The 57,671-nt window shown below is 31.4% G+C and carries 56 protein-coding genes (1 of these 56 running past the window's edge); 28 read left to right on the top strand and 28 right to left on the bottom strand.

The window, feature by feature from the left end; all coding sequences use genetic code 11:
• From P8K68_RS08845 to P8K68_RS08740, 22 genes are all read right to left on the bottom strand, one after another.
• Positions 1 to 2,943 carry the 5' portion of a RecQ family ATP-dependent DNA helicase gene (locus tag P8K68_RS08845; protein ID WP_300249728.1) on the bottom strand. Its footprint begins 1,893 nt before the window's first position, so 2,943 of the gene's 4,836 nt are visible here — the first part of the coding sequence; its start codon is at positions 2,941 to 2,943; the stop codon falls past the left edge of the window.
• A 10-nt stretch (positions 2,944 to 2,953) separates the two neighbouring features.
• Entirely contained in the window at positions 2,954 to 5,854 is a 2,901-nt protein-coding gene (locus tag P8K68_RS08840; protein WP_300249725.1) for a type I restriction endonuclease subunit R, read from the bottom strand.
• Positions 5,855 to 7,396, bottom strand: coding sequence for a Fic family protein (locus P8K68_RS08835; protein WP_300249723.1), 1,542 nt, complete (start codon positions 7,394 to 7,396; stop codon positions 5,855 to 5,857). It lies immediately after the preceding gene.
• A gap of 282 nt (positions 7,397 to 7,678) precedes the next feature.
• The gene (locus P8K68_RS08830) at positions 7,679 to 7,978 is read right to left on the bottom strand and encodes a GIY-YIG nuclease family protein (protein WP_300249721.1); all 300 of its coding nucleotides are present in this window, start codon (positions 7,976 to 7,978) and stop codon (positions 7,679 to 7,681) included.
• 401 nt (positions 7,979 to 8,379) lie between these two features.
• Positions 8,380 to 9,975, bottom strand: coding sequence for a restriction endonuclease subunit S (locus P8K68_RS08825; protein ID WP_300249719.1), 1,596 nt, complete (start codon positions 9,973 to 9,975; stop codon positions 8,380 to 8,382).
• Positions 9,976 to 10,259: 284 nt separating this feature from the next.
• Positions 10,260 to 11,864 (bottom strand): type I restriction-modification system subunit M, encoded by a 1,605-nt coding sequence (locus P8K68_RS08820; RefSeq protein ID WP_300249716.1) that lies wholly within the window; start codon positions 11,862 to 11,864, stop codon positions 10,260 to 10,262.
• 532 nt (positions 11,865 to 12,396) lie between these two features.
• Complete coding sequence (locus P8K68_RS08815) at positions 12,397 to 12,540, bottom strand: hypothetical protein (RefSeq protein ID WP_300249713.1); 144 nt, start codon at positions 12,538 to 12,540, stop codon at positions 12,397 to 12,399.
• 538 nt (positions 12,541 to 13,078) lie between these two features.
• Entirely contained in the window at positions 13,079 to 13,747 is a 669-nt protein-coding gene (locus P8K68_RS08810; RefSeq protein WP_300249710.1) for a hypothetical protein, read from the bottom strand.
• A gap of 13 nt (positions 13,748 to 13,760) precedes the next feature.
• Complete coding sequence (locus tag P8K68_RS08805; protein WP_300249708.1) at positions 13,761 to 14,207, bottom strand: hypothetical protein; 447 nt, start codon at positions 14,205 to 14,207, stop codon at positions 13,761 to 13,763.
• A 123-nt stretch (positions 14,208 to 14,330) separates the two neighbouring features.
• Entirely contained in the window at positions 14,331 to 14,849 is a 519-nt protein-coding gene (locus tag P8K68_RS08800; protein ID WP_300249706.1) for an Hsp20/alpha crystallin family protein, read from the bottom strand.
• A gap of 117 nt (positions 14,850 to 14,966) precedes the next feature.
• Entirely contained in the window at positions 14,967 to 15,383 is a 417-nt protein-coding gene (locus tag P8K68_RS08795; RefSeq protein ID WP_300249704.1) for a hypothetical protein, read from the bottom strand.
• An 18-nt stretch (positions 15,384 to 15,401) separates the two neighbouring features.
• Positions 15,402 to 16,775, bottom strand: coding sequence for an MBL fold metallo-hydrolase (locus P8K68_RS08790; RefSeq protein ID WP_300249702.1), 1,374 nt, complete (start codon positions 16,773 to 16,775; stop codon positions 15,402 to 15,404).
• A gap of 189 nt (positions 16,776 to 16,964) precedes the next feature.
• The gene (locus tag P8K68_RS08785) at positions 16,965 to 17,807 is read right to left on the bottom strand and encodes a restriction endonuclease (RefSeq protein WP_300249699.1); all 843 of its coding nucleotides are present in this window, start codon (positions 17,805 to 17,807) and stop codon (positions 16,965 to 16,967) included.
• Between the two features lie 40 nt (positions 17,808 to 17,847).
• The gene (locus P8K68_RS08780) at positions 17,848 to 18,261 is read right to left on the bottom strand and encodes a hypothetical protein (RefSeq protein WP_300249696.1); all 414 of its coding nucleotides are present in this window, start codon (positions 18,259 to 18,261) and stop codon (positions 17,848 to 17,850) included.
• A gap of 66 nt (positions 18,262 to 18,327) precedes the next feature.
• Positions 18,328 to 19,182: a universal stress protein gene (locus P8K68_RS08775; protein WP_300249693.1), complete on the bottom strand. Its 855-nt coding sequence runs from the start codon at positions 19,180 to 19,182 to the stop codon at positions 18,328 to 18,330.
• 71 nt (positions 19,183 to 19,253) lie between these two features.
• Positions 19,254 to 20,081, bottom strand: coding sequence for a universal stress protein (locus P8K68_RS08770; RefSeq protein ID WP_300249692.1), 828 nt, complete (start codon positions 20,079 to 20,081; stop codon positions 19,254 to 19,256).
• A 96-nt stretch (positions 20,082 to 20,177) separates the two neighbouring features.
• Entirely contained in the window at positions 20,178 to 21,020 is an 843-nt protein-coding gene (locus tag P8K68_RS08765) for a universal stress protein (RefSeq protein WP_300249690.1), read from the bottom strand.
• Between the two features lie 10 nt (positions 21,021 to 21,030).
• Entirely contained in the window at positions 21,031 to 21,879 is an 849-nt protein-coding gene (locus P8K68_RS08760) for a universal stress protein (protein ID WP_300249687.1), read from the bottom strand.
• 651 nt (positions 21,880 to 22,530) lie between these two features.
• Complete coding sequence (locus tag P8K68_RS08755; protein WP_300249685.1) at positions 22,531 to 22,917, bottom strand: hypothetical protein; 387 nt, start codon at positions 22,915 to 22,917, stop codon at positions 22,531 to 22,533.
• A 3-nt stretch (positions 22,918 to 22,920) separates the two neighbouring features.
• Positions 22,921 to 23,757, bottom strand: coding sequence for a universal stress protein (locus P8K68_RS08750; protein WP_300249682.1), 837 nt, complete (start codon positions 23,755 to 23,757; stop codon positions 22,921 to 22,923).
• An 87-nt stretch (positions 23,758 to 23,844) separates the two neighbouring features.
• Complete coding sequence (locus P8K68_RS08745; protein WP_300249680.1) at positions 23,845 to 24,900, bottom strand: response regulator; 1,056 nt, start codon at positions 24,898 to 24,900, stop codon at positions 23,845 to 23,847.
• Positions 24,897 to 26,777, bottom strand: a complete 1,881-nt coding sequence (locus P8K68_RS08740; protein ID WP_300249677.1) for a PAS domain S-box protein — start codon at positions 26,775 to 26,777, stop codon at positions 24,897 to 24,899. Before P8K68_RS08740 ends, P8K68_RS08745 begins: the two co-directional genes overlap by 4 nt.
• A 121-nt stretch (positions 26,778 to 26,898) precedes the next feature.
• On the opposite strand from P8K68_RS08740, the gene P8K68_RS08735 reads away from it, so the two are divergent.
• From P8K68_RS08735 to P8K68_RS08675, 13 genes are all read left to right on the top strand, one after another.
• Positions 26,899 to 27,309 carry a hypothetical protein gene (locus P8K68_RS08735; RefSeq protein ID WP_300249674.1) on the top strand — a complete coding sequence of 137 codons (411 nt, stop codon included), beginning with the start codon at positions 26,899 to 26,901 and terminating at the stop codon, positions 27,307 to 27,309.
• 2 nt (positions 27,310 to 27,311) lie between these two features.
• A complete protein-coding gene (locus P8K68_RS08730) occupies positions 27,312 to 27,710 on the top strand; it encodes a DUF302 domain-containing protein (RefSeq protein ID WP_300249672.1) in 399 nt (132 codons plus the stop codon).
• Positions 27,700 to 27,999, top strand: coding sequence for a thioredoxin (gene trxA, locus P8K68_RS08725; protein WP_300249670.1), 300 nt, complete (start codon positions 27,700 to 27,702; stop codon positions 27,997 to 27,999). The genes P8K68_RS08730 and trxA overlap by 11 nt, the downstream gene beginning before the upstream one ends.
• Positions 28,000 to 28,078: 79 nt before the next feature.
• Positions 28,079 to 28,681 carry a WG repeat-containing protein gene (locus P8K68_RS08720; protein WP_300249667.1) on the top strand — a complete coding sequence of 201 codons (603 nt, stop codon included), beginning with the start codon at positions 28,079 to 28,081 and terminating at the stop codon, positions 28,679 to 28,681.
• Positions 28,678 to 29,763: a site-2 protease family protein gene (locus P8K68_RS08715; protein WP_300249664.1), complete on the top strand. Its 1,086-nt coding sequence runs from the start codon at positions 28,678 to 28,680 to the stop codon at positions 29,761 to 29,763. The genes P8K68_RS08720 and P8K68_RS08715 overlap by 4 nt, the downstream gene beginning before the upstream one ends.
• A 91-nt stretch (positions 29,764 to 29,854) precedes the next feature.
• On the top strand, positions 29,855 to 30,934 hold the full coding sequence (locus tag P8K68_RS08710; protein ID WP_300249661.1) for an efflux RND transporter periplasmic adaptor subunit: 1,080 nt from the start codon (positions 29,855 to 29,857) through the stop codon (positions 30,932 to 30,934).
• Positions 30,934 to 32,196, top strand: a complete 1,263-nt coding sequence (locus tag P8K68_RS08705) for an FtsX-like permease family protein (RefSeq protein ID WP_300249658.1) — start codon at positions 30,934 to 30,936, stop codon at positions 32,194 to 32,196. Before P8K68_RS08710 ends, P8K68_RS08705 begins: the two co-directional genes overlap by 1 nt.
• Before the next feature lies 1 nt (position 32,197).
• Entirely contained in the window at positions 32,198 to 32,872 is a 675-nt protein-coding gene (locus P8K68_RS08700) for an ABC transporter ATP-binding protein (RefSeq protein WP_300249655.1), read from the top strand.
• A 146-nt stretch (positions 32,873 to 33,018) separates the two neighbouring features.
• The gene (locus P8K68_RS08695; protein ID WP_300249653.1) at positions 33,019 to 33,471 is read left to right on the top strand and encodes a hypothetical protein; all 453 of its coding nucleotides are present in this window, start codon (positions 33,019 to 33,021) and stop codon (positions 33,469 to 33,471) included.
• Between the two features lie 8 nt (positions 33,472 to 33,479).
• Positions 33,480 to 33,692 (top strand): hypothetical protein, encoded by a 213-nt coding sequence (locus tag P8K68_RS08690; RefSeq protein ID WP_300249650.1) that lies wholly within the window; start codon positions 33,480 to 33,482, stop codon positions 33,690 to 33,692.
• On the top strand, positions 33,693 to 34,577 hold the full coding sequence (locus P8K68_RS08685; RefSeq protein WP_300249648.1) for a J domain-containing protein: 885 nt from the start codon (positions 33,693 to 33,695) through the stop codon (positions 34,575 to 34,577).
• Between the two features lie 2 nt (positions 34,578 to 34,579).
• Positions 34,580 to 34,873 carry a chaperone modulator CbpM gene (locus P8K68_RS08680; protein ID WP_300249646.1) on the top strand — a complete coding sequence of 98 codons (294 nt, stop codon included), beginning with the start codon at positions 34,580 to 34,582 and terminating at the stop codon, positions 34,871 to 34,873.
• Positions 34,874 to 35,103: 230 nt separating this feature from the next.
• On the top strand, positions 35,104 to 35,610 hold the full coding sequence (locus P8K68_RS08675; RefSeq protein WP_300249644.1) for a hypothetical protein: 507 nt from the start codon (positions 35,104 to 35,106) through the stop codon (positions 35,608 to 35,610).
• Between the two features lie 68 nt (positions 35,611 to 35,678).
• Here the strand turns inward: P8K68_RS08675 and P8K68_RS08670 are convergent, their stop codons facing one another.
• Entirely contained in the window at positions 35,679 to 36,320 is a 642-nt protein-coding gene (locus tag P8K68_RS08670; protein ID WP_300249643.1) for a hypothetical protein, read from the bottom strand.
• 308 nt (positions 36,321 to 36,628) lie between these two features.
• On the opposite strand from P8K68_RS08670, the gene P8K68_RS08665 reads away from it, so the two are divergent.
• From P8K68_RS08665 to P8K68_RS08630, 8 genes are all read left to right on the top strand, one after another.
• Positions 36,629 to 37,393 (top strand): GNAT family N-acetyltransferase, encoded by a 765-nt coding sequence (locus P8K68_RS08665; RefSeq protein WP_300249641.1) that lies wholly within the window; start codon positions 36,629 to 36,631, stop codon positions 37,391 to 37,393.
• A 154-nt stretch (positions 37,394 to 37,547) separates the two neighbouring features.
• The gene (locus tag P8K68_RS08660) at positions 37,548 to 38,495 is read left to right on the top strand and encodes a hypothetical protein (protein ID WP_300249639.1); all 948 of its coding nucleotides are present in this window, start codon (positions 37,548 to 37,550) and stop codon (positions 38,493 to 38,495) included.
• A gap of 212 nt (positions 38,496 to 38,707) precedes the next feature.
• Positions 38,708 to 40,711: a heavy metal translocating P-type ATPase gene (locus P8K68_RS08655; protein WP_300249636.1), complete on the top strand. Its 2,004-nt coding sequence runs from the start codon at positions 38,708 to 38,710 to the stop codon at positions 40,709 to 40,711.
• Positions 40,712 to 40,805: 94 nt separating this feature from the next.
• Positions 40,806 to 41,417 (top strand): CDP-alcohol phosphatidyltransferase family protein, encoded by a 612-nt coding sequence (locus P8K68_RS08650; protein ID WP_300249633.1) that lies wholly within the window; start codon positions 40,806 to 40,808, stop codon positions 41,415 to 41,417.
• 85 nt (positions 41,418 to 41,502) lie between these two features.
• Positions 41,503 to 41,979, top strand: a complete 477-nt coding sequence (locus P8K68_RS08645; RefSeq protein WP_300249630.1) for a pyridoxamine 5'-phosphate oxidase family protein — start codon at positions 41,503 to 41,505, stop codon at positions 41,977 to 41,979.
• Complete coding sequence (locus P8K68_RS08640; protein WP_300249627.1) at positions 41,979 to 42,431, top strand: pyridoxamine 5'-phosphate oxidase family protein; 453 nt, start codon at positions 41,979 to 41,981, stop codon at positions 42,429 to 42,431. Before P8K68_RS08645 ends, P8K68_RS08640 begins: the two co-directional genes overlap by 1 nt.
• Positions 42,432 to 42,447: 16 nt before the next feature.
• Positions 42,448 to 43,557, top strand: coding sequence for a DUF6544 family protein (locus P8K68_RS08635; RefSeq protein ID WP_300249624.1), 1,110 nt, complete (start codon positions 42,448 to 42,450; stop codon positions 43,555 to 43,557).
• A 184-nt stretch (positions 43,558 to 43,741) separates the two neighbouring features.
• Entirely contained in the window at positions 43,742 to 44,629 is an 888-nt protein-coding gene (locus P8K68_RS08630) for a universal stress protein (RefSeq protein WP_300249621.1), read from the top strand.
• A 59-nt stretch (positions 44,630 to 44,688) separates the two neighbouring features.
• On the opposite strand, the gene P8K68_RS08625 is transcribed toward P8K68_RS08630, so the two are convergent.
• The 3 genes from P8K68_RS08625 to P8K68_RS08615 all read right to left on the bottom strand — a co-directional run bounded on the left by P8K68_RS08625 (position 44,689) and on the right by P8K68_RS08615 (position 47,335).
• Entirely contained in the window at positions 44,689 to 45,675 is a 987-nt protein-coding gene (locus tag P8K68_RS08625; RefSeq protein ID WP_300249619.1) for an MlaD family protein, read from the bottom strand.
• Positions 45,676 to 45,781: 106 nt separating this feature from the next.
• A complete protein-coding gene (locus P8K68_RS08620; protein ID WP_300249616.1) occupies positions 45,782 to 46,561 on the bottom strand; it encodes an ATP-binding cassette domain-containing protein in 780 nt (259 codons plus the stop codon).
• A gap of 3 nt (positions 46,562 to 46,564) precedes the next feature.
• The gene (locus tag P8K68_RS08615; protein WP_300249614.1) at positions 46,565 to 47,335 is read right to left on the bottom strand and encodes an ABC transporter permease; all 771 of its coding nucleotides are present in this window, start codon (positions 47,333 to 47,335) and stop codon (positions 46,565 to 46,567) included.
• Positions 47,336 to 47,467: 132 nt separating this feature from the next.
• On the opposite strand from P8K68_RS08615, the gene P8K68_RS08610 reads away from it, so the two are divergent.
• A complete protein-coding gene (locus tag P8K68_RS08610) occupies positions 47,468 to 48,244 on the top strand; it encodes a patatin-like phospholipase family protein (protein WP_300249611.1) in 777 nt (258 codons plus the stop codon).
• 64 nt (positions 48,245 to 48,308) lie between these two features.
• Positions 48,309 to 48,911 (top strand): hypothetical protein, encoded by a 603-nt coding sequence (locus P8K68_RS08605; RefSeq protein ID WP_300249609.1) that lies wholly within the window; start codon positions 48,309 to 48,311, stop codon positions 48,909 to 48,911.
• 78 nt (positions 48,912 to 48,989) lie between these two features.
• Here the strand turns inward: P8K68_RS08605 and P8K68_RS08600 are convergent, their stop codons facing one another.
• Complete coding sequence (locus P8K68_RS08600; protein WP_300249606.1) at positions 48,990 to 50,693, bottom strand: AarF/UbiB family protein; 1,704 nt, start codon at positions 50,691 to 50,693, stop codon at positions 48,990 to 48,992.
• 4 nt (positions 50,694 to 50,697) lie between these two features.
• Positions 50,698 to 51,066, bottom strand: a complete 369-nt coding sequence (locus P8K68_RS08595; protein WP_300249604.1) for a hypothetical protein — start codon at positions 51,064 to 51,066, stop codon at positions 50,698 to 50,700.
• A 120-nt stretch (positions 51,067 to 51,186) separates the two neighbouring features.
• Here P8K68_RS08595 and P8K68_RS08590 point away from each other — a divergent pair, with 120 nt between their 5' ends.
• The 5 genes from P8K68_RS08590 to P8K68_RS08570 all read left to right on the top strand — a co-directional run bounded on the left by P8K68_RS08590 (position 51,187) and on the right by P8K68_RS08570 (position 57,514).
• Entirely contained in the window at positions 51,187 to 51,594 is a 408-nt protein-coding gene (locus P8K68_RS08590) for a CBS domain-containing protein (protein WP_300249602.1), read from the top strand.
• Positions 51,595 to 51,674: 80 nt separating this feature from the next.
• Positions 51,675 to 51,914 (top strand): heavy metal-associated domain-containing protein, encoded by a 240-nt coding sequence (locus P8K68_RS08585; RefSeq protein WP_300249599.1) that lies wholly within the window; start codon positions 51,675 to 51,677, stop codon positions 51,912 to 51,914.
• 74 nt (positions 51,915 to 51,988) lie between these two features.
• A complete protein-coding gene (locus P8K68_RS08580) occupies positions 51,989 to 52,165 on the top strand; it encodes a hypothetical protein (protein ID WP_300249596.1) in 177 nt (58 codons plus the stop codon).
• 63 nt (positions 52,166 to 52,228) lie between these two features.
• Positions 52,229 to 53,182, top strand: a complete 954-nt coding sequence (locus tag P8K68_RS08575; protein WP_300249593.1) for a L,D-transpeptidase — start codon at positions 52,229 to 52,231, stop codon at positions 53,180 to 53,182.
• Positions 53,183 to 53,551: 369 nt separating this feature from the next.
• Positions 53,552 to 57,514 (top strand): M14 family zinc carboxypeptidase, encoded by a 3,963-nt coding sequence (locus P8K68_RS08570; RefSeq protein ID WP_300249591.1) that lies wholly within the window; start codon positions 53,552 to 53,554, stop codon positions 57,512 to 57,514.
• Positions 57,515 to 57,671: the final 157 nt, after the last annotated feature.

The raw sequence follows: 57,671 nt of genomic DNA, 5'->3' as shown, positions 1-57,671 counted from the left end.
ATACTCCCCTACAATATGTATTTGTTCCGTTTTATGAAGATAAAATTCCTCCATCTTACTGTAATTATCTAAAGTAAATACTTTCTTATTTTTATCTACATCCGAAATATTTAATTTATTATATGACACCATAAACCCACCTTCCAATTTTATGGCCTTTATATCATTTAAGTATAGCAAACATCTTTCATATTTCTTAGTGTTTTCTTCGACTAATTTCCCCATGAACTGGTTAGATTTTTTCAGTTCAAGAAGGGAAAAAGAAACGGGCACTTCTTCCTTTCTACCCTTGTGGTCTTTATTATTAATTGCTAAATTCTCTAAGTATCCAAATGTTGATAATGATAGATTATGACGCCAATTTATGTCTTCTTGAAGGTCTTTATACCTAATAAATTCTATTTCATAAATATCTTTTTCTTTATCTTTTCTACGTTTCTTTACAAACCTTCTCTTATCCCAATACGTTAAAAGCGACCTAATATGTTCAACGTTTGATTCGATTCCACCAGTATCGAGTAACTTTTGATTTAATTCTCTTAAAGGAATAACTAATTTTTGGGATTTTATGTTTTCAAATATGCCCTTTTCAATTTTCAAATAAGATTCTAATACCTTTTTCGATCCATTTTTCGATTGTAAAAGACTTAAAAATGCAGTTAAATCCTTGGCATCTCCTAATATAAAATGATCTCTTAATATTCTTATTACATCTTGAATTCTTTTGGCAGATAACTCTGTAATATTAGCAAGATAATCTACCCGAGTTTCAGTATCCGTGATTATTCTCTTTAAAACAATAGCACAATCCTTCTTATCTTGATCTGTAATCTTATCACTATTATGAAGAATCTCCTGCCCACTACCAAAGCTTTTTACTAATAAGCTATCAGCAAACACCCTAGGTGAATTTAATGATCTAACTAAAAAACCCTGATCCTCGAGCGCAGAAATAGCTGTTTTAACTTTGGTTTCTAGATCCAACATCTCTGAATCCCAGCCAGATTTTTTTGCGATCTCCAATGCAGACTGACTAATTTTATCTCTATATTTAGCTTGCCCCTTTATAGCTCTCCAAATGTCTTTTATTTCCTTGTGATTGAGCTTGGTTTGTTGCAATAAACTAAAGTGCTTATTTAAATCTTCTTCAGTATATAATATATAGCACTTTGCTTCAATTTTTTCGTCTCTTCCTGCCCTTCCCGATTCTTGAACATAATTTTCTAGGGAATCTGAAATATTATAATGAATCACTGATTTTACATTGTCCTTATCAACCCCCATACCAAAAGCAGATGTAGCCACTATGATTTGCTTTTGATCGTTCATAAAAGCGTTCATATTGGCCTTCTTTTCATCCTTATCTAACTTACCATGAAAGAAAGTAGAATCAAATCCAGCCTCATTTATTAAAGTACTAACCTGCTCAACCTGCTTTGTCCTAGATGCATAAATTATTGCGGGCTTTTCACAATCCTGAAGTATGTTTAGCAAATAACTCATCTTTCTATCTGGGTTATCTACATTAACTACCTCATACGAAAGATTTGTTCTTCCTTTATTCGAAATAAACTCATCCAACTCCAAGCCAAGACGATCTTCAAAATAATGTTTTATATCTTTTATTACTTGTAATTTTGCTGTTGCAGTAAAACAAGACACAGGAATTTGAGAAACATTCTTTTCGGTTTCTATTTTTTTAATAAAATCGGCAATAAATAGGTAATCAACTCTAAAGTCTTGACCCCAACTTGAAAAACAGTGGGCTTCATCAATAACTACTCTTCCAACCGAACGTGAAAGTATTAACTTAAAAATGGAAGGAGATCTTAACGATTCTGGAGATAAATAAAGTAAATCTGCTGTTCCATCACTTACCATTTCAAATGCTTCCTGGCGTTCTAAAGGAGACAACAATCCATTTATGGCTACTGCTTTTGTTATACCAAAACGATCTCTTAGATTATCGACCTGATCTTTCATAAGTGAAATCAACGGAGAAATCACAATTGTCAGATGCCTAGTAGACATCCCCCTCATAAGAGCTGGTAATTGAAAGGTTAACGATTTTCCTCCACCAGTTGGAAATACTGCCACAAAAGACTTCTTCTGTAAACCTGCCCTTACCGCTTCTTCTTGCAAACTGATGGTTCTATATTCATCAAATTTCCTGAAGTCATTATAATTAAAATATTCAAGAAGTGCTTTTCTTGGATTCAATTTATTTGAACAATAGTGGCAATCAGCAGCAGTACAGGATTCAAATCGAATTTCATTCAGGATTTTTTCTGAATCCGGATATTCATGCCTAACCCATTGGGGTAATACAGCGTCAACATCTCCTAACCTAAGAAGCGTAAACACATACGCTAAACTTACAGGGTATTGATTCATATAATAATCCAGATCTACATTTGCACAAATGTCTTTACCCAACAAATCAGCTAAACTAGATTCAACAATTTTAGAATCATCGAACCTTGCTAACTCAAAAAAGACATTAAAACTAGCTTCATTTTTAAGTAAGTTGTACAAGACACTTTTTTCTTTAACACTTATCTCATTGAACCTATTCAACTCTCGCACTAAATAATCTTCTGTTAGTTTACAATCTGACAGTGGATTATTGACCTCTGATGCGTTTACAATGCGATATCCTTTTGTAAGTTTATGGTTAGGCCGCTTCACAAATAGTAGAGGTGACCATAGTAAAGTATCTATATATTTTTTACCTACAAAAACCTGATTACCTAGTTTCTTTTTTAACTCTGGAATATCATGATTAAGAATATTATGTCCGCATATATATTTGGCTTCTTTTATCCATTGCAACAATTTAACGGTGCTACTTTCATGTAATTCCTGCCCTTTGAAAGTTGCACCATAATCTACCCTTTTACTCCTAGGGTTGGTCTCAATGTCTAAAAAAAGGATGTTTTGCATATCAGTTCATTTACCCCACCATACCATTAATAAACACCTCAACAAACTCCTTCATTTTATTAAGGATGCGTTCTCCAATTTCACGTGCTTTTAAAATACTTGGACGGTTATCTAAACATTTAAAAACCTCATCGCGAATAGGTTCTTGGCCACTATAAATATAGGCATCTATTAAAGCTTTAAATTGGGCTTTGTCCAAATGCTCTTCTTCACACAATTTTCCTAAGGCTAATACTTTTTGGTCTTGCCAGTACTGCTCAAACTCCTCTTCTATTTGGTTTACGTCACTAATATGTGGTAAGTTCTCTTCAATAAACTTTTCAATGAGCTCACGTTTGCTTCTTAACTTAATATCTCCACCTAATAAATCAATAATGGCTTTTTTCTGTGCCTTGGCTTCATCTGATTTACTGTCTTTTAATTTGGCAAGTAATTTTAAGATATAAGCCACATTAATTCTATCTCTGTGAATCAATTCTAACTCAAAATCAATATCATCAAGAATAGATGTTTTTTCTTTGGCAGACTCACGTTTTACCTTCTCATATAGATCCAAGTATTTGCCTTTATAATCTTCAAACTCCTGCTCATCTATAGGTAAATCATCCCAGTCAAAATCAGTGTATGATTGCAGGACGTTCATATTTCGTAAAAGCTTCCTAAAGGCTTGGACAAAAGCGGCCTCGTCTTCTTCACTTTGTAAATCGTTAACGCTTTGGTAGGTTGGCGCTATAGCTTTAAGCGCATTAAGGGCTTCATCAAATTTCTCGGCAATCTTTTCATAATCTGGCATAGTAACCACTTCTATAGCCTCTTTATTAGAAAACAGCGTGATGGCATCATCAGTGGCTTTTTTAAGGTTGCGGAAGCACAAAATGTTTCCTTGCGACTTCTGCTCTCCTAAGGTCCTGTTAGTACGCGAAAAGGCTTGTATTAATCCGTGTTGCTTCAAATTCTTATCTACATACAATGTGTTTACCTTTTTGGCATCAAAACCAGTCAACATCATATTAACAACAATTACAATATCCAGCCTATCCTTCTCCTCATTAAACGTTACTTTCTCGCGTTCCTTTAAACGCTTACTAATGTCTTTAAAGTAATTCTCAAATTGTTGCTGATCTTTAGTGGTAAAGTTGGTATTATACATATTGTTATAATGACCAATATACGCTTCAAGTTTATTCCTGGTGTGGCTTAATTGGTATTTCGAAGCAGGCTCAGCTGCCTTAGACATCTCATGGTCTGGAAGATAATCCTGTGCAAAGGCATTATCTTCATTAGCACCATAAGTAAATATGGTTGCAATGCGCAAATCATGTTCTCCTGCTTCTTTTTTCTGTTGAAATATATCGTAATACTTAATGGCATTATCAATACTACTCACAGCAAACAATGCGGAATAATCTTTACTAAATGTTTTTTGCGAATGAAGCGCTATAATGTAATCTACAATTTTTGTGAGACGCTTTGGGGCATCAAAGACCTCTTTCTTATCAATATCCTCAACTTCTATATCAAAAAAAGCATTGCTTTTATTTTTATACTTACCTACATATTCAATACCAAAACGCAGTACATTTTCATCCCTTATAGCATCTGTAATCACGTATTTGTGCAAACAGGTACCAAACAAATCTTTAGTGGTACGTTTACCCAATTCATTTTTAGAAGCATTATCTGCAAAAATGGGAGTTCCTGTAAAACCAAAAAGCTGACTTTTACTAAAAAACTTAGTGATTCGCGCATGCGTATCACCAAACTGAGAACGGTGGCACTCATCAAAAATAAACACAAAACGTTCGTTTTTTAAAGGCTCTAATTGGTTGCGATAATGCCCTGAAATGGCATTGTTTAATTTCTGAATGGTGGTAATAATTAAATCGGAATCTTTACGCACGCCTTTTTTGTCTTTAAAGGTACCTAGAAACTGATTCACCAAACTGGTTGTATTATTAGTGGAGTCTACACTACCCGCTTTAAAGGCATTAAACTCTTTCATGGTTTGGTAATCTAAATCTTTACGGTCTACTACAAATACCACTTTATAAACAGTAGGCACTTCCATTAAAATCTGGCTTGCTTTAAAAGATGTTAGGGTTTTACCAGAACCTGTAGTATGCCAGATATAACCGTTATTGGTATTTGTTTGTACTTGGTTAATAATGGCTTCTGTAGCAAAGTATTGATACGGACGCAACACCATTAAAATTTTATGTGTTTCGTTAATTACAATATAATGCGCTATCATTTTACCCAAATGGTTTGGGTTTAAAAATGAAGCTGCAAAATTGCTAAGCGCTGTAATATTTTTATTTTTTGAATCTGCCCAAAAGAAGGTTTGCTTAACCGATTGCAGTTTGTTATTTGCCAAATACTTGGTATTGCCACCATTACTAATAACGAACAATTGTACATATTGAAACAAGCCATGGTTGCTCCAAAACGAATGCAGTTGATAACGATTGATTTGATTAAAGGCCTCTTTAATTTCAATCCCTCGGCGTTTGAGTTCTATTTGAACGAGCGGTAAACCATTTACTAAAAGCGTAACGTCGTAGCGGTTTTTATAATGTCCTTCTTGAGTGACTTGATTAGTAACTTGAAACAAATTGTTATTCCAGTTTTCTGAATCGAAGAAACGCACATAAGCGATGTCTCCATTTTCTTTGGTAAAACTAAAACGGTCTCTTAAGGTTTTGGCTTTTTCAAACACATTGCCTTTGGCTAAATGATTGAGAATGGCATCAAACGCTTTGTCTGTATAGGTTGATTTATTAAACGCTTCTAATTGGTTTTTTAGATTTGCAACTAATGCGTTACCATCTAGTATTTTTACAGATGTATAACCTAAACCAACCAATTGTTGGATTAAGTTGTTTTCTAATTTGGCTTCAGATTGGGTGCTCATCTATACTTCTAAAAAAATGGTTTTATAATTCATTTCTATGTCCTTAATTTCTTTTTCTTTTAAAGCCGAAAATTCTTTTGCCAACGCTCTTTTTGATAAAACCCCATTATTTTGCTCTAAAAACCGAACTAGTATTGCAACCATCTTATCTGGCATTTCAAAATGATTATCTATATATCTTTTAAATGCATCATAGTTTTGTAAATACGTTACTTCTTCTGGGATAACACGTTCTAAAGTATCTTCTACACAATCATATAAAAACTCTGCTTGTTTTGTGGCATCAAAATAACGATATAAGTTAATAGTATTATTTGTAACCTCAACATTATGATCTTCGGTTTCTTTCCAATTAATATAATCTAACAACGGGTGTGAATATGATTCTAAAACGGTTTTATAATCATCAATGTGGTCTAATATTGATGACGACACGGGGAAAATCACACCTTGCTGTGTGTAGGCTTTTTTCGCCAAAACATGATGAATAATATAGCGATGTAAACGGCCATTTCCATCAATAAAAGGGTGAATAAAAACAAAACCAAACGCTATGTTAGCTGCGGCTAGTACGGCATCGTAGCTTTGATCTTGCAACACCTCATTGGTAGCAATTAATCCTTTTAATAGCTGTTCAATATCTCCTGCTTTGGCAGAAATATGGTCCGGAATTGGCGCTCCTGTAGTGCGGTCATGTGCTCCAACAAATCCACCTTTTTTTCGCAAGCCCATATCTATAAACCTACTGTTTTCTATGACTATTTGCTGCAAGCGAATTAACTCTTCTACGCTTAATGGTTTTTGACCTGCTTGACCAATAGCCTTTCCCCAACGCATCGCCCGATTATTTCCTGGATTTTCCCCCTCTATAGTAAAAGATGCTTTCGAATCTTTTAACAATAGAAAAGAAGATGCACGTTGTAATACATCTTTATGAATACTTTTTAAGAAGGTATTTTTCTTGCCTGATATATTGGCACTTATGTGTTTTTCTAGTTTTTTTGTTTTAAATATTAATGGACAATAATCTCTGGTTCCAGGAAGGTTATTAGTGATTTTTTGTCGTACAGACTCCTGTCCTTCTATGGCGTATTGCATGTTTACATCTAACAAAGGAATGTATTTACGCTTTTTTAAATCTACCTGCACATCAATTTCCTCTTGTTGCAGCCATTCATATAAAAACCATATTTTTCGGCTATATTGTCCGGTAGGCTCAATATTCAGTATAGCTTGTATATCTTTTTTAGGTATGGTATTAAATAGGGATTTAAACAATAATAAATTTATACCTTCATATTTAATGGCAAATACCAGTTGTTTATATAATGTTTCTTCTGGTTGGTATGAAGCTGGAAATACATTCCAATCTCCAGTATTATATTTTTTGCTTTTTTCAGTAATTAGAGATAATACATTTGGAAAAGGTATAGGCAGTTTTAAGCCTTCTATAATAGCACCATAACCCACTATTTTTCCTTTTTCTGGAGTGGTATTACCCTGAAATATGGATGTTTTAATTGATGGTATTATTATATCCATGGTTTAAATTTCTATAAGTTGTATTCAAATATAGTTAAAAAAATATGCGCTAATTTAAAAATACGTGCGCTATTTGAGTTTTTTAAAAAAAATGTGCGCAAAATTTAAAATAAAAAATGTGCGTCATGAAAAAAAAACGTGCGCAAAATTCCAATTATCATAAAAACGCGCGCAAGAGGCCATTGGTCAATGCAGTGAAGCAATCTGCTTAATGTTTAGGTTCTCTTCATGAGTTTGCTTCACTACGTTCGCAATGACGGTTCATTCATGAGACTGCAGCGGTTATGCTTCCCTCGTAATGACGTCATATAAATCCTTCCAATCAGGATTTTCCTTTTCTATTAGTATTATTTTCTTTGCTCTACTGCCGGCTTTTAATTGTTTTTCTCGTCCTATGGCTTCTCCAATATCTTGATAGGCTTCATAATACACCAACTTGTTTAAATTATACCGCGCCGTAAACGACTTTTTATCGTGTTTTTCTTTATGCTGAGTAATACGCTCTTTTAAGTAAGCGGTTACCCCCACATAAAGTGTGGTATTGTTTTTATTGGTTAGTATGTATATATAGCCTGGTTTCATAATTATTTGTCATTGCGAGTGGAACGAAGCAATCTGTTTGTTGCGTGTACTCCTCTTTATGAGATTGCTTCACTATGTTCGCAATGACGGTTCAATTGTCATTGCGAGTGAAACGAAGCAATCTGGTTGTTGCGTGTACTCCTCTTTATGGGATTGCTTCACTATGTTCGCAATGACGGTACAATTGTCATTGCGAGTGGAACGAAGCAATCTGGTTAATGCGTGTGCTCCTCTTTATGAGATTGCTTCACTACGTTCGCAATGACGGTTCAATTGTCATTGCGAGTGGAACGAAGCAATCTGGTTAATGCGTGTACTCCTCTTTATGAGATTGCTTCACTATGTTCGTAATGACGCTCCTTTCATGAGATTGCCGCCGTCATGCCTCCCTCGCAATGACGTTATACAAATAGTTGCTGCAACAGCCCTTTTTTAAAGGTTTGCGTTTGGGTTATTTGTTCTTTCGCTGATTCTATTTTAAATGATAAATCTTTTAAAAACTTCCCTATAACAATTTGCTCTTCGGTAGAAGGCCTTGGAATTTTAATATCTCTAAAAAATTCAATCACACTCATGTTTAATAAGCCATGATTTCTAGCTCCTTCTTGTGCTATTTTGTGTAACTCTTTATTGATTCCTCCATGGTCTAAAAACTCTTTATAGAATGTAGAATCATCATTTTCTTTAATCCTAAAACAGATATATAAAGTTGAAACAACTCCTTTATCATAAAACTCTAATCTCTTAATAGCTCCCATTGGGTAGCCTTTTGAATAACTTTTGTTATATGCAAAATCTCCTTTTTTGAGTAAGTAATAATTAGTTACATCTTTGGCTGAGACTGATCTATTAAAATATTCTAATTGATTAATTAGTCCCATTTGAGCAGAGATTGACATTACATTCTGATTGTTTTCTTTATTCTTCTCTTTTATTCTTTCAAAGACATCTTGCATAACAGCCTCCTCCCAATCTGGGTATTCCGTTTCCATTTGCACAGATTGCTTCAGTTTGCTTCGTTCTTTGTCCTCGAAATGACTAGCTCGCAATGACGTTTCGTTGTGGGGATCTGGTTTAAAGCGGCGCTTGCCAGAAAAGAGTTGTTGCATGACACCTTTTTTGTACTCCTCCAACAAGGCCTTCTTTTTGGTGAGCTGCTGTATTTTTTCATCTACCGCAGATAAAAAGGATGCTATTTTTTGTTGTTCGGGGAGGGTGGGGAAATGATATTTTAATTTCTTCACAATATTCGCAGACAAGTTGCCTTGACCTCCTTGTAAATACTTCCCAACAATTTTATCCTTATTTAAAACTAGTAAACAATGTATAAATTCAATTTTTTCAGATTCTGTTCTAATGCATAATATAGCTTGATTTATTGCTCCAGACATTTTGGAGATTCCAACTTCACCACTATTTGCACCATAAAGAGCATATAATAAATCGCCAACTTCAACAATTTTAGCAGAAGAATTATTTAAGGCTTCTTCTGTTATATAATTCGTAACATTTGAATCAAAAATATTTCCTGACCCAATGAAAGGGATGCCTCCATTATAATACTCTTTATTCGAACTTGTAGGTGTACCTCCTGAAAAGAAAGAGCATATTTCCTTTAGTTGTTTATTATTCCAATCGCCGTCAAACTCCTTGAATCGTAATTTAGGTATTAAAGGGGCAGATTGCTTCGTACCTCGCAATGACGTTGTTTTTTTGACTGATTGCTTTGTTTCTCGCAATGACGTTGTTTTTTTGACTGATTGCTTTGTTTCTCGCATTGACGTGGTATTTTTGGTAGATTGCTTCGTACCTCGTAATGACGTTGTTTTTTTGACTGATTGCTTTATTTCTCGCATTGACGTGGTGTTTTTGGTAGATTGCTTTGTTCCTTGTAATGACGTGGTATTTTTAGCAGGTTGCTTCACTACCTTCGCAATGACGTTCCTATCATAAGATTGCTTCGTACCTCGTAATGACGTTGCTTTTTTGGTACTCATAAGCTGCACGAAGGATAGAACGGTTTGTTTGAGCTCTCCCGATTTTTCATCGGGAAGCGAGTAGTGATAGCCTGACCTGAAAGGGCGTGCCCAAATTTATATGTTTGTAATTCGTTTTTCATTTTTTAATTTTTTCGTCTTTGCGAGGCTTTTTTGGCGTGGCAATCTGTTTAATGTTTGTACTTTTTTTCATGAGTTTGCTTCACTATGTTCGCAATAACGTTCCTATCATGAGATTGCCACGTCGTGCCTCCTCGCAATGACGGTGTAGCTAGCAATAACGGTTAGAAGGGTGTGTCTATATCTAATTGGTTACAAAAATCGGCTATGGTTGCATCGGTAGTAGCCATGTCTGCATCTAAGGTTTTAAGTGCCTTAGAAACTTCTGCCAGATCTACAGGTTCTTCTTCTTCAAAAGTATCTACATAACGGGGTATGTTTAGGTTATAGTCGTTTTCTGCTATTTCATTTAAGGTTGCTACATAGGCATATTTATCTATGTTGGCTTGAGATTCTTCGCTTTGCTCTGAATGACACGTGTATGTTTTGTAGGTTTCTATGATTTTATTGATGTCTGCTTCGCGCAAGTAGTTTTGGGTTTTTACTTTCTCGAAATGTTGGCTGGCGTCTATAAACAGGATACTTTGACTGCGCTCAGCATGACTTGCTCTATCTTTCTTAAGCACCAGAATGCAAGTTGGTATACTGGTACCATAAAAAATGTTGGCTGGCAAACCTATTACGGCATCTAGGTAGTTGCGGTCTGCTATGAGGTACTTACGGATGTGCCCTTCGGCTGCGCCTCTAAACAATACGCCATGTGGTAGCACGACTGCCATGGTGCCGTTATCGGCTAACTGATGTACCATGTGTTGCACAAAGGCAAAATCGGCCTTAGAGCTTGGTGCTAGTTTGCCGTAGTTAGAAAAACGGTTGTCGCTCATAAACAAAGGGCTGGCGCTCCATTTTGCTGAGAATGGCGGATTGGCTACAATGGCTTCAAATTGTTGGTTTGCATGTTGTGGACGCTCTAGGGTATCTTCGTTTTTTATATCGAAACGTTTGTAATGTACATCGTGCATAATCATGTTCATGCGGCACAGGTTGTACGTGGTAGGGTTCATTTCTTGCCCGTAAAACGCACTTACTTCTTTTACTTGTTTGGCGACGCGCAATAGCAGAGAGCCTGAGCCACAGGTAGGGTCGTACACCGATTTTAGTTTGTCTTTTCCCATAGTTACCAATTGTGCTAACACGTTTGATACTTGTTGTGGGGTGTAAAACTCGCCTGCCTTCTTGCCTGCGCCACTGGCAAATTGCCCTATGAGATATTCGTAAGCATCACCCAACACATCGCTTTCGGTATTTTCTAAATCGAAATCTATCTCGTCTAAATGCGAGAGTACTTTTACGATGAGTTCGTTTTTATCGTTTTCGGATTTGCCGAGTTTGGAGCTGGTTAAATCTAAATCTTCAAACAGGTTACCAAAGTCTTCTTCACTTTCAGACCCCATGGTGCTTTGCTCGATATGAGTGAGTACTTTGGCTAAGTCGCCTAAAATGAATTGGTGCTTCCCGCCTGCGTTGCCGCGTCTAGCCAATTCACTAAATAATTCTGATGGGAGCAGGAAATAGCCCAATTTATCGAGTGCGGCGTCTTTAATAGCGTCGATTAATGCGGTTTCTTGTTCGTGACCTTCTACTTGATTGAAAGTGAGATTATCGGGTTCAAGAATTTCGTTGGCATAGAGTTCCATTTTTCTACTTAAATACTTATAGAATATGAAACCTAGTATGTAGTCTCTAAAATCATCGGCATCCATTTTACCTCGAAGGGTGTTGGCGATGTTCCAGAGTTGGGTTTGTATTTGTTGGGTTTGTTCGGTCATTTAAATCTTCTTCTTACTTATTATATTTATACATAATAGCGACCTTAGAAAGTCGCTATTACAAACTCTTTTAAGAGAGTTTTTAAAGTTATGAAAGAATTTGAAAACCACCTCATAATGATTGAAATTTCTTAGAGGTATAAATTGTAATTATTAAAAATTAGGAGCGCAGTCTAAACTCTCATTATAAGGCTAGATATATTTCCAGAATGCCTTTCCGGCACTATCCAAATAATTCATGGAATAATACATTTTGGTACTTGAGCCTACTTGATAGATATATTCGTTACAGCTATAAGACTATTCTTTTTTAAAACACACTATGGCGAAATAATAGGTTTGATAATCAATGGTCACATTTATAAAAGGTTACTTTAGAGATTGCTGTACTGCTGTAACTATTATAAGTTGTTCCATAACTTTTAGATTTTACAAATTCCATCATTTTATCGCAAGATTGGGCTTTTAGTTGATAAAAAGAGGGAACTATAACCAAAAATAGAATTGCTTTTTTGATAATTTATTTCCAGTTTTAATCATTATCAAAAAAATACTCGTGGATATCAATAATATCGCCTCTACCCATTTGAACCAAATCTTTGGTTTCTTTTAAAAAGATGCCTAAAGAGCGTTCGTTATAAAGTAATTTCATTTCAGGGAAATAATCTGTAACCATATACATATCACCTGTTAACTTAAAAAATGGAACAACGAGTTTGCTTTTTACTTTTATAACCTTATTAACTACCTTGCCTTATAATAAGGTTTTATTAAGTGAAGCTTCATTTTTTTCATTAGAGGATACTTTTACTTAAGCAATAATCATATTCATCCACTCTTTACTATCCACAAGGTACCAGGTAACTGAAAGACTTTTACTTATTATTTGCAAAGTTGAATGACTTTTTTTCAATTTGAAATAACATGATTATAAAAGGAATGTTTAAAACGCCTGTTAAATAGAAGTCGCAAAGCCCCTTGCCTAAATATTAATAATTAAAAAGACTAAACAACACATGAAACTAGTGATACTAATTTAATGTGTTGCACTTACGAGTTGAACTCAACTTTTATATGATTTCTGATTTTTTTATTATTAAGTGGATTTACTTCCAAATCATGAGGATGAGCGTTCTTCCATAACAATATATGCACGCTATAGTTTTAATTTAATGGCCTGCCTTAATGCTATCCTTTTCGAAATGATGTGACCATTATTTGATTGCTTCTTCTTCTGGTGTATATCTTTCTGTTTTTAGGCTAATAAGTTGTTGCTCTTCTAAAACCACAATAACAAGTCTTACATAATCATTTACAGTCTCGTTAATTGATTGTGGATCCATAACATCTATATAGCCTTTCCAGATGAGTTCCCTGTCTTTAGTAGGACAAATACAATACATAGCTGTTTCTGTATGATACACTGTATATTCCTCATAATAATCTTCGTTATAAAAGGCATCTTGATACATTAAATAATCTTCTGTAAACCTCCTATGTGTACTATCAAATCCATCGTAATTTTTCTTGTAAATAATTCTATCTTCTACGCCTATTACTTTTGTGAATAAAACAGTATCAAATCCATCCATTATAAGATCACCTTCTAGTGCTCTTAGTTCTTCTTCTGTCTTTTTTTCTGAGGTAAAATTGGGTTCAAAAAAATCTGAACTCATTACAGCCTCTATACCTCTAGAGATATATTCTTCCTGTAATTGTTTTTCGAATTTTTGTCTTGCCTTAAGGTTTGAAGTCATGCCCACAACAAGCACTTTATTAGGATTATACTCAATAATATCTGGATTTTTCCAGTTTTTTACGAGCTCTGTTGAAGAGCAAGAAAAAATTAAGAAGCAAATTGCTAAGATTTTAAAAGGTTTCATTAGTACTTTGATTTTATTGAAGTAGGCGTTTTTGCTTTCCTTCTTTTATGATGCTTTTTATAAGCTCAAAAAGTTGAGATTTTAAAGTTCTATAATCTTCTAGAAAACGACTTACTTTAAGGATGAGTTTTCCATGTTCCTTCTTATAAGCGTTTTCTTCTTTAAGTTGGTTTATGCCATCTACCATGATTTTAAGTCCTTTTTCATGATTTATTATGGTATTAATCAATATTTCGGTTTCTTTTTGCTGGATACTTAATCGATCAATAATTTTTTTACTGCGCAAAAAATGTTTTGAATCAATGAGCTGAAGCGTGTATGATTTTATCAAATCGTCAAAAAATAGTTGCTCATCTTTAGCAAATCTTAATTCAGATAACCATTTAAGTGAGCCCTTATGCATCGTTTCTGTGCTCAACCAGGCTTCATATTTTTTTACTTTAGCTTGTTTTGTTTTCATTTTGAATTGTTTTAAAATTTAAAAAAAAACAGAAAGTAATCTTTATGAGGGTAATACCTAATAAACTTCAAAATAATGGATTAAACTCGTTAGGTATGATTACTTTCTGCTCTAGATAAAAAGTTAAAGAACTTCGATAACTTTTTTAGGAACTTCTTTCACAATGGCTTCTTCTTTTTTCAATAATTTAATATTTAGAACACCATTTTTATAAACGGCTTTTACATCTTGCTCTAAATCAATAGAAGGCGGAAGTGCTAACGATTTTTCAAAGGATTTATAACTAAATTCTTTACGAGAATAACCCTCTTCTTTACGCGCTTCTTTTGCTTCTTTTTCCGCACAAACATGAAGTACATCGTCTTCAATAAAAACTTCAAAATCTTTCTTATTAAAGCTTGGTGCTGCAAATTCAATTTCAAAATCTTTTTCGTGTTCTTGCACATTCATTGCAGGCATTAAGCTATTTTCTTCTAAGAAATCATCATTAAAAATGTCGTCAATTCTTGTAAGATTATTTAAGTTAGAATTAAAGAATCTATTCCCCCAAGGTCTTAACAGATTATTACCCCAAGGCGTAAGTAATTGATTTTCTAATGGTCTCAAACCATTTCGTCTTCTCCTTTTCATTAATGTTGTCATGATATTATAATTTAAGTTAAACTAATTTTGATACATTAATATACTTACATAAACAGGTTTTTACAATGATATATATCAGTCAGAAAAGTGATTTATTGAAGTTTTTATTTATAACTTTTAATTAATAATTACACCTTCTACATACTGAAATAGTCTAAATTTAAAATTGAAAACTGTAGTCTTAAAGTTGAATGTTTTTTGTTTTATTGCATCATGTGTTTTAATGAAAAAATTATCGCAAACCATATCTTCGCATTCCATTTTAACTCTAAGTTGTTTGGCATGCGAGTTTAATTGATTTAGTAAATCCTGACTATTTTCCTCTAACGTCTTTATTTCTTTTTTAAACCTAACAAGCGTTTCATATAAATTAAATACATGAGATTTAAAAATGGGTTTTTCTAATAATAATTTGTAAAATTTAAGCTCAAATTTTATATTTTCAATACTGGTTAAATCTGTTAATATATTGTATTGCAATTCTTCTATAGATTTATGCTCTGTAAAGCTTTTATAAGTTTTTATTGTTTCCATGATTTTGATGTTTGAAGATTATATCATCACTTTTTTAACGTCTGTAAGTTTTGGAATGGTAACCTGCCAGTTGTAAGTATCTTGTATTTTTAATCGAAAGGCATCTAAAGCAGTTGATTCACCATGAATTAAAAACACCTGTTCTGGAATATTTTTAATGGCACTCATCCAGTTTAATAAATCGTTTTGGTCTGCATGTGCCGATAAACTTTCTATATTTTTTATCGTTGCTTTTACGGGGTAGTATTTACCAAAAAAGCGTATTTCGTGCACGCCTTCTTGTAATTGTCTCCCTCTGGTGCCTTCCGCTTGATAGCCTACTAGAAGCACAGTAGTTGATGGCTCATCAATAAGTTGTTGTAAATAAGTTAAAACGCGACCACCTGTTACCATACCGCTACCTGCAATAATTATTTTAGAACGTTTATCGTCAATGGTTTCCCAGGTTTCTTTATAAGATTGAATAATATTTATATGGCTGCACATGGCATTATAATCTGCCATTGATAATTTATGCCATTTAGGAAATCGCTTAAAAACTTCTAAAACATTATTTCCCATTGGGCTATCAATAAAAATGGGAATGTTTGGTATCTTATTTTTTTTATAGAGTTGCCAAAGCACATACATGAGTGTTTGTAAACGCTCTACAGCAAAACTAGGAATGATTAAATTTCCTTTTTTATGAATGATTTCGGTAATAATTTGAGTTAGAACGTCTTCAATATTTTCATCGGGATGCAATTTGTTTCCGTAGGTGCTTTCAATAAACAAATAGTCTGCCCATTCGGGTTTCTTAGGATTATCTAATAAATAATCATGAGGTCTACCAATATCTCCAGAAAACACAAATCGTTTTCCGTTGATATCCAATTCAATAAAAGTTGCGCCAATAATATGTCCGTTATACTGAAAACGATAGGATATATTTTCTGAAAGCGGTATCCATGTATTAAGCATTTCAACATGAAATTGTCTTATAATCTTTTCAGCTTCAAATTTGGTATAAAAAGGTAATGCAGGATTGTGCTTGGTGTATTTCTCTTTATTGGCTTTTTTGGCTTCTTCTTCATGAATTTTAGCGCTGTCTTTCAATATTATTTCTGCAATAGCCAGTGTGGGTGCAGTTCCTATAATTTTACCTGTAAAACCTTGTTTTAATAATCGTGGTAAATAGCCAACATGATCCAAATGCCCATGGGTAAGCAATACGGTATCTATTTTATTAACATTAACGGGTAAATCACTCCAATTAAGTGCCCTTAATTCTTTTAAACCTTGAAACATACCACAATCTATCAAGATGTTTTTTTCTGAAGTTTCAATAAGAAATTTAGACCCCGTAACCACACCTGATGCTCCTAAAAAATGTATTTTAACAAATTTTTTCATGTTAACATATCTTCTTCTTATTTAAAAAAAATCCTAAAATCCTCTCAAGCATACAGCTAAACTAAAAACTAATAGAAAAAAATATAAACGATTAAAAACTTCTTAAATTTAAAAGTCCATTTAATTATTACACCTATTATACGCTTACTTCATAAAAAATGACTCTCAAATAAAAATATAAGTTTAGCCTTAATGATTACAAAGCATTTTTATTTCATTCAGTATTTTTTCTTTTCTTGTTTCAGAAATCCCCAAATGGTCTAAATAAAAAACATCGCCAATTAACGCTCTACACAATACCACATCTCGACTTAATAAAAACTGTTTTTCTCTATTGGTTAATAAGGTAGACACCGTAATAGGATAGAGTCCTAAGCGGTCTATACGATCTTTTAAACCATCATTTTTAGGATAATCCCAACTTAACAAATACAAATTAACACAGTTACCATATTTTATAGCGTCTTCGGTAAAACGTGTGTTAGTTACCACCCACCCTTTAGTTAAGGTAGATTTATTTTTAGCGTTACTTTTCCAAAATACTTTAATATCATGGTATCTTGAATTTATATAAAGTGGAATCTTTACGTTACAATTAAGACCCTCTTCATTATGAAATTTACATTCTATAACACTGGTTTCACCATTTTTTTGTGCCATAACATCAACTTCGTGTGTTACACATTGCCCTTGCAAAACAACTCCTATTTGGGTTTTATATCCTGAATATTTTAATATGGCTCCAATAAAACGCTCAAAAGGAAATCCTGTAGGTCCCAATTCATAAATCGCTTTTTTTAGTTTATACTTTGAAGCCAAATAACTTTTCTTCTTTTTTAGTAATGCAAATGCCCTATTGTAGATTTCTTTTGTTGAAATACCTTGATATAACTCATCTCTTACTTTATCTAGAATTTGATTTACTGTTTGCTGATCTGCACCCGATCGGTTTAAAGATATCTTTAATTTATCCAATGAAAATTTTACTTTTTTACCCGATGATTTAATAATATCTATTGTGCTTGTTTCCATTTTTAGTGTTGTAAAATTTGAATAGACTCCTAAATAAAAGCTACAATTTTTCTGTTTTAAAAAAGGCTTTAACCCAAGATTTTACTTGTCTTTTGGTCATTTTATCCGTTTTTACAATATCTTTAACTTTAGCACTTAAATCTTTATAAGCTATGTTTAACTCTTTATAAAATTTATTTTTAGCTTCAGCTGGACCAAAAAGAACTATCTCATCTACATCTTTAATTTCTGAAACTAAATTTTGAAAATACCTTTTTAACTGAAGTTTTTCTCGTTCTAAATATTTGCTATCTTGAACAACATCCTGTGGACCACCTTTTAATCGTGTTCCTGAACCACCATGAACATGAAAATTCTCCACATTAGATAGTATTGTGTTTACGCTTAAATCGCCATTATATTGCGTTACAATAATGGCTTTTTCTTTGTCTAACCATATTCCTGTTCGTTTCATTTTGTCTCGTTTTTACTTTTAAATTATCATCTGCCTTGAACGCTTATTTTAAACTAAAATTCGTATTCAGTTTCTTAAATCGTGCATTACGAATATGGGAACCTTAGATTCGTAACCAATTTTCTTAACCAATGGGTTGCTTAGTATACTTCCAAAAAAAGCGTGTTTCTTATTTATAAAGGCTACCATATCACTTTCTCTACTTTCAATAAAGCAAATGATAGCAGCAGGTATTTCTATATGACTTAGCGTGTGGAATGTATGCGGTATACCTTCAAAATATTCTTTTAATAAAGTTTTATTACTGAGTTGTTTTTTGCTCAATTTGTTTTCATTAGCTACATGCAAAATCCTAATAGAGGCATTGCAATTTTTAGTCAAATCAATCAAATAACTAAGTTCTCTTCTCTTGATATGAGTTTTAAAACTAGTAGGGAAAACAATTTCTTTTGGTAAGTGATGTTTTGCTTGTTCTGGCACGACTATAACCGGGCAGTTTCTTACTTTTTCCATTATGTGAATAGCCACACCACCAAAAACTTTTGCTTTAGAATCTGTCTTACCCTTAGTCCCCATAATAATGAGTTCTATATCTTTTTCTTCAACTACATTTTTAATAACTTCAACTACACCGTTAAACTTCGAAATAGTTTCAAAATGATGTTTGGAGTTGTCATAATCTCTAAAAGCTATCATATCCATAACTTTAGCCAAACTGTTTTCAGAATTTAATTTTGCAGTTTCATACATTTCGCTACCTGGTTCCATATTTATCAAACTACTCATAATGCTATCCGCAGGAAAAAAAACATTCAAAATATAAAAATCTACATGCTCATTCTTATACAACTCTAAGGCGTAAATTATAGCATGCCAAGCATTTTTAGAAAAATCTGTAGGTAGTAATATTTTGCGTTTCATGGGTTTCTTTTTATAAGTGAATCACCTAAATTTACCTTTACAAATTGTAGTTAACAATGATATCTATCAGTTCATTCTGGGATAACCAAAAACGGAATTTTAGATTGGAATCCTATTTTTTTTATTACAGGCTCCTTGACTATTTTTTCAATAAAACTATGTTTATAATTTACCATGACTAGTATATCAATATCTAATTCTTCAATAAAATCATTGATTTCTACTACTTTTTTAGCGTAATTTGGCATCCAATGCAAGCTATAATCATAATCGTTTAAATGGCTTTGGAGTTCCATTAAATTATAATCTTGAACATCATTGAGTTCCTCTTTCTCATTAATGTGTACAATCCTTATTTTTGAATCATATAAATTGGTTAACTGCACTAAAGGTTCAATTTCCTTAATATCATAAAACCGGTTATAATCTGTTGGGAAAGCAATTTGTTTTGGTTCAATAAAATCATAGTCCTCTGGTATTAATAAAACAGGACAATTAGCTTTATTAATAACCCGAACGGTATTGCTTCCAAAGAAAAATTCTTTTGCTCCTGTTGCCCCTTTAGTGCCCATAATTATTAAGTTAATATCATGTTTTTTAATCGCATCCTTAATGGCCGTATTTAAATCCTTAGTACTTAAAATGATATGAAAATCATGATTTGCATTAGCGTTTCCACGTTCTGCCAATGCTTTCAAATCTAATAACTCATTCATAGCATCTTCCTCCATTGTTTTTAAAAGTTTGTTTGAAAGGTCTTCGAAGGGTGCACCTACTATAATTAAAGCGTGTAAAAAATAGAACGAACATTCTTCATCTGTATAAAGTTTTAAGGCATAAACAGCAGCGCTCCAGGCATTATCTGAAAAATCTGTGGGTAATAAAATTTTTCGTTTCATCTGTAGTTGTTTTTCTTGTTTTCTAATTTTCAGCTGTAATTCGTCTCTAAACATTTTTGTTTGATATCAAATTACGACTATGGCTCTTTTTACAATCTATGTTTTTGAAGGAATAACTAAAAATGGAATGTTTAAATGAAATCCTATTTGGTTTATTGTATTCTTGAAAAATAAATTCTCGAAAAACGAATGTTTATTATTAATCATAACCAATAAATTAACACGCGATTTTAATTGAAAATTAGTAATTCCCTCTTCAACAGTTTGGTTACTAACACTATGAAATAAGTGTGCTGATTTTTTAAAATAGTGCTCTAATATTTTTTTGTTTTTTTCTTGGGCTTCAGATAAATCATATCCATAAGAAGCATGTAGTATGTTGACTCTAGTGTTATAAAGCGATATGATATCTAATATGGGATTTATATGATGGTCTTGATAATCGATTTCATAATCTGTTGGAAATAAAACTTCATGAGGCTTTTCAAAACCAAAACCATCTGGTATGGCTATTATGGGGCACTTTACGTTTTTAAAAGCATGCACCGTATTAGATCCAAACAAAACCTCTGCTAAACCTGTTGCGCCTTTTGTTCCCATAACTATAAAATCTATAGGTTTAGCCTCAACAATGTCTACAATTTCAGATATCAAGTTGTTAAATGCTGCAATACTCTCTATAGTATGCTTTGGATTATTAAATTCCTTTTTTATTCTGGTTTCTAAATGATCTAGATTTTTTAATGACGTTTCCCTAACGGCATCGCCTAAACCATATTGTGCAGGATCAATTAGCACATACTCTACATGATAAATTACTGGTGTATAAGTGTTTAACAAATAAATTTTACAAGTCTCATTTTTAAATAATTTTAAAGCGTAGACTATAGCATTCCAAGAATTCTCTGAAAAATCGGTAGGAAGTAGAATGTTTTTCATGATAGTAAATTTAGTAACGTTTTATATTTTGCAATCCTAAAAATGGAATGTCTAGATGCAAACTCAATTCATCTACAGTAGATTGAAACAAAATATTCTCTAAAAAAGAATGTCTTGTGTTTACCATAACTAACATATCTATGCTTTTTTCTTTAATATATTTATAGATGGTATTGATAATATGCTTGCTATTTTCAATATTAAAATTAAGTTTGTTTTTACATAAATGCCCTTCTATAAATGCCATATTATCCTCTTGTCTTAATGATAGTTTATCACTTTTAGAGATATAAAGCATATCTATTACCGCTCTATAAGGCGAAACCATTTCGCAGAGTAGTTTTAGTTCTCGCCTCTTATAGGGTATCATATAATCAGTTGGGAAAAGAATATATTTTGGCTGTGTGTATTTATAGTTTTCTGGAATTGCCAATACTGGGCATTGAACATACTTTAAAACTTGAAGTGTATGGCTACCAAAGGTTATTTTTTTATCATTGGTTTTCCCTTTGGTTCCCATTACTATAATATCGATATTTTGCTCATCTACAATGGTATCAGCTTCATCTAAAAGCAAATTATTTGCCGAAATTATATTATAAGTATGTCTAGGATTTGGAGATAGCTCGTTAATAATTTTTAATGTATCCTTTAACTTTTTAGAAGATTCATTACTTACTAAGGTTGTAATATTATCTAGGTTTTTTCTGGTTATTGAATCATCTTTGGCATAAATATCATCTTGATAAGCATGCATCACATAAAACTCGCTAACCTCATATTTAAATAATTCTAAAGCATACTTTATAGCATTTGTAGCATTTTCGGAAAAATCGGTAGGAATAAGTATTTTTCTCATGGCTCATAAATTATTATGACCCAAATTACATACTTAACGGACTTATTACAATGATATATATCAGATTACATCATTACTAACTTGCTTTTGGTAGTAACAATTTGGTTTTAAAAAAAAAAGGGAATTGTTAAAAAAACATTCCCTTTTTTATTCACATTTAATATGTGAATTGATTAATAGCCACCCTTTAAATGTAAGAAACAGGAAGCCTAAACTTCCTGTTTCCTTTTTGAAATGTTTGATTTTATTAACTAACCTTTTCTAATCATTAATATCCCTAATAAAGTTATACTAAATCTTCAGTAAATTTATACCGCCAAACATCTCTAAACAGTATTAAACATTTTACAATGAAAAACGCTGCTTTTTTTTAAAAAACAGGACGTCGAAACCTCCTGTTTTTCCAAAGTATTTAATGTCATCATTGAGCTTTCGGTTTTCTACAATATTACATTTATTACTAAACATAATATCTGGGTTTTCCTGCCAAACAATAGCTTCAAACACTTTGTTTCGGCATTATTGTTTTGCAACAACAACACCTAGATTTTTTTTTTTAGACTTCTAATATGCGATAAGAACGTTTTAATTATAGTGCTAATTTACATTACAAAATCTTAATACAAAATGATATCCATCAGTTTTGTAAAGTTATATAGGTACAATTTCATATACAATATTCAACAAAAACAAACCTATTAAAAATAATAAGGTGTAAATAACCTGGACTAATTTTATATTAATAAACTTTAATACCGCAGTGGTTCGCTTAGGAAGTATAAATAGAGACAATCCTATATATAGTGAAATCCAACCTATAAGGGTAATAATAAGCTTCCAGTTTGGCTCCCATATATTATGGAACAAAACATTTAGTAATCCCACGTTAATGGCCATAAAAGACGAAATTATTAGAAATTTCTCGTCTTCTAAATCATTAAAAATCTGCTTTATCCGTTTTGGATTAAAACTTAATATCATAAAAAATATGATGAGATACCATCCCCAAAACTTTGCTAAAAAAATTGAATTGTCCATAATCTATTGTTTTTCGTGAAGTACTAAAAAAGGTATTTCGGTATGATAACTAATGGCCTCAACCTTTGAATGAAATAAGATTTGTTGAAAATAATTAAGGTTTTTAGCTACCATACAAATCATATTTATATTTCTACTTTCAATAAAACACTGTACTGCATCTTCTACTTTTTTATTAGTTAAATAATGAAAACTATGGTATAAGTGACTAAAATAATCCTCTAATAATTCTTTACTTTTATTTTGATCCCTATTCAACTCTGCTTTCTTTTTACTTATATGAAGAATTCTTAATGCAGATTGATTTTTTTCTAAGATTTCTGAAAGCGGATCTAATATTTGGATATTGTTTGATAGCGCAAAATCTGTGGGAAACGCTATCTCTTTAAGTTTTACAAGTTGCGCATCTTCAGGCACAACCAAGGTGGTACATTTTACTTTGGTAATAACATCGCCCGTATTGCTACCCACAATAATTTTCTTTAAACCTGAAGCACCTTTAGTACCCATAACAATGCAATCTATTTTTTTCTCTTCAACATGTTTTCTTATCGATTCAATAAAAAAATTATAATCGAAAAGTGTATAAAATCTATGTTTTTTATTAGTTGTAAAAACTTTTCCTATACGTTTTAAAACTTTTCGAAGTTTTATTTTTGCTGGTTGGGTATCAACATTTACTAAAACATCTTGCGCTGAATCGTTCAGAATAACATGACTTAATGTGTATATATGGAGTAAATAAAAATTGCAGCTTTCTTTTTCAAAAAAACGAATAGCATATTTAATGGCGTTCCATGAATTTTCAGAAAAATCAGTGGGTAATAATATATTTTTCATCTAACAGCATCTTTATTGGTACTAATTTAAAGTGAAGTTGTTAGACACAAAATGATATTAATCATTTTGAAATATTGAGCAGTGCAACTACATGATACTTTTTAATTTTTGAATATCTACGACTTTAATATTTCTGCCTTCAGATTTTATGATGCCTTGTTTTTTAAATTCAGCAAGTGCTCTTATTAATGTTTCGGTAGCAATTCCTGCAACACTGGCTAAATCGTTTCTAGAAATTTTTATAACGTCGTCTGGTTTACGGTTTATTTTTTCGGCAAATTTTAAAATTGTAGCTGCTGTTTTTTTGTTAACTGTAGCATAAGCCATATGGAGTAGTTGTTCTTTAGCTAGAGATAAATCGCCTGTTAAAAGCTCTATAAGCTCCATAAGAACCTTATGATTTTTACTGAGTAAGTTATTAAAATCAATAATTGAAATCCCTAATAATTTAGTATTTGCTAATGCTGTTGCTGTTTCTTGGTGCGGTATGTTTTGCGTAAAAGAGATATATCCAAATAAATCATCTTCTTTGTAGAGTGCAGTTACCAATTCTTTTCCTTGTTCATCTATCCTATAACATTTTACGGTGCCATAGCTAATTAAGTAAATATAATTAGAATGATCGCCTTCATGGTAAATAATATCCTCTGTATTAAAAGGGAATTCAGTACCAAAATCATCAAAGAAATTTTTTAAATCGTTAAGTGTTTTTATTTCATTCTCATCGTTTAAAATAGGATAACTCGCTTCATTGTTATTCAATTCTTTTAAAATGGAAACTTTTGCTAAACGACTCTCAATAGCACTTATAAGGTCATCTTCTGAAAATGGTTTTGTTATATAATCGTCTGCACCTAAATTCATCCCTTTTCTAACATCGCTACGCTCTGTTTTAGCAGATAAAAAAATGAAAGGAATAGACTTTGTATGTTTGCTTTTTGAAAGCTTTTTAAGAGTGCCGTAACCATCAAGTTCGGGCATCATGATATCACAAACTATAATATCAGGCTGATGTTTTTTAGCTAATATAACTCCTGTTTTTCCATTTGAAGCTGTTATAACTTTATAACTAGATAATTCCAAAAGCTCTGCTGTGTTTTCTCTTAAAACCGCATCATCTTCTATGAGTAAAATTGTTTTCATTGTGCTACAATATTAGGAAGCGTTATAATGAATGTTGTGCCTTTATTTTCTATACTTTCAAAAGAAATAGTTCCGCCTAAGTTTTCTAAATGTGTTTTAGCTATGTTTAAACCAATGCCTGTACCTTGAGTATTCATAACATTTTCAGCTCTAAAATAACGTTCAAAAATATGTTTCTGGTCTTTTTCTGGAATACCCATCCCTTCGTCTTTTATTGTTAAGGTAGTAAACTTATCGTCTTGTTTAATATGTAAATCTATAACAGTACCTTCTGGAGAATATTTTATAGCATTATGTAATAAATTTGAGCATATTAATTGAATGATTTTTTCATCTTGATAAAGTGATAAATCGTCTATATTTTCAGGGTAATTTATTTGCTGCCCTTCTTTTAAAAGCATATTAGCATTATATACCACCTCATTAACAACTTTACTTATTTTAAAATGAATAAACCTATAATTTACTTTCCCAGTGTTTAAATTTTCAATGGATAAAAAATCGTTTAGAATATTATCTAAAAAATGAACTTTATCGGTTATTCTTTTTATGTGTTTATCGCGTTTTTCTTGTTGTTCGGTTAATTGATATTTACTAAGTAGCTGGCTCGATGTTAAAATCCCGCTTAAGGGTGTTTTAAATTCATGAGAGACTAAAGACAAAAATTTTGTTTTTAGCTCATTGAGTTCTTTTTCTTTACTTAAAGCCATTTTTAGTTGCTCTGTTCTTTCTTCTACTTTGTTTTCAAGCTTGCTCGTGTAATTTTTCCGCTCTGTAATATCCAAAAGGATGGCAACAAAAACCTTTTTTTCTCCTAAATTTGATAGCTGTAAATGAACTTCAACAGGATACTTGGTGCCATCTTTTCGTCGTTGAATCGATTCAATCTCTAATTTTTCAACATTCTTATCAAATAAAACATCAATTGTCTCTCTAAATTCAAATTCATCTTTGTATGGTGTTATATCTAAAGGTGTCATATTAATTAATTCATCCATAGTATATCCAAGATTCTTTTGGGCACCAAAATTCACATTTATAAAATTTAATGTTTCTGCATCAAAAACATGAATTTCATTTAATGATTCATCAAAAATGGTAGCCAGATGTTGGCGCTCATCTTCAGCTTTTTTACGACTTGTAACATCATTCTGTATTCCAATAAAATTTGTAACAACACCTTCATTATTAATAATAGGCATAATGTATAAATCGTTCCAAAACAGTGTACCGTCTTTTTTATAATTACGTAAAGTGACTTGACAACTTTCTCCATTTTTAATGGCCTTTCTAAGCTTTTTAAGAGGTATTTGGTTCCTATCTTTACCTTGTAAAATTCTACAATTATTATTAAGTATTTCTTCACTAGGGTAACCGGTAAGCTTTTGAGAAGCCGAATTAAAATAAATAACAGGATTATCTTTTTTTAAAGCATCTGTTATAATAATTCCGTTGTTAACAGATTCTAACGCTCTACTTTTTAGCAACAATTTTTTTTCTATGCTTTTCTTTTCAGACACATCTTTAACCAAAGCCATAACATAGGTTTTGTTATAAATGGAAAACGGGTTTAATTCAACCTCAATTGGAAAAATAGTAGCATCTTTTTTTAAGCCATAAATATCTGTAGCAGCACCCATTTTTCGACGCTTGCCTCTATGAATAAATTTTTCAAAATACTCTAAAAGACTATCATGGTAATGTGATGGCATAAGCAAGTTTAATTCCTTGCCAATAAACTCCTTTTTTTTGTAACCAAAAATGTCTTCTGCAGCTATATTTACTTCCATTATTTTTTGGTGATTATCAACAATAATAACCGCCTCAGAAACAGTTTCTAGAAGAATATTGAATATTTCTTGGTCTTGTTTAAACATAAAAATCTACATATATAAACAGGCTTAAAAGTACGAAAAAATTGTCATTAATTATACTGATTTATATCATATATATTATGTTAAAAAGTATGTAACTTTAATTCGTTAAACTTTAATAAAAATGAAAACAAAAAAGAAAATGACTCTAAAGTTTTACCAAAACTTGGGGAAGTTGTTTTATGCTATAGCTGCTGCAGATTTGAACGTGCAAAGTGCCGAGTTTGATAAACTTAAAGCGGTAGTAAAAAAACAATGGTTAGATATTGACGCGCTTGAAGATGATTACCATACTGATGCTGCATACCAAATAGAAATTGTTTTCGACTGGCTAAACAAACAAGAGCTTTTAAATTCAAAGGAATATTTTGAAGCTTTCATTAATTATAAAAATGACCAACCCCATTTATTTACAAAACCTATAAAAAAATTAATTTTAAAAACGGCAAGAGCGGTTGCCAATTCTTTTGCTGGCTTGAATAAATCAGAATTGATTATGCTTGCTAAATTAGATTTAGAATTAAAAAAAACATGATTATGAACTATTATTTTACCACTATTACAAAAGGAAGTTTTGAAACTATAGAGGAGAAAGTTAAAGGCTTACTAACAGATGAAGGCTTTGGTATACTTACAGAAATTAACATGCAGGAAGTTTTAAAAAACAAATTGAATGTTGATTTTAAAAAGTATAAAATCTTAGGAGCTTGCAACCCACCTTTTGCTTACAAAGCTTTACAGGCTGAAAACAAAATAGGCACTATGTTACCATGCAATATTATAGTACAAGAAAAGTCGCTAAATACAATTGAAGTATCTGCTGTTAATCCTCTAATTTCTATGCAAGCTGTAAATAATAAGCAACTAGACGAAGTTGCCAAAGTTGTTAGTACAAAACTCAAAAACGTTATCAAAAACATTAATAATGAAAACTAATTTCAACACCATAATACAATCTGAAATACCAGTATTAATAGATTTTCATGCCAACTGGTGTGGACCATGCAAAACGCTAGCCCCTATTTTAAAAGAAGTTAAAGAAACACTTGAAGATGCCATAAAAATTATAAAAATTGATGTGGATAAAAACCAACCTCTAGCAGCAAAATACCAAGTTAGGGGGGTGCCAACCATGCTGCTTTTCAAAAATGGAAAACAAGTTTGGCGACAATCTGGAGTGCTTCAAAAAAACGATATTATTTCAATTATAAAAAAACATACCTAAACGCTTTCTTGCTGATGAATATCATTTTGTAATAGATTTAAAGACATTATTTTAGATTACTATTATAAAATATTTGATCATGAAAAAAGCACTAATTACATTACTATTAATTCCTGTTTTTGCTATAACTCAAACACTTGAAGAACTAGATTTTATAGCCCCTTTTAATGCTGGTGTTGCAGCTATTGAGAAAGACAACTCCTGGGGATTTATAAATGATAAAGGCGCTATTATTATAGCTTTTAGAGATGACTTGGTTTTAACTGAAACTGATTATGGTAAGTATCCTATATTTCATAATAACAGATGTTTAATTTCAGAAAAAAAAGATGGCATTCTATATTATGGATATATCGATAAAAAAGGTAAAAAAGTGATAGATACAAAATTCTTAAATGCTACAAATTTCAATAATAATGTGGCTTTAGCTTTAAAAATAATATCTAAAACTATAGGCACTAATAACATATTGGATAAACCTGTTGTCATTAATAAATACTTTGAGGTTACCATTGATACAACAGGGAGTGTAAAAGACTACTTAAACCCAAAAGGTATAAATGTTGTTTTAGACAAAAAATTCCTTAATAAACCTCCAAAAATAACATCTAAACTTCTTTCAGATGAATTGGTTGCTATAATTAACGAGAATAGTAAATGGGTTATTAAATCTGTAAAATGAAAGCAAATCTTAAGTTAGGTAGTATTTCTGGTATTAAAATTATAGTACATTGGACCTTCTTTTTTTTAATAGCTTGGGTTGTATTTAGTGAATTAAAACGTGGCGGAACTAACGAAAGTATTTTGTTTAATGTTGCACTGGTTCTGGCTGCTTTTTTTTGTGTCGTATTACACGAATTAGGGCATGCATTAACGGCAAAACGTTTTGGTATAGACACTAAAAAAATAACCCTACTCCCTATTGGTGGTATGGCAAGTTTAGAGCGTATCCCAGAATCGCCTAAACAAGAGCTTATAGTAACACTAGCAGGTCCGTTGGTAAATGTTATTATAGCTATATTCCTTTATTTTATTGTACCAATAAATGAATTTATACATTTAAATTTTACGGAAACCTTTGAAGCATTAATGAGTTTCACTTGGCAAAACTTCCTGTTTCTTTTATTTGTAGTGAATGTGGGTTTAGTAATTTTTAATATTATACCGGCTTTCCCAATGGATGGTGGACGTATTTTAAGAGCCTTACTTGCTATGAAAATGAATCGTGTAAAAGCGACGCAAATAGCTTCAAGCATTGGTCAGTTTATTGCGGTTTTCTTCTTATTAATAGGCTTATTATATAACCCTTTTTTAATTTTAATTGCACTCTTTATATTTTTAGGAGCTTATAGTGAAAACCAAATAACACAACAATTAGCTTTACTTAAAGGACATAGCGTTGAAGAAGCTATGATGCTAAACATTACAACCTTTAATCCCGAAGACACCTTAGATTTAGTGGTAAACAAATTGATATCCAGTACAGAAAACAACTTTGTTATAGTTGAAAATAAAAAGATTAAAGGCTTACTATATCACCAAGATATTATTGATAATTCTAATAAGATTATATTAGTTAAAGATATTATGAATACAAATTTCAAAACAGTTGATAGTCATGATAATCTTGATGAAATATACAAACTTACACATAGTGAAAAACATCCGTTTTTTCCAGTTTTAGAAAACAATAAACTTGTTGGTGCTATTGACCAAATTAATTTAAACGAATACATATTACTACAAGCAAAACTAGCATATTGATTATGAAACATCCATAACTAAATATTGACTCCCAGGGAGTTGGTAAAATGGATGCTACATGTAACCAATAAAAAATAACAGATATAAACACATGAAATCATTTAGGTATTTAATGCTCTTTTTCATCATAGTCTCCTGTTTTAAAAATGAGGATAAAATATTTCCAACGGAAAGACCTTTAACAGAATCCGTTTATTCTTCAATCACCATACAACCAGATAGTTTATATCAGGCTTATGCTATTGTTGCCGGTATTTTAGACAATAATTTAGTAGAAGAAGGCGATGTCGTTTTAAAAAACAAAACACTTATTCAAATTACAAATAGCACACCTAAACTTAATGCGCAAAATGCAAAATTCACTTTAAATCTGGCTAAAGAAAACTATAATGGAAACGCTGCTGTTCTTAACAGTATTCTTGAAGAAATAGCAGCAGCGAAACTTAAATACAAAAACGACTCTATAAATTATTTTAGGCAAAAGAATCTCTGGGACCAAAGAATTGGTTCAAAAGTAGAATTTGATACTCGCAAACTTAATTATGAACTGGCATCAAACAGTTTAAAACTTTTACAGAATAAATACAACAGCACAAAAAACGAACTGCATACGGCAGTAAAACAAGCACAAAACAATTATCAATCGGCATTAATAAACACTAAAGATTTTATGGTTAAAAGCAAGATTAATGGTAAAGTGTATGCCTTGTATAAAGAAGCTGGCGAAATTGTAACGACTATGGAACCTCTAGCATCTATTGGTAGTGCTACTCATTTTGTTATTAACATGCTTGTTGATGAGGTCGATATTGTAAGCATCTCAAAAAACCAAGAAGTTATTATACATTTAGATGCGTATAAGGATGAAGTTTTCAAAGGAAGAGTGTCCAAAATTTATCCAAAAAAAGACGAGCGTAATCAAACCTTTAAGGTTGAAGCTGTTTTTGAAAATCCACCACATATTTTATATCCTGGACTTTCTGGTGAAGCCAACATTATTATAGCAAAAAAAGACAGGGTTTTAACCATTCCAAAAGCGTATTTAATAGAAGGTAATAAGGTAAAAACAGATGACGGGCTAACACCAATTTCAACCGGCATGCAAAACATGGAATACATTGAAGTACTATCTGGAATAACTAAAGACACACAAATTTACAAACCTGAATAATGACCAATTGGAACGTGATTTTAAACATTGCCAAAACGCATTTGCTTACTAAAATAAAGCAAACCGCTACGGCAGCTCTTGGTGTAACTTTTGGTATTGGAGCTTACATCACCTTGGTGTGTTTCATGACGGGTTTAAACGCAATGCTCGACGATTTAATTCTCAACCAAACCCCGCATATACATATATACAATGAGATAGAACCTTCTGAGAAACAGCCTATTTCTTTATACGCTAATATAGAAGATAGTTTTAATGTGGTGCATTCTATAAAACCAAAACTTACTCAAAAAAAGATTCATAACGCCTTACCTATTATTAAGTATTTAGAAGAAAAGGAAGCCGTTCGTGGAGCACTTCCGCAAGTAAAAACTCAAATATTTTACATAGCTGGTTCTATTGAATTAGGTGGTAATATAACAGGTATTAACCCCGTTGATGAAGCAAGGTTGTTTAACATGGGCGATTATATAGTTGAAGGTTCTGCTGAAGCTTTACAAAACACAGATAATGGTATTTTATTAGGTATTGGTATTGCAAAAAAAATGTCTTTAAAAGTTGGCGACCGCGTTCAGGTAAGCCCAATTAACGGCGGTATATTTCCATTAAAAATAGTTGGATTATACCAAAGTGGCATTGCAGATTTAGATGCTATTCAAAGCTTTACCAATATAAAAACCATACAACGCATTTTAGGCAAAGCAAAAAATTATATAACAGACATTAATATCAAGTTATATGATATAGAACAAGCTATACCCCTATCAAAAAAAATTGAGCAACAATTTAATTTAACAGCTATTGATATTAAAACTGCAAATGCTCAATTTGAAACTGGAACAACCATAAGAAATCTTATTACCTATGCCGTTTCAATCACCCTCCTTATAGTGGCTGGATTTGGTATTTACAATATTCTAAATATGCTTATTTATGAAAAAATGAACGATATAGCCATTTTAAAAGCTACTGGCTTTTCGGGTAAAGATGTACAACTTATTTTTATGAGTCAAGCCATGATTATTGGTTTTGTTGGTGGTGTTTTAGGCTTATTAGTTGGTTTTGGGTTAGTAAGTATCATTGATACTATTCCGTTTAAAACAGAAGCGCTTCCAACGGTTGAAACTTATCCAATAAATTTAAATCCTTTATTTTTTATCATAGGGTTTTCCTTTGCGATGCTTTCAACTTTTTTGGCAGGATATCTTCCTTCAAAAAAAGCAAAAAAAATAGATCCTGTAAAAATTATAAGAGGTCAATAACATGAGCATCGTATTAGAAGCAAAACATATAAATAAATATTTTAAAAAGCCTGTATTATTTCATGTTTTAAAGGATATCAATTTTCAGATTAAAAAAGGGGAATTTGTGTCTATAATGGGGAAATCGGGTTGTGGAAAATCTACCTTACTCTACATTTTATCAACAATGGATACCGATTATGAAGGTGAGCTTCTTTTAAATAATCAATTAATAACCAATCAAAGTAGAGACCATCTCTCATACATCAGAAATAAACATATTGGGTTTGTATTTCAATTTCATTATTTATTATCAGAATTTTCAGTTTTAGAAAATGTGATGCTTCCTGCTAAAAAACTAGCCGAAAAATCACATCAAGAAATAGAACATGATGCTTTTGAAAAATTAAAAATGTTAAACATTGAGCACCTAGCAAAAAAACGAGCCTCAAGAGTTTCTGGTGGCGAAAAACAACGTATTGCTATTGCAAGAGCGTTGATTAATAACCCTTTAATAATTATGGGCGATGAACCTACTGGAAATTTAGACAGTTATAATGCCGAAAACGTGTTTAATATTTTCAAACAATTAAGTGATGAGCAGGGGTTGTCACTCTTAGTTGTAACTCATGATGAAGATTTTGCAAATAAAACCGACCGCATTATTCAAATGGCGGATGGTAACATTCTTACATAAATAAATGTTCTCGATACTATTCGGCTTTAACAGAATTACTCGAACTGATATTTTAATCTACTTTAAGTTTACATAGCTGATATATCTCATTTCAGATGAACTTTTTAAAAATTATTTTTAACAAGTAATCATTAAAAATTACGTCTATGTATAATTTAAGAAAACGCCCTAAAGGAAATTATATCCAAAACGCTAGCTGGGAGGCACTGTACCTTTTACTTGAAAACTGGAAAACAGATTTAGAATTCTATTTTTTTGATATTAAGTTTTTAAATAATCTAGTTGAAAATCATTTTTCAGAACTATTAGCTTGCCAAAATCTAGATGAATTGAGGGAGTTACAAATGGAGGTTTTTGAATTACAAAATCAATGCGAATATATACTAGCATGCATCCAAAATAATAGGGAAAGTATCATAGATATAATTAATAACAATTTCCCTGATGATACCTCTAAATTTAGAGTGGAGATCCAACATCTTGAGGATAACATTGAAGTATTTATTGATAATGAACGAGAACTTAGAAGAAACATTTTTATTATGATTAAAGAGGTTTTTAAATCTAAAAAGTCAAAAAATGTATGGCTGTTTAATTGATAATTTTCATGAATCTGTTACAAAATATAGAAAACGAAATAATTAGGTTAACTACTCTAATAAATACAGAGTACCCAGAATTATATATATTTTTAGAAGAAACCCCTATAACCATCCCGTCTGTTAATGCTCCAGATATTAATATAAAAGTCATGGAAGATTACATTGAAAGTTTAAAACAATTATTAAAACATCATATTGAAACCCATAAAAAGAAATAGATGGCTTTTGTAGACTATTATAAAATACTTGGTTTGTCTAAAACTGCTTCAGAAAATGATATTAAAAAAGCGTATAGAAAACTCGCGCGTAAATATCATCCAGATTTAAACCCCAATGATAAAAATGCCGAAAAGAAATTCAAGGAAATTAATGAGGCCAATGAAGTATTAAGCAATCCTGAAAACAGAAAAAAATACGACCAATATGGCGAGCATTGGCAACATGCTGAGGAATACGAGAAAGCGAAACAACAAAACCAATACCAGCAAAGTTATCAAGGTGCAACTGGAGGTTATTCAGAAGAAGACTTTTCAGATTTCTTTGAAAACATGTTTGGTGGCCAATCTTCAAGAGGTCGTAGCAGACAGGTGAAATTTAGAGGACAGGATTTTAATGCCGAATTACAACTCAACTTAAAAGATGTTTACACCACACATAAACGCACTTTAACTGTCAACAATAAAAACATCCGAATTACTATTCCTGCAGGTATAGAAAATGGCCAAATCATAAAAATAAAAGGGCATGGAGGAAAAGGTGTAAACGGCGGACCTAATGGTGATTTATTGATTCAGTTTTCAATTGTAAACCATTCAAAATTTAAAAGAGATAAGGAAAATCTTTATTTAACTGTAGATTTAGATTTATACAAGGCCTTACTAGGTGGCGACATTACAGTAGATGCCTTCTATGGAAAAGTAAAACTCAAAATAAAACCAGAAACTCAAAACGGAACGAAAGTAAAACTTAAAGGCAAAGGGTTTCCTAAATATAAAAAAGAAGGTCAGTTTGGAGACTTGTATGTAACCTATAAAATAAAACTTCCAACAAAACTGTCTAATAAAGAGAAGGAACTATTTTCAGAATTAGATAAATTAAGATGATTATGAAAACTGAAAATTTTATTTCAATACAACAGATTTGCACACATTATAAAATCCCAAAGTCCTTTATAAGTGCTTTACATGACTATGAGTTAATAGAAATATTTTTAGTACAAAACACTGCTTGTATTGATGTAACCCAGATAAAAAACATTGAAAAAATGATGCGTTTGCATTATGAGTTGGACATAAACTTTGAAGGGATGGATGCTATTTTTAACCTGCTTAAAAAAGTTGAATCACTTAATAATGACATTGTAGAATTATACAATAAACTTGAAAGATTTGATAGCTAACGATGGTTTATAATTAATAATCTGATTTTTTTTATGTAACATAATTAAACTTGAATTGATATCTATCATTTTTAGTATAACATCTATCAGCTAACTTTATAAAATATGAAAGGGATTGTATACCTTAAAATGTGCAAAAGAAGTAGGGCATTATTATATGGAATTGTTTACCCAAATAAATGACGAATTTATCATAAAAGAATTATTAATCAATTTTAAATATCGATAAAATGAAAACTTTTAATTCAATTAACTTAAAGCAAATATTTACATTAACGCTTGCTATTATTGTAATGTTCGTTTTTGATTCTTGTAAAAAAGCATCAGAGAAAACAGGAGAAAAACTTATTGAAACGTCCATTGGCCATGGTGCAGATGTAGATATTGATGATGAAAAAATAGTTATTAAAACAGATGAAGGAACTTTTACTTCTGATTCAACTATTAAAAATTGGCCTAAAGAAATCCCTGATGATGTTCCAGAATTTAAAGATGGTAAAGTAGTTAATGTTTCTACACGAATTGTAGATGGAAATAAAAACTGGACTTTGCTTTTTGAAAATGTCTCTGAAAATGCTCTTACTGAATATGAAACCAAACTTAAAAAGAAAGGTTTTAAGGTCAGTACAATCTCAATGGGAAATACAAAAGGGCATATTACCGCAGAACAAGGTGATTATGTGGTTATCGTTATGGGTGGCGAAGGTATGGCTTCCCTATCTGTTGGTGTTAAATGATAAATATTAAACCAGATACTGTTTCCTTTTAAGGCGTACAAATCCCCAAACTAAGTTATGGGAAAGGGCTAAATATTATAAAATTTCAACTTTTTGTATAATTGGATATCTAAAAACACAAACCATACAATAAAACTAATAAAAGTTATTTTTTGAAGTACTGGAAGTATTTTTATATGATAGCCTGTTTCGTAAATAAAAAAATTTACGAAAAAGACAATTAAACAAAATACACCTAGCATTAAAAGCTTGTAATATTTAGCTTTATAGAGTTCTACTAGACAGGTTATAACCGCAATGACTCCAAAAATTCCAGCAATTCGAACAATAAGGTCATGAGTACCAGATGCAAGAAATAGTGTAATTATAAGAGACAACAGTCCAGACAACCTCATAATAATAAGATTGATGCTTTTTATGGTATATAATTTTGGTAAAAAAAACCATATAAAAAAAATACTGGAGCATAAAACACCAAGTGCTGCACGTGCAAAAAAGCGAGCGCTATTTACCTTACCATTTATTGCATAATCATCAAGTAGATCACATAAATAATTATGCCAAAAACTGAATCCAGATTGATTTGTAAAAGCCCAAGAACCTCCGGGGTAATTTAGTGCTGCAAGTATATATAAAAACAGAAATAATCCCATTCCTATTAAAGGCAAAAATAGTATGTAAGGTTTTGGAAACCCAGTTTTTGTGTTCATATTATTTAGCAATCGTTCTAGAATAAATAGGCCACGTATTCATCTTTAGCTCCTTACCTAAAAAAAGTATATTCTATATTTCTTGAATCTAAACGAACGTTTTTTAGTAAGCCATAATATAATATTTTAACAAGAAATTAGACCTTCGCCATTACGTAACTAAATGTTTTATCAGGTGTTATAAACAATGATTATCATTATTTTGATACTTAACAAAACAAGCTCATATACACCTTATAACCAATGATATATATCATTTCGTAAACACATTTTCAATCTTAACTTTATACTCTATAGTTCCAAAGTAAATGAGTGCAACAAAAATTATAAACGTCACACCAGACAATGCTGAAGAAGAAACATTTTTCTGCATAAAAGACATCAAAAAACCAGGTTTTAAGAGTAAACAACAATGGTTTGAAAAACGTTATAAAGAAGGATTGAAACTGAAAATCCTAAAAAACGAAAGCAATAAAATGATTGGATTTATAGAATACATTCCTGCATGTGATGCATGGAGACCAGTAGATGCAAACAACTTTATGTTTATACATTGCATGGCGGTATATTCTAAAAAAGACAGAAATAAAGGATATGGAAAATTACTGATAAATGAAGCGGAAAAAGATGCCAAAGCAAAAAAAATGGCTGGTGTATGTACTATGACAAGTCAGGGCTCTTGGATTGCCGATAAACGCATTTTTAAACAAAATGGTTTTAATGAAATCGATAAAAGAGGTCGTTTTGAACTATTTTCAAAGAAATGGGATGCTAAAGCACCTAACCCTAAACTTTTTGATTGGACCGCTCAACAAAATAAATACCAAGGTTGGCATATAGTGTATGCTGATCAATGTCCATGGCATGAAAAGTCTGTTTCCAATCTTTTAAATGTTGCCATGAATTTTGATATTGACCTTAAAATAACCCAAATAAATACCGCTAAAGAAGCAAAAAATGCCCCATCAGGTTTTGGAGTATTTAGTCTTTTGCATGATGGTAAATTATTAGAAGACCATTATTTAAGTGCTACTCGTTTTAAAAATATTCTAAAAAAAGAACTTGAAAAATAAGTTAATAGGTATTAATTTCTAATAGAATAAAATTAAAATGAAAACTAATAAATTTTGTCAAAGCTGTGGGATGCCTGTTAAGAAAGACTCTCAACTAGGATTTACAAGAAATATTCCAAGATTAGAACGTTGGAAATAATCATAAAAATTTGTCATGGAAAGAAAAAGCGTTCTAGAATGGCTATTAAATGGTGATGTATCCATACAATATCAAGTACACAGAGATTTATTGGCAACTGAACGAGAGGATTTGCAGAAAAGGATTTCGAAAGAAGGATTCGGAGCCAAATTTTTATCTAAACGAAAAGCTGATGGAAATTGGGGTATCAAATTTTATCAACCAAAATGGACGTCTACCCATTATACTCTCTTTGATTTGCGGAATTTATGTATTACCCCCAACAATCCTCTTATCAAAGAATCTATTAAGATGATCTTAGAAAATGAAAAAGCGGATGATGGAGGGCTTCTGCCTATTGGTAAAACTCAATTGACCGACTTATGTATTAATGGCATGTTCTTAAATTATGCTTCATATTTTAAAACAAATGAAAGTGACTTAAAATCTGTTATTGATTGTATATTGGCACAAACTATGCCTGACGGCGGATTTAATTGTAGGTCTAATAGATTTCCAACCATTCACAGTTCTTTGCATACTACATTATCAGTATTGGAAGGCATAACAGAATATGAACTTAACACATATAAATATAGACTAAAGGAACTCGTTAAGGCAAAAAAATCAGCCCTTGAATTTATTCTGAAGCACCAGTTATTTCGCTCTGACAGAACAGGAGAAATAATCAAGCAAGACTTTTTAAAGTTCTCTTACCCCAGACGATGGCGTTATGATATTTTGAGTGCTTTAGATTATTTTCAACACTCAAAAACCGATTGGGATGAGCGTATGCGGCCAGCCATTGAAACCTTATTAAAAAAACGTAATAAAGAAGGTACTTGGAATCTCCGAGCTAAATATCCAGGGCAAACACATTTTGATATGGAAAAGGCAGGACAACCAAGCAGATGGAATACACTCAGAGCTTTACGCGTTTTGAAACATTTTAAAATGGATAAGAATTTATACTTGGCAAAATAAAGAAAGCTTATTATTAGTACCCCATTAAACTTGAAATGATATTCGTCATATGTATTAAAACATCTATTAACTAGCTTTATAGCATATGAAATAGATTGAATTTATTAAAGGATGCTTATTTAAAGACCTACATTATATAGCATCTCCAAATATATTTACTGGTTGTATTTGTTCAAAATATGACTTCATGATAAAAAATTAAATTTAAAAACATGGAGATTATTATGACCGATAAAGAAGATGAAATCAGTAAAAAAAATAAAAGTTTAGGAAAGACAACGGAACTTTATTTCGCCATACTTTGTGGCGTATTCCTTCTATTAGGCTTTTTAATTCAAAAACTAACAAGTTTATCAAACCTATTTTTTTTATTAAGTTATATCATCTCCTATTTTTTTGGTAGTTACTTTATAACCATTGAAGCCTATAAAAAAATCATTAAAGGTGGTTTTGATATCGATTTTTTAATGATAGCAGGAGCGGCAGGAGCATTCTACATCGATAAATGGGCAGAAGGGGCATTGCTTTTATTTCTATTTAGTTTAGGGCATGCTTTAGAGCACTACGCCATGAATAAAGCCAAAAAATCCATTGAAGCTTTAGGTGAATTATCTCCAAAAATTGCGCTCGTAAAGAAAGGGGGTAAACTTGAAGAAATACCTATAAAAAATCTATGTATAAATGATGTTATTGTTGTAAAACCAAACACTAAAATTGCTGCAGACGGTGTTATTATTAGTGGTAGTAGCAGTATTAATCAAGCCCCTATAACTGGAGAAAGTATCCCTGTTGACAAGGTGTTTATAGAAAGCACAAATAATTTACCACTATTTAAAGACATTGATAGAAAGCATAAGGTATTTACGGGAACCATTAACGGCGATAATACTATTGAAGTTTTAGCGCTTAAACTAAGTAAAGATTCTACAGTTTCCAGATTAATTAAAATGGTAAGTGAGGTAGAAACTCAAAAATCCCCTACACAAAGACTCACCAAAAAATTCGAAAAATGGTATGTCCCAATAGTTATACTTGTGGTCTTTTTATTATGCTTTGCGCATTTAATTATTAACGAAAGTTTTAACCAAAGTTTATATCGTGCCATTACGGTATTAGTAGCCGCAAGTCCTTGTGCTTTAGCTATTTCAACACCCAGCGCGGTACTTAGTGGTATTGCAAGAGCAGCACAAAAAGGTGTGCTTATTAAAGGCGGAAGAGCTTTAGAAGATTTAGGTGAAATCACGACCATTGCATTCGATAAAACAGGTACACTTACCGAAGGAAAACCAAAGTTAACAAACATAATACCGCTAAACAATTTTGATAAAAACAGGTTTATTCAGTTAGTTCTTGAGGTGGAAAGCTTAAGTAATCATCCACTTGCAAAAGCTATAGCAAAAGATATAAAAACACAATATAACATAGCCCATCAAAATAAAGCAACTAATGTTAATGCCATTCAAGGGAAAGGCATACGTGCCATTTACGATGGTAAAACAGTATACATAGGCAATGTAAAGTTGATGAAAGATTCAGGCATAAATGTCGATACAAGCATCGTTTCTAAAATGGATAATCTTTTAGAAAATGGACACACAGTCATGATTGTAGCATATAACGATGACATTATAGGTTTGATAAGCGTGATGGATTTACCTCGAAAAACGGCAGTAGCTACACTAAAACGACTAAAAGAAATTGGAATTAAACACATGGTTATGCTTACGGGAGATCATCAAAACGTTGGTGATGCTATTGCAAAACAGATAGGTTTAACTGAAGCAAAAGGAAATTTACTGCCAGAAGACAAAGTCACTGAAATAAAGAAATTAATTAAAAGAGACAAAAAAATAGCCATGGTTGGTGATGGTGTAAATGATGCGCCAGCTATGGCATTAAGCACCGTAAGCGTAGCCATGGGAGCTGCTGGTAGCGATGTGGCTTTAGAAACTGCCGATGTGGCTTTAATGTCTGATAAAATTGAGAATTTACCTTTTGTAATAGGATTAAGCAGAGCTTCTAAACGCATAATAAAACAAAATATTTGGATAAGTTTAGGCGTCGTGATAGTATTAGTTCCTGTAACTATTATGGGGCTTACTAATATAGGATTAGCTGTTGCTTTTCATGAGGGTTCTACTATAGTTGTAGTACTTAATGCTTTAAGACTACTCCGTTATAAAATAGATGAATATGAAACTGAATGTATTAAATAAGTAATAGAAATTCTTTTATTATTAACTAAAAATGACTTCCCTCATATATATTTTTAAAAACATCCTTTATTTTTAGAGAAATTCAAAACATACTATGCTAACCTTTAAAAACTTCAACATTGCGGATTGGTTTTCATTTTATCGAATATTTGCTGCTCCTTTTTTACTACTTCTAATTTGGCTAGATTTACGTCTCGCTTTTACATGGCTACTTTTAATAAGCTACTCTACCGATGCTATTGATGGGTATTTAGCAAGAAAATTAAAAATAACAAGTCCAAGAGGATCACAACTGGATTCTTTTGGCGACCAAATAACTCTTGTTGTTGGATTGATTGGTTTGTTTTATTTTGAAAATGAGTTTATTAAAACGAACCTTGTATTAATAGGCATTGCATTTATACCATACATTACTCAAATGGTAATTGCCTATGTTAAATATGGAAAAGCAACAGCTTTTCATACGTATTTAGCTAAACTTTCGGCAGTGCTTCAAAGTATATTTATACTATGGTCGCTATTCTTTAACCCAGAATACATATTATTTTACATTATGTTAATAATTGGTTTGTTAGAAACTATTGAGGAAATCACTCTTATTTTTATTTACGATAATTGGGCCTCTGATGTAAAAGGCATTTATTGGGCATTACGTGACAAACGGCAATTAAAAAAAACCACTAATCGAAATAAAAATATTTCATAAATTATTACTGAACATAATTTAGACTGATTTATATCATTGGATTAAAAACGTTTATAAAATATCTTGGGTATTAATTCATTAAGCCATGATATCAAATCTGGAAAAACAGGAATGTCTAAGAATACTCCAAAATAATTACATAGGTCACTTGGCTTATGTTTATAAAAATGCTCCATTCATAGTACCCATTACATATTTTTATGATAAAAAAAACATAACTATTGTTGGCTATTCCGGCGAAGGACACAAAACAAATGCATTGCGAATTAACAGTGCTGTTGCACTCGAAGTTGCAGAAATAACTGCTATTAACAATTGGCAATCTATAATAGTGCATGGTACTTTCAAAGAATTATCAGGACCAAATGCAAAACACTACTTACATCAATTTTCAATTGGAATAAAAAAAATACTTGCAAATAAAGAAAATAAAGTTGTTGATTTTATTCGTGAGTTTTCCGGAAAAACAAGTTTTGAATCTATACCTATAGTTTACCAAATTAAAATTGAAGAAATAACAGGAAAGGAAAGAAAGCAATTAACACATAACACCATAAATTAATGAAGGATTTAAAGCCCTATGAGAATATATATGTTCTCAAGAATAATTATGTTGGTTATTTATCATATATATGGAAAAACACCCCTTATGTCATACCAATTACGTATTACTATAATGAAGAAGATCATTGTATACTAAGTTATTCTGGTGAAGGCCATAAAATAAATGCCATGCGCATACATAATTCAGTTTCTATTCACATAGCAGATATAAAATCTATTCGTAATTGGCAGACTGTATTAGTCCATGGTAAATTTGAAGAATTAGTAGGCACACACGCCAAACAGCAGCTACATAAATTTGCATTGGGAATAAAAAAAATAATGTTTACAAAGGAAGGTAAATTCCCTAGCCTACTAACCGATTTTTCTAGTAAGATTTCAGCCAAAACAGAACCCATTGTTTTTCGTATAAAAGTGTTAGAAATAACAGGAAAAACTAGAATGGGCTAAGTAAAAACAAGGTCACATGAAATTAGCATTTGGAGTTATCATATTAATCCATGGAATAATTCACCTATTAGGTTTTATAAAAGCTTTTTATTCAACTGAAGCTCCCTTGCAAGTGTTAGGGATATCAAACCCTTTAGGTGCACTTTGGCTTATCACCTTTATCATGTTTGTGGCTTCTTCGGCATCACTATTTTTAAACAACAAAAAGTGGTTTTACATAGCTATAGTTGCGGTATGTATATCCCAAATACTAATTATAACGGCATGGAAAGAAGCCAAGTTTGGCAGTATTGCTAATGTTCTTATTTTACTGTTTAGTTTATCGGCTTATGGCAGTTTTAGGTTTACTCAAATGGTCCAAAAGGAAGGCACTACATTGCTAAAAAGCACAACTATTTCAACTGCGAAAACGATTACTAAAAAAGAGATTCAACAGCTTCCTGAAATTGTACAAAAATGGATTAGCAATTCGGGAGTTACGAGCAAAGGAAACATAACTTCAGCCAGATTAACACAAAAGGGACAATTAAAAACCAAACCAAGAGGTAAGTGGATGCCATTTTCTGCGCAACAGTATTTCAACATCCAAAAACCTGCTTTTATTTGGAGTGCAAAAATTAATAACAACGCATTAATTCATACTTTGGGAAGAGATAAATATACTGATGGTAAAGCTGAAATGCTTATAAAATTACAAGGATTAATTCCTGTAGTTAATGAAGCTGAAAACTCTAAATTAAATTCAGCGAGTATGCAACGGTTTTTAAGTGAAATGTGTTGGTTCCCATCAGCAGCATTGAACGATTATATAACATGGGAAGCCATAGATAAAACCTCAGCTAAAGCCATATTAACAAATCAAAATCAATCCGTTTCAGGATGCTTTAAATTTAATAGTGAAGGCGAAATACTTGCTTTTGAAACCGAACGCTATTTTGGTGGAAGTGAAAATTCAAAACTAGAAAAATGGGTTGTGAAAATACTAGATTACAAAACGTTTGATGGATTGAAAGTACCTAATAAATGTGAAGTTACTTGGAAACTTGAATCAGGTGATTATAACTGGTTAAAATTAGAAATTACTGATATTGCATATAACAAAGCTCAGCTTTATGAAAATGAATAAAACTTGACTTTTATAAACATTTAAAATATAGCCACTGGAGGACAGAAACACCAATAACACTTAAAATATTGATAAACAATAACATAAAATTAAAACCAGACCATATTTACCATATTAAATCATGATAAATATCATTTCAACAACTCTAGCAATACTATAAATTTGATAGGTTAAAAAGTTTATTATGAAAACAATACTATATTCTACAGATTGTACTGATAACGATGCATCAACATTGAAATATGCATATCGTTTATGTTCTATTTTAAAAGCACATTTACACGTATTACACGTTTATGATTTACCTCCAATCAGATTTTCAACTATTCAGCCCGAAGAGCTATTGAAGAAACGCATGCAAAACGAACAAAAAGATAATTTAAAAAAATACTGTGCCACCCATCTTAAAAACGAATTTCATCAAAAACCTTTTACAATTCACGCTATTGAAAACGATTCGATTGTAGATAGTATTGTTGATATTTCTGAAGTACTATTTCCAGATTTGATAATTTTAGGTATGAAAGACAAGCATAGTAATCGCGGATTTTTTGCAGGAAATATTGCTAATTCGCTACTAGGTAAAATTGAAATACCCGTTTTAATGGTGCCAAATGGTTTAGATTATAATGGTTTCTCAACCATTGTTTATGCAACAGATCTTGAACAAGAAGATATTTCATCTATTAAAAAGCTTGTAGAAATTGCAAGTCCATTTGAAGCCCTTATAGAAATTATTCATGTTTATGAAATGGATAAAAATTCTGCAAAAGAAAGCACGGAGCAATTTAAAAACAAACTCTTCAAAGAGGTTTCATACCCAGAGATTGTATTTAGAAAAATTGCATCGGCCGATGTAAAAACTGGTTTAAAAAGCGTTTTAAAGCATGAAAATGCTAATATCTTAGCAATGTTAGAACGTAAGCAAGATCGTAATCTTAATAACTTTTTTCACAAAGATTTAGTAAAAGCTATGGAGGCCTCAGTTGCTATACCATTATTAGCTTTTAGCAAAAAAAGCACGAATTCAAAAAAGATTAATTTAGAAAATAACAGAAAAATATTGGTGTAACCTTAAAGAGGCGTTACTAATTACATAAATGGTAGCTACCGGATAAAAAAATTAAAGGCTTATTTACTTTTTCTAGCTGATTTTTTTTGTTCGCGTTCTAATTTCCTAAAATAACTACGCGTTAAAAAATTATGCTTTAAAGCTTCCATATTCTGGTTGAACTTTTCTGTGCCTTCATTAATATTTTTAATAGTTTCTTTAAGACTTTCAACAAATTCAGCATCATTTGAAAGGTAATTTAAGGCGCCCTCGCCCTCTTTCACATTGGTAATAGCAGCATTCATATTAGTAATAACATTTTTTATATCGTTGCTGGAATTTTCCAAATTAGTCATGATGTTTTTCATTTTTTGAGATTGCAAAGAATCATTCAATAAAGTACCAGCAATACTTTGATTAAAGTTGATTGAAGAAATAATACTATTTAATTCTTTCATAGATTTTGATGCTTCAATACTCGTAGTCTTCAATTGTTTTACAGTTTGTTTAAGATTACTAGACACCACAGTATCATTTATAAGCATTCCAAATGTGCCTTTACTATCAGACATAGCATCGGCTATTTTCAATAATTTAGCGGTTAATAAAGCAGCATTTTCATTGGTAACGCTCAAAGTATTTAGCATATCTGAAGTTCCTATTTTGGTATATGACTTAATAACATCTCCAGATGAAATAGGTCCATTAGTTCCACGTCCGGGAATAATATTTACAATCATATTCCCTACCAATCCATCTGTTCCAATAGTTGCAATGGCATCCTTTTTAATATGATCTATCATTTTTTCTTCAATCAACATCACCACGTTTATAGTAGAATCGTTAATCATGGTGATGGCCTTGACTGTACCAACATTAATACCAGAATAACGCACATTGTTACCATGTATCAACCCATTAACATTATTAAAATTGGTGCTTATTGAAAAGGTTTTAGCAAATATATTTTGACGTTGACCAATAAAATAAATGGCTACTATAAAAATGAGTAATCCTACAATAACAAAAATCCCTAATTTTAGTTTTTCTTTGGCTGTTTTTTTCATCTGGTCTTTTTTATTGGTTTTCAATTGTTATATGTAATTCGTTACTCAACATATTTGTTGATATTAAATTACATGCATATCTCATTACATGATTATTACATTTTATTTACTTAAAAAACGCTTTTACTTTGTCATCTTTAGATGCTTTTAATTCAGAAAAAGTACCTTCAGCATAATTTATACCATCAACTAATAATATCATACGTTCAGATACTACTCGTGCACAATCAACATCATGTGTTATAATAAGTGATGATGTTTTATATTGGTTTTGAATACGCCGCATTAGTTCGATAATTTCTTTAGCAGTTATAGGGTCTAAACCACTAGTAGGCTCATCATATAAAATTACTTTTGGTTTTAATATTAAAGTCCTAGCTAATGCTACGCGCCTTTGCATGCCTCCAGAAAGTTCAGATGGCATTAAATCAATAGCATCCATTAAACCAACACTTTCTAAGGCTTCTGTAACTAATTGAGAGGTATCAGTAATATTTCCAAATTTATGTTTGTGTCGTCTTAAAGGAAACTCCAAATTCTCTCTCACCGTCATAGAATCATATAAAGCACTACCTTGAAATAGGAATCCTATCTCTGTACGCAATTCATCTAAATCTAACCTATTTAGAGTAGTAATATCTTTACCCATAACTTTGATGCTACCTGAATCGGCTTGCATTAAACCAACTAAGCATTTAATCATAACTGATTTTCCCGATCCCGATTTTCCCATTATTACCAGGTTTTCGCCTTCATATAGTTCTAAATTAAATCCGTTTAAAACATGATTATTACCAAACGTTTTTTTTAAATCTTTAATTTCAAGCATTAACTTTTTAGAGATTACTGTTTCTTGTTTTTCTTGTATGTTTTTATCTGGAATCATCTTTTAAATTTCAAAAAATATATCGGTTATAAATACCGCAATAAAGTCAATTATAAAAAGTAACATGGATGAAAATACCACTGCGGAATTTGCTGCTAAACCCACACCAACAGTTCCTTTTTTGCAGTAATAACCTTTAAAACACCCTACAAGGCCGATAGCAAATCCAAAGAAATATGTTTTAATAGTTGCGGGAATAATATCTCCAAATTCCAGTGCATTAAATACTTTATTAAAGAATAATTGAAACGATACATCTCCTTTGGTGTTTTCAATAATGAAAGCCCCATAAAGTGCAATGGCATCTCCAAAAATGACTAATATAGGCAGCATTAATGTGGTGGCTAAAATTCTTGTAACTACTAAATATTTAAAAGGATTTGTACCCGAAACTTCCATGGCATCAATTTGCTCAGTAACACGCATAGAGCCTAACTCTGCTCCTATTCCAGAGGCTATGCGTCCTGCAAAAGTTAACGCTATTATTACCGGGCCAATTTCTCTTATAATTGAGATACTTACCATAGAAGGCATCCAAGATTCAGCTCCAAATTCTTCTAATGTAGGTCGCGTTTGAAGGGTTATTACTAAACCGATAATAAAACCCGTAACGCCAACCAGTAAAAAGGATTTGTTTCCTATACTATAACACTGCCTTAATAACTCATTAAACTCGAAAGGCTTCTTAAATAGTTCTTTAAAAAACCGACGAGCAAAATATGTGATTTCACCAATCTCAATTAAAAACGCCTTTATTTTGGTTAATTTCAGCATAAAGCAGATATTATAGTTATTAAATTTATAACATCACAACTAGATATAAAATGATTAAAATCATTTAGTTACTGATGCTTATCATTGTATTCGCGGCTAATTAGGCCTACTTTTAACATTTAAATATCATATATGAATATAGGTTTAGTATTATCTGGAGGAGGGATGCGAGGTGCTGCCCATATTGGGGCAATAAAAGCTTTAGAAGAGCACAACATATATCCAACTCATATTGCTGGTACAAGTGCAGGAGCTATAGTGGGCGCGCTTTATGCCTATGGTAATAAATGGGAGGATATTTTCAAATTTTTTAAAGGCATTCAAATTTTAGATATAACGAAATACGCTCTAAACAAGCCAGGTTTTATCGATGCTGAAAAATTTTATTCAGATTTTAAAAATTATATGAAGGATGATGATTTTTCTTTTCTAAAAAAAAAATTAAATATTACCGCCACTAATATTTTAAATGGAAATTTAGAAGTTTTTGATAAAGGTGAATTAATTAAACCCATTTTAGCATCTGCCGCCATTCCAGGGATATTTACACCAGTAAAAATTAAAGATTCATATTATGTTGATGGTGGCGCCTTAAATAATTTTCCAGTGGAATTATTAAAACCAACATGCGACAAAATTATTGGGGTTTATGTTAATGGTTTTGATACCATAAAAATTAATGACTTAAAACACTCCTATCACGTTTTAGAGCGGGCATTTAAATTAAAATCGGTTAAAGACGATCAAAAAAAGTTTATTGATTGTGATTTAGTTATTTCCCCAGAGGAAATAAATAATTATGGGATTTTTGATAAAAAATATCTTGAAGATATATTTAAAATTGGCTATGACGCTACCAAAAAAGCACTAGTTAATGATAGGTTTTTAATAAAAAATTTCAAAAACTGATGGTCATCATTTAGTGATTTAAGTTTTACTCATATATTTAATAGAATAATAAAACTTAGTAATCATGAAAAAGACACAAGACATTCAATTTGTTGATAAAGTTATAGGAGCCCTTAGAAAAACCGCAGTAGAGTTAGAGGAGTTTCAAGTAAAAGCCACTTTAGGAAAAGCAGATGCACAAGATAAGTATGAGGAGGTTAAAAAGAAATTTAACCTATTTATTCACGACAGTGAGTTTAAAATAAAAGGTATTAAAGAAAAAATAGAAGAGCTTAATACAAAATTTGATGAACTACGTGTACAATTAGCCCTAGGAAAAGCTGAGACTAAGGAGATTTTTAAAAAACAAAAAAAGCAAATACTTTTAATACTGCATGATATTGAAGTTAAAATAAAAACTAATGACACTTTAAATAGAATGTATGCTTTAACTTTAATTGAAATAGAACAATTTAAAATTCAATTAGAGATATTAGAACAAAAGTTTAATAAGGATAAAATTGAAGCTAAAGATACTTTTGAAAAAGGAAAAAAGGATTTTAATTCGTTTATTGATAAGTTTAAAGGCAAGTATGGAAAGAAAAAAGAAGAAACAAAACTAGAGCATTTTCAAAATGAAATTACTGAAGCTTTTGATCATTTTAAAAAAGCATTTTCCAAACCCTAAATATCTTATTAATGTAAAAAAAACACAATGCAAATTGTGTTTTTTTTACATAAGAATTAAGCCTCTTGATTTGGGAAATTAATAATCATAATCCCCTTTTTTTATATTCATTACAACAGCAAACCCTAAGATTACTGCTAAAATAAAACTTAAAATTCCTAATATAGATATACTTTTCCAAAGCGGGTGAATTTCAAAAACTATAAATAATGAAGCCCCAATTATTAAAGCTACCATAATAAAAGTTGTAATAAGCTGTTTCGTAATTCTTTGTAATGTATGCACCATAGGGTCTATACCCTTATGTGTTAAGTCTACTTTTATCTGACCAGAATTAATTTTGCGTATCGCATTCTTTAAATCTGACGGAAAATCTTCCATATAATCTGCAAGCTCTACAATAGAATTTGCAACTTTCTTACCTATTTTTAAAGGGTTATATTTTTTCGTGATACTTGTTTTTAGGTATGGTTTTGCAATTTCAAATTGTTCCAAGTTAGCATCTAGGTTGTTAATAACACCTTCAACAGTTACTAAAGATCTAGCAAAAAGGAAAAAATAAGTAGGCACTTTTAAACCATGAGCAATGATAATATCTTTTAGTTCTAATAAAACCGTACTCATTTCATTTTCATGGATATCTCTCACATAATATTTTTCTACAAATTCATTGATATCAAACTCTAATTCTCTCATATTTGGAATAGGCGCATTATTTGATAGCTGTTGTAAAGTTTTAATTATATTTTTAACGTCCTTGTTTGTTATAGCAACGAATAATTTGCCGAAAATTGAAATATCTCGAGGGAGCATACTTCCCATCATGCCAAAGTCTAAGTAACAAATATGTCCATTAGGGAGTACCAATAAATTCCCTGGATGTGGATCAGCATGGAAGAAACCATATTCAAAAATTTGTTTAAAATAGCTAATCGTAAGCCTTCTAGCAATAACTTTAGTGTCGTAATTTTTAGCTTTTAACTCGTCTATTTGATTGATTTTAATTCCAGAAATAAACTCCATAGCTAAAACTTTTGAAGTTGTAAAAGCTGAATATACTTTAGGAGCTTCAGCAAATTGATCTAAAGTATCATCATTTTCCAGATTATTATAAAACCTTTGAATATTAATAGATTCATTAACAAAATCAATTTCTTTTAGTATGGATTCTTCAAAGTTTTCAACAATTCCAATAGGGTCAAAGCTTTTTAAGGAAGGTATTCTGTTTTCTAAAACTTCTGCAATTTTATACATGGCCTTAATATCTTCTACTATAATATCTTGAATGCCATATCTTTGAATTTTTAAAGCAACACGCTTACCAGAGTGTAAAGTTACATGATGCACTTGTGCAATTGATGCCGATGCAAAAGGTGATGGCTCAAACCAAGCAAATAAGTTTTCTACGGTATCTTTTAATTCTGTTTCTACAATTTGTTTAGCAACACTTTCTAACATTGGTGGCACATTGTCATGAAGTTTTTCTAACTCAAAAGTTAATTCTAAAGGTACTAAATCGGGTCTGTTACTTAAAATTTGTCCGAATTTCACAAACGTTGGTCCTAACTCTTCGCATACCAATCTCATTTTAGCCCATTTGCTGTAGGCTAAGGCATTTTTTCTTGAAGCTTTGGGAATTAGTTTTCGCATAAACGCATATTGATTATTCTCTTCTAAATAGTCTACCAAATCTTCAAAGCCATATTTTATTAAAACTTTAAGAATTTCGTTGTACCTAGAGATAGATCTAAAATTCTTTCCAATACCTGTAAGGATTCCCATCGTTTTATGCTTTCATTTTATTTAGCCTAGCCTCTAACAAGGCAACAGTTGCGTCAAGTGTTTCAAGTTTTTCATTTAAAGCTTTAATTTCATCTAAATGTGCCACATTTATTTTTTTATAAAACTTAACAATAAGTTCTTCTATTTTTTCATCTAGCTCTTCCTTTAATTCATGGGTTTTTAAAATTATTTTGTCTGCAAATTCCAATTCATTTCCATTGTCGTCTAATTGAGATTCAGACATGATATTATTGAAATTATTTTTCCCTTTTTCTGAAAACTCATTTATTTTATCTAGAAATTTTGTGTCTTTTGCTAAATAATAAAGACTCGAACTTAAGGTAAGTAACTCTAAAATTGTTTTTGTTTTCATAACCATTTGTATTTAAATAAATATAAAGACAAATAACGTATTCCAAAATGATTAATATCATTTTGGATCAGGTACTAATCACCTACTTTTAAGGTAGTTTAAAACAATAATTTCTCGTCAATGAAAACCAATTCGATAATAACAATAATGACTAAAAATGTGGTGTGCATTTCTCCAGAGCAATATCTTTTAGATGTCAAGCATATCTATGAGAAAAAAAAATGGCATCATCACATTCCTGTAATTAAAAATGAAGCACTAGTAGGCATGGTTAGTTTAATAGACTTTATGTATCATATCTCTGGAGCTGGAATTAGTGATGAGCATAAAATATATAAAGAGTTAAAAGTTAAAGATATAATGACTCAAAAACCTTTTTATTTAACAACTGCTGCAACTATAGAAGATGCTGCTAAAGTTTTAGCAAAGGGGTATTACCATGCCATTCCAATTCTTGAAAACAAGAAAATAGTAGGCATTGTTTCAACTGCGGATATTATTAAATTTTTCTTAGAAGAAACCATATAATATTCTACCAAGACTGATGCTTATCATTTCGTCTTTATTATATCAAATGTATCTTTATTAATAAAGGTAAAAAGTACATAATGAAAACTACTTTATACATACAAAACTTAAAATGTGGTGGATGTGAAACCTCTGTAATAAATAGAATTTCTGCACTAAAAGGCATCTCTAATATATCTATTAAACTTCAATACGGCACCATTACACTTGAATATGAAACGAATAAAGATATTGAAGCGGTAAAACACGTATTATCAAGAATTGGCTATCCTCCATCAGAAGAAAAAAATGAAATAATTGAAAAGGTAAGTCTTATATAAATTGGGCTATTGGTGGTATAAAAAAAGACAAAGACACTTTTTTAAGTGAGGTTTTAAAAAAAATATTTATAAAAATGATGACTAACAAAGAAGATAAGAGAAATTGGGCTATTGGTGGTGGTATTCTGGGAGGTCTTGGAATTGGCTTCTTTTTTCTAGAAGAGTCCGCTCTAATGTTTGTAGGGTCTATTATTCTTGGACTGGGACTTGGTTTATTAATCACTTCAATACTTTCAAGAAAAAAAAATTAAACATTTTTGATGTAATTGTGCGATTAAGGATATAAATAAGTTAACAATTACAAATTAAATACTATGAAACTAGTATTAAAACTAAAACTAGCTTTATTTGCTTTAATACCTCTAATAATACTATTAAAGTTTTGTTGCCCAAAAGAGGGCACTTATTTTGCTTCTTTAAATACATGGGGTAGTAAAACTATAAGGACCAATACACTTCCAATACACATTAAAATAAGTCATGATGTTATTATCGAGAATTATTTTCAATTCCTAGATTCTATAACAAAGACATACGATTCATTAGTACCATATAAATTAAGCGAACATCTTTTGGTTAGAACCAACCCATGGATTATAGATACACTTCAAAATACAGATTATTATAGAATGAAAGCGCGAGATTCTTTTGTATATAATCAAAAAAAAATGATTGTTTTACCCAAAGGCGCTATTATAACTATTCCTGATTCTTTAAAAGCTATAAAACTTCAAAATTCATTTAAAAACATATCTATAGATGTTAATATTCCTGAATATAAACTTCGCATTCTTAAAGATTCTACTGAACTTTTTGAGTTTCCAATACGCGTTGGAAGAGATGAGAAAAAGTACCTGAAAATGGCGGGTAGAGTTTTAAATTTAAAAACTAAAACGGGCAGTGGCATTATTGTCAAACATGTTCGCAATCCTAGTTACTATAACCCTGTTAACGGCCATCAATATTTTGTAACTAAAAGAGATGATGATAAAATCACCAAATTACCTCAAATTCCATTTATAGAAACTGAAATAAATGGCTTAAGAAATGGTCAATTAATTCACCCAACAACAAATCCTATTACTTTAGAAAAAGCATATTCAAATGGCTGCATTGGGACTAAAGAAGCTGATGCTTGGGTTATTTATTATTACGCACCTATTGGTACAAAAATTAAAATTCGATACGATTTAAAAGTTATGGATAGAAATGGTAAAAACCTAGTTTTGAAAGACATCTACGGTCTTAACAAAAAAATTGAACACTAAATCTGTTTGCAATTTTTATAACCTATTATTTTAATATTGAACAGTCCTGAGATAAGTTTTAATGATTATAAAAAGTTATTTATTATAACCACGAAGTAAAGGGAGTTTAAGATTGAGATACAAAATAGAGTAATAAAATTTTAATGGCTAACTACCTCTTAATAAATCTTAAATACAATTAACTTAATTAAATATTTCTATACCAATACTTGGTTGGTATAAATCTAAGTTAAAGAATAGTTCAGCATATTATCCTTAGGTCGATAATCAAAAAATATGTATTTTATCGGTTTTTTTTGCGTTTCATGGAGTTTAATGGATTTTTATTATATATTAGCGCCATAAAATTCATTCAAAATCCCAAATCTGATGAAAAATATTACACTCTCATGTACAATTATGTTATTAATTATACAATTATCCTTCTCTCAAGAATCATACAAGAGAATTATTGTTCAAAGTAAATCCCAAACTACTGTAAATCAAATACTCGAATCTGGTATAGATTTACGATGTGGAGCCGTATTTAAAGGTAACGGTATTCAGTTAGAACTCTCTCCAACTGAAATAGCTAGTTTAGATGATCTAAACATTCCATATATAGTAAAAATCGAAGATTTAACTTCTTTTTATAATGAAGGAGCTGATGAAGATTATCAAAGGGCATTAACTGAACTAAACAAAGATAAATTAAGAAAAAAAAGTAGCAAAAACAGTAATTTTCAAAAATCTATATCCAGTACAATATTAGATAATTACTTACAATATAATGCTGAAGATGAAGTAGATTGGGTAACACCCACTAACTATAATATTGGTACTTCATTCAAAGGATGTTTAACAGTTGATGAAACCTTAGCTGAACTAGATCAAATGAGAGCTTTATTTCCTAATTTAATTTCTGCTAAAACAGATGCGTCTCCATCTAACCAAACAACATGGGGAAATCCAGCAAGTACTATAACAAATAATGGACTTACATATTCTGGACAAGGAACAACATTTTGGGACCCTAAAACTATATATTATGTAAGAATTACAGGAGACCAAACGAGTCTTGAGGGCACAAAACCTCAAATACTTTATACTTCTATGATACATTCTAGGGAAGTTAGTAGCTTAATGAGTAATATGTTTTACATGTGGTATATCCTAGAGAATTATAGTAGTGACCCTGCAATAAAAAACTTAGTTGATAATAATGAGCTTTATTTTATACCTATTGTGAATCCTGATGGTTTAAGATGGAATCAACATTTAAATTCAAACGGTGGTACGTATCAAAGAAAAAATTTACGTCCAAATACAGGAAGTACTAGTAATACAACTGCAGCTAGAGGTGTAGATATTAATAGAAATTTTGATTATTTATGGGGTGCCGATGGACTTTCAAGTGGTTCTTCTGATTTACCAACTTCAGATACATATAGAGGTCCTTATCCTTTTTCAGAACCAGAATCTCAGATTCTTAGAGATTTTGTTTTAGCTAGAAACTTTGAAACCGCTTTAATGCATCATTCTGCGGCAAATGCTATTCCTCATCCTTATGGTGGTCTTCCAACCAAAATTTCTGGTAGAGAAGATGAAATGCATAAATGGCATGAAGATATGACCAAATACAACCGCTATGTTTCTGGTGCTACAATATTTACCCCTGCTAATGGTATTGCAGACGACTGGTTGTTAGGAGGAACTGCTGATGATGGAAACACAACTAGTAACAATAATAATCCTTATCCAAGTGATTCTAGCCCCGCATCAGTAGGATCGGGTAAAAACATTTTAGCATCAACTCCAGAACATGGCGATTGGGAAACTGAAAGTGGATTCTGGCCTGCTACGACCCAAATTACGCCTATTGCGAAAAGAGCCGTAAGAATAAATTTGATGAATGCCTATTATGGCGGTAAATATGCAAAATTGCATGATTTAACGCAATCAAACATTGACGATTTAACTTCTGAGCTTACTTTTGGAATAGAGCGAATAGGACAAACCAATAGTGATTTTAACGTAGTTATAACACCTATTTCATCTAATATAACTTCAATAGCAACTATACCTGCACAAACAGGAATGACTATTTTAGAGCAACGTAATATTACAGCACAAATTATACTAAACGGGAGCATACAGCCAAATGATAAAATTGAATACAACGTCAAATTATCAGATGGAACTAATGTATTTTACAATGTGAATTTTGAAAAATATTATCAACCAACTTTGCTTTTAAATGATAATCCAGATCTAAATTCTATTGCTACAAATTGGAATCTAACCGGAACTTGGACAACATCGAATACATCTGGTACTCAGTATTCTGGAACGAGAGGCTTGAAACTTGGTGGTAATTCTATCACGTCTTACGGAAATAATTCAACGAGTACTTTAACAACAAAGAATTCTTATAATTTATCAGGAGCAACAGAAATATTAGTTCAATTTTATGCTAAATGGGATTTAGAAAGAAATTTTGATTTTGTTGAAATTGAAGGTTCTACGGATGGTTCTTCATGGCAATCACTCGTTGGAAAATACAATAAACCTAAAGCATTCTCTGTAACTACAGATGAGCATGGAGATAAAAACTCAACAAGCCATAGCTTTCAACAAAATAATAGTTCTGGTCGCCTCTATGACGGAGATCAAATGGACAATTGGATCATGGAAGAAATAGTTATTGATGCTAGTAATAATAGTTTTCTATATGGAGCCACTAATGCGGAGTTTAGATTTAGATTTAGGTCTGATGGTGACAATAAATTAGAAAACTACTCAGCAAATGCCGAAGGGTTCTTTATTGATGATTTTAAAATTATAAGTAATACTTTAATAACTTGTGATAGTGTAAATGCTCCGACAGGACTAGTAGCAACTAATATTACAGATGTTTCTGCAGATGCCTCTTGGGTAATAGAACCTTCAGCAACATATGATATTAGATACAAAGAAGTTAGTTCTGGTACTTGGAATGAAATAACTAATATTTCAGACAGTTGGTATACCATAATTGGCCTAATAGGAAATACAGAGTATGAGGTTCAAGTTGCTACAAGATGCGGTTCAACTACTTCCTCTTATTCTACATCTCAAACATTTACTACTCTAATCACTTGTGTTACTGATGTGCCTACCAATGTATCAGTTTCTAGTGTAGATGAAACAAGTGCTTCTGTTAATTGGGACAACATCCCATCAGCAACGTATGATTTGAGATACAAAGAAATAAATTCTGGTACTTGGATAGACGTATTAGACTTATCAACAAATACTTATAACTTAACAGGACTGCTAGCTTCGACTGCTACAACAAACTACGAAGTGCAAATACGAAGTAAATGTGGAACAAGTGATTCTAATTATACAATATCTAAAACTTTTTCAACTACACCTGTCACATATTGTGATGCTAATGGGAACGGCACTTATGATACCGGTGTAACACAAGTATCTTTTAATACCCTGTCCAATTCGCATATAAACAATAGAGAGAATAATGGTTATCAAGATTTTCTTTCTATGTCGACAACTGTAACCCAAGGTTCATCGCATACATTAACTGTAAATGTAGATAGAGATGGAGGTACTGGACATGCTTTTGCTTGGATAGATTTCAATTTTGATGGAGATTTTGATGATACTGGAGAGGAATTTGATTTAGGTACGGCAATTACTGGAGATAACACTCAAACAAGTATTACACCTTCTATTTCCTTTCCGATTGGTGCAGCTTTCCCAACAGGACAAACTAGAATGAGAATAGCAGCGAGATACAATAATGATCCTGCAGGTCCATGCGCTACAAATTATGATGGGGAGGTAGAAGACTATACTATTAATATAGACAGTAATTTAACTGCATGGTATCAAGATTTAGATTCTGATACCTTTGGTAATCCTGAAGTAAGTCAGTTAGCCGGATCTCAACCAGCCGGATATGTTGCTGATAATACGGATTGTGATGATACCGATAATACCATTTACCCGGGAGCTACTGAGGTAATAAATGATGGTATTGATCAAGATTGTAATGGGTCTGATGAGACTACTTTGAATATTGATGATTTAAATCTTAACGATTTAGTTGTGACACCAAATCCGTTTAATAATAAAATCACTATAACAATTCCTTTAAGTTTAAACAATAGTGAATTTAACATTAAAGTATTTGATTTAAATGGAAGGTTAATGATAGATAGAAAATATTTCAGTATAAATAATCAGATAAAAATTTATGAGCTAGACAAGTTAGATCAAGCGCTTTATTTGTTTAAAATTAGTAACACCAAAACAGGTTTAACTTCATTCAAGAAATTAATAAAATATTAATAATTAAATTTTAAAATTAAAAGAGGTCGTCTAAAAACAATTTAGGCGATCTTTTTATTTTTGGTCATTTAGGTTTTATTTTGACGCTCTTTGTTTTAATAGTAAATAATAATGTTGTTAAAATAGAGCAAAGCGATTTCTATATCGCCAAACTCAC

The sequence above is a fragment of the Algibacter sp. genome, from assembly GCF_029245835.1.
GTDB lineage: Bacteria > Bacteroidota > Bacteroidia > Flavobacteriales > Flavobacteriaceae > Algibacter_B.
This window is presented reverse-complemented; position numbering and strand designations above follow the sequence as displayed.

Coding starts and splice junctions, on each gene's coding strand:
- P8K68_RS08740 (WP_300249677.1), bottom strand. CDS start 26,777: ATGTTTAAACAAGACCAAGAAATATTCAATATTCTTCTAGAAACTGTT.
- P8K68_RS08840 (WP_300249725.1), bottom strand. CDS start 5,854: ATGAGCACCCAATCTGAAGCCAAATTAGAAAACAACTTAATCCAACAA.
- P8K68_RS08800 (WP_300249706.1), bottom strand. CDS start 14,849: ATGACAACATTAATGAAAAGGAGAAGACGAAATGGTTTGAGACCATTA.
- P8K68_RS08795 (WP_300249704.1), bottom strand. CDS start 15,383: ATGGAAACAATAAAAACTTATAAAAGCTTTACAGAGCATAAATCTATA.
- P8K68_RS08705 (WP_300249658.1), top strand. CDS start 30,934: ATGACCAATTGGAACGTGATTTTAAACATTGCCAAAACGCATTTGCTT.
- P8K68_RS08690 (WP_300249650.1), top strand. CDS start 33,480: ATGAATCTGTTACAAAATATAGAAAACGAAATAATTAGGTTAACTACT.
- P8K68_RS08630 (WP_300249621.1), top strand. CDS start 43,742: ATGAAAACAATACTATATTCTACAGATTGTACTGATAACGATGCATCA.
- P8K68_RS08780 (WP_300249696.1), bottom strand. CDS start 18,261: ATGAAACGAACAGGAATATGGTTAGACAAAGAAAAAGCCATTATTGTA.
- P8K68_RS08640 (WP_300249627.1), top strand. CDS start 41,979: ATGAAGGATTTAAAGCCCTATGAGAATATATATGTTCTCAAGAATAAT.
- P8K68_RS08825 (WP_300249719.1), bottom strand. CDS start 9,975: ATGAGTACCAAAAAAGCAACGTCATTACGAGGTACGAAGCAATCTTAT.
- P8K68_RS08735 (WP_300249674.1), top strand. CDS start 26,899: ATGAAAACAAAAAAGAAAATGACTCTAAAGTTTTACCAAAACTTGGGG.
- P8K68_RS08650 (WP_300249633.1), top strand. CDS start 40,806: ATGCTAACCTTTAAAAACTTCAACATTGCGGATTGGTTTTCATTTTAT.
- P8K68_RS08655 (WP_300249636.1), top strand. CDS start 38,708: ATGGAGATTATTATGACCGATAAAGAAGATGAAATCAGTAAAAAAAAT.
- P8K68_RS08835 (WP_300249723.1), bottom strand. CDS start 7,396: ATGGATATAATAATACCATCAATTAAAACATCCATATTTCAGGGTAAT.
- P8K68_RS08710 (WP_300249661.1), top strand. CDS start 29,855: ATGAAATCATTTAGGTATTTAATGCTCTTTTTCATCATAGTCTCCTGT.
- P8K68_RS08685 (WP_300249648.1), top strand. CDS start 33,693: ATGGCTTTTGTAGACTATTATAAAATACTTGGTTTGTCTAAAACTGCT.
- P8K68_RS08790 (WP_300249702.1), bottom strand. CDS start 16,775: ATGAAAAAATTTGTTAAAATACATTTTTTAGGAGCATCAGGTGTGGTT.
- P8K68_RS08590 (WP_300249602.1), top strand. CDS start 51,187: ATGAAAACCAATTCGATAATAACAATAATGACTAAAAATGTGGTGTGC.
- P8K68_RS08580 (WP_300249596.1), top strand. CDS start 51,989: ATGATGACTAACAAAGAAGATAAGAGAAATTGGGCTATTGGTGGTGGT.
- P8K68_RS08810 (WP_300249710.1), bottom strand. CDS start 13,747: ATGAAACCTTTTAAAATCTTAGCAATTTGCTTCTTAATTTTTTCTTGC.
- P8K68_RS08750 (WP_300249682.1), bottom strand. CDS start 23,757: ATGAAAAATATATTATTACCCACTGATTTTTCTGAAAATTCATGGAAC.
- P8K68_RS08760 (WP_300249687.1), bottom strand. CDS start 21,879: ATGAGAAAAATACTTATTCCTACCGATTTTTCCGAAAATGCTACAAAT.
- P8K68_RS08715 (WP_300249664.1), top strand. CDS start 28,678: ATGAAAGCAAATCTTAAGTTAGGTAGTATTTCTGGTATTAAAATTATA.
- P8K68_RS08820 (WP_300249716.1), bottom strand. CDS start 11,864: ATGACCGAACAAACCCAACAAATACAAACCCAACTCTGGAACATCGCC.
- P8K68_RS08745 (WP_300249680.1), bottom strand. CDS start 24,900: ATGAAAACAATTTTACTCATAGAAGATGATGCGGTTTTAAGAGAAAAC.
- P8K68_RS08775 (WP_300249693.1), bottom strand. CDS start 19,182: ATGAAACGCAAAATATTACTACCTACAGATTTTTCTAAAAATGCTTGG.
- P8K68_RS08730 (WP_300249672.1), top strand. CDS start 27,312: ATGAACTATTATTTTACCACTATTACAAAAGGAAGTTTTGAAACTATA.
- P8K68_RS08605 (WP_300249609.1), top strand. CDS start 48,309: ATGAAAAAGACACAAGACATTCAATTTGTTGATAAAGTTATAGGAGCC.
- P8K68_RS08570 (WP_300249591.1), top strand. CDS start 53,552: ATGAAAAATATTACACTCTCATGTACAATTATGTTATTAATTATACAA.
- P8K68_RS08765 (WP_300249690.1), bottom strand. CDS start 21,020: ATGAAAAACATTCTACTTCCTACCGATTTTTCAGAGAATTCTTGGAAT.
- P8K68_RS08680 (WP_300249646.1), top strand. CDS start 34,580: ATGAAAACTGAAAATTTTATTTCAATACAACAGATTTGCACACATTAT.
- P8K68_RS08805 (WP_300249708.1), bottom strand. CDS start 14,207: ATGAAAACAAAACAAGCTAAAGTAAAAAAATATGAAGCCTGGTTGAGC.
- P8K68_RS08695 (WP_300249653.1), top strand. CDS start 33,019: ATGTATAATTTAAGAAAACGCCCTAAAGGAAATTATATCCAAAACGCT.
- P8K68_RS08675 (WP_300249644.1), top strand. CDS start 35,104: ATGAAAACTTTTAATTCAATTAACTTAAAGCAAATATTTACATTAACG.
- P8K68_RS08610 (WP_300249611.1), top strand. CDS start 47,468: ATGAATATAGGTTTAGTATTATCTGGAGGAGGGATGCGAGGTGCTGCC.
- P8K68_RS08645 (WP_300249630.1), top strand. CDS start 41,503: ATGATATCAAATCTGGAAAAACAGGAATGTCTAAGAATACTCCAAAAT.
- P8K68_RS08770 (WP_300249692.1), bottom strand. CDS start 20,081: ATGAAACGAAAAATTTTATTACCCACAGATTTTTCAGATAATGCCTGG.
- P8K68_RS08830 (WP_300249721.1), bottom strand. CDS start 7,978: ATGAAACCAGGCTATATATACATACTAACCAATAAAAACAATACCACA.
- P8K68_RS08660 (WP_300249639.1), top strand. CDS start 37,548: ATGGAAAGAAAAAGCGTTCTAGAATGGCTATTAAATGGTGATGTATCC.
- P8K68_RS08665 (WP_300249641.1), top strand. CDS start 36,629: ATGAGTGCAACAAAAATTATAAACGTCACACCAGACAATGCTGAAGAA.
- trxA (WP_300249670.1), top strand. CDS start 27,700: ATGAAAACTAATTTCAACACCATAATACAATCTGAAATACCAGTATTA.
- P8K68_RS08625 (WP_300249619.1), bottom strand. CDS start 45,675: ATGAAAAAAACAGCCAAAGAAAAACTAAAATTAGGGATTTTTGTTATT.
- P8K68_RS08670 (WP_300249643.1), bottom strand. CDS start 36,320: ATGAACACAAAAACTGGGTTTCCAAAACCTTACATACTATTTTTGCCT.
- P8K68_RS08585 (WP_300249599.1), top strand. CDS start 51,675: ATGAAAACTACTTTATACATACAAAACTTAAAATGTGGTGGATGTGAA.
- P8K68_RS08575 (WP_300249593.1), top strand. CDS start 52,229: ATGAAACTAGTATTAAAACTAAAACTAGCTTTATTTGCTTTAATACCT.
- P8K68_RS08620 (WP_300249616.1), bottom strand. CDS start 46,561: ATGATTCCAGATAAAAACATACAAGAAAAACAAGAAACAGTAATCTCT.
- P8K68_RS08815 (WP_300249713.1), bottom strand. CDS start 12,540: ATGGTTACAGATTATTTCCCTGAAATGAAATTACTTTATAACGAACGC.
- P8K68_RS08595 (WP_300249604.1), bottom strand. CDS start 51,066: ATGAAAACAAAAACAATTTTAGAGTTACTTACCTTAAGTTCGAGTCTT.
- P8K68_RS08755 (WP_300249685.1), bottom strand. CDS start 22,917: ATGGACAATTCAATTTTTTTAGCAAAGTTTTGGGGATGGTATCTCATC.
- P8K68_RS08720 (WP_300249667.1), top strand. CDS start 28,079: ATGAAAAAAGCACTAATTACATTACTATTAATTCCTGTTTTTGCTATA.
- P8K68_RS08635 (WP_300249624.1), top strand. CDS start 42,448: ATGAAATTAGCATTTGGAGTTATCATATTAATCCATGGAATAATTCAC.
- P8K68_RS08600 (WP_300249606.1), bottom strand. CDS start 50,693: ATGGGAATCCTTACAGGTATTGGAAAGAATTTTAGATCTATCTCTAGG.
- P8K68_RS08785 (WP_300249699.1), bottom strand. CDS start 17,807: ATGGAAACAAGCACAATAGATATTATTAAATCATCGGGTAAAAAAGTA.
- P8K68_RS08700 (WP_300249655.1), top strand. CDS start 32,198: ATGAGCATCGTATTAGAAGCAAAACATATAAATAAATATTTTAAAAAG.
- P8K68_RS08615 (WP_300249614.1), bottom strand. CDS start 47,335: ATGCTGAAATTAACCAAAATAAAGGCGTTTTTAATTGAGATTGGTGAA.